47 protein-coding genes and 3 pseudogenes (1 of these 50 running past the window's edge) are annotated in these 57,353 nt (G+C 72.1%); 29 read left to right on the top strand and 21 right to left on the bottom strand.

Features of this window, described 5'->3' with window-relative positions; all coding sequences use genetic code 11:
• The 3 genes from ppsA to ABT154_RS11600 all read left to right on the top strand — a co-directional run.
• A protein-coding gene (gene ppsA, locus ABT154_RS11610; RefSeq protein ID WP_502969485.1) for a phosphoenolpyruvate synthase crosses the window boundary here: on the top strand, positions 1-1,354 show its 3' portion. It extends 1,040 nt beyond the left edge of the window; the window shows 1,354 of its 2,394 coding nt (coding positions 1,041-2,394); its start codon lies beyond the left edge, outside the window; it ends in the stop codon at positions 1,352-1,354.
• Between the two features lie 247 nt (positions 1,355-1,601).
• Positions 1,602-2,015, top strand: a complete 414-nt coding sequence (locus tag ABT154_RS11605) for a CBS domain-containing protein (protein WP_351855914.1) — start codon at positions 1,602-1,604, stop codon at positions 2,013-2,015.
• Positions 2,012-2,635 carry a flavodoxin domain-containing protein gene (locus ABT154_RS11600; RefSeq protein WP_351855911.1) on the top strand — a complete coding sequence of 208 codons (624 nt, stop codon included), beginning with the start codon at positions 2,012-2,014 and terminating at the stop codon, positions 2,633-2,635. Before ABT154_RS11605 ends, ABT154_RS11600 begins: the two co-directional genes overlap by 4 nt.
• Here ABT154_RS11600 and ABT154_RS11595 read toward each other — a convergent pair.
• From ABT154_RS11595 to ABT154_RS33930, 3 genes and pseudogenes are all read right to left on the bottom strand, one after another.
• The gene (locus tag ABT154_RS11595; protein ID WP_351855909.1) at positions 2,550-3,221 is read right to left on the bottom strand and encodes a DUF4389 domain-containing protein; all 672 of its coding nucleotides are present in this window, start codon (positions 3,219-3,221) and stop codon (positions 2,550-2,552) included. The two genes, ABT154_RS11600 and ABT154_RS11595, sit on opposite strands and share 86 nt — an antisense overlap.
• A gap of 5 nt (positions 3,222-3,226) precedes the next feature.
• Entirely contained in the window at positions 3,227-3,421 is a 195-nt protein-coding gene (locus ABT154_RS33935) for a hypothetical protein (RefSeq protein WP_502969483.1), read from the bottom strand.
• 104 nt (positions 3,422-3,525) lie between these two features.
• Positions 3,526-4,122: pseudogene (locus tag ABT154_RS33930) on the bottom strand (CBS domain-containing protein); the annotation flags it as partial.
• A 786-nt stretch (positions 4,123-4,908) separates the two neighbouring features.
• Here ABT154_RS33930 and ABT154_RS11580 point away from each other — a divergent pair.
• The 3 genes from ABT154_RS11580 to ABT154_RS11570 are packed head-to-tail and all read left to right on the top strand — an operon-like array spanning position 4,909 to position 10,183.
• Positions 4,909-5,769, top strand: a complete 861-nt coding sequence (locus ABT154_RS11580; RefSeq protein WP_351855906.1) for a universal stress protein — start codon at positions 4,909-4,911, stop codon at positions 5,767-5,769.
• A gap of 7 nt (positions 5,770-5,776) precedes the next feature.
• Positions 5,777-8,398, top strand: a complete 2,622-nt coding sequence (locus ABT154_RS11575; protein ID WP_351855904.1) for a cation-translocating P-type ATPase — start codon at positions 5,777-5,779, stop codon at positions 8,396-8,398.
• A 51-nt stretch (positions 8,399-8,449) separates the two neighbouring features.
• Entirely contained in the window at positions 8,450-10,183 is a 1,734-nt protein-coding gene (locus tag ABT154_RS11570; RefSeq protein WP_351856422.1) for a sensor histidine kinase, read from the top strand.
• A gap of 21 nt (positions 10,184-10,204) precedes the next feature.
• On the opposite strand, the pseudogene ABT154_RS11565 reads toward ABT154_RS11570, so the two are convergent.
• Positions 10,205-10,309, bottom strand: a pseudogene (locus ABT154_RS11565) (DNA-binding response regulator); the annotation flags it as partial.
• A gap of 434 nt (positions 10,310-10,743) precedes the next feature.
• Here ABT154_RS11565 and ABT154_RS33925 point away from each other — a divergent pair.
• The 4 genes and pseudogenes from ABT154_RS33925 to ABT154_RS11550 form a co-directional block, all read left to right on the top strand.
• A pseudogene (locus ABT154_RS33925) lies at positions 10,744-10,939 on the top strand (GtrA family protein); the annotation flags it as partial.
• A gap of 61 nt (positions 10,940-11,000) precedes the next feature.
• Complete coding sequence (locus tag ABT154_RS11560) at positions 11,001-12,410, top strand: DUF6056 family protein (protein WP_351855902.1); 1,410 nt, start codon at positions 11,001-11,003, stop codon at positions 12,408-12,410.
• A 988-nt stretch (positions 12,411-13,398) separates the two neighbouring features.
• Positions 13,399-14,565 carry a ribosome small subunit-dependent GTPase A gene (gene rsgA, locus ABT154_RS11555; protein WP_351855899.1) on the top strand — a complete coding sequence of 389 codons (1,167 nt, stop codon included), beginning with the start codon at positions 13,399-13,401 and terminating at the stop codon, positions 14,563-14,565.
• Positions 14,566-14,712: 147 nt separating this feature from the next.
• Positions 14,713-16,134, top strand: a complete 1,422-nt coding sequence (locus tag ABT154_RS11550) for a bifunctional transcriptional activator/DNA repair enzyme AdaA (protein ID WP_351855896.1) — start codon at positions 14,713-14,715, stop codon at positions 16,132-16,134.
• On the opposite strand, the gene ABT154_RS11545 is transcribed toward ABT154_RS11550, so the two are convergent.
• From ABT154_RS11545 to ABT154_RS11535, 3 genes are all read right to left on the bottom strand, one after another.
• Positions 16,040-16,453 (bottom strand): PPOX class F420-dependent oxidoreductase, encoded by a 414-nt coding sequence (locus ABT154_RS11545; protein WP_351855893.1) that lies wholly within the window; start codon positions 16,451-16,453, stop codon positions 16,040-16,042. The genes ABT154_RS11550 and ABT154_RS11545 overlap by 95 nt on opposite strands.
• Before the next feature lie 112 nt (positions 16,454-16,565).
• Positions 16,566-17,048 carry a DUF456 domain-containing protein gene (locus tag ABT154_RS11540; RefSeq protein ID WP_351855891.1) on the bottom strand — a complete coding sequence of 161 codons (483 nt, stop codon included), beginning with the start codon at positions 17,046-17,048 and terminating at the stop codon, positions 16,566-16,568.
• A gap of 65 nt (positions 17,049-17,113) precedes the next feature.
• Complete coding sequence (locus ABT154_RS11535; RefSeq protein ID WP_351855888.1) at positions 17,114-18,097, bottom strand: helix-turn-helix domain-containing protein; 984 nt, start codon at positions 18,095-18,097, stop codon at positions 17,114-17,116.
• Positions 18,098-18,330: 233 nt separating this feature from the next.
• On the opposite strand from ABT154_RS11535, the gene ABT154_RS11530 reads away from it, so the two are divergent.
• The 4 genes from ABT154_RS11530 to ABT154_RS11515 all read left to right on the top strand — a co-directional run bounded on the left by ABT154_RS11530 (position 18,331) and on the right by ABT154_RS11515 (position 25,903).
• The gene (locus tag ABT154_RS11530; RefSeq protein WP_351855885.1) at positions 18,331-22,092 is read left to right on the top strand and encodes a S8 family peptidase; all 3,762 of its coding nucleotides are present in this window, start codon (positions 18,331-18,333) and stop codon (positions 22,090-22,092) included.
• 123 nt (positions 22,093-22,215) lie between these two features.
• Complete coding sequence (locus tag ABT154_RS11525; protein WP_351855882.1) at positions 22,216-23,658, top strand: protein phosphatase 2C domain-containing protein; 1,443 nt, start codon at positions 22,216-22,218, stop codon at positions 23,656-23,658.
• Between the two features lie 27 nt (positions 23,659-23,685).
• Complete coding sequence (locus ABT154_RS11520) at positions 23,686-25,428, top strand: pyruvate dehydrogenase (RefSeq protein WP_351855879.1); 1,743 nt, start codon at positions 23,686-23,688, stop codon at positions 25,426-25,428.
• A gap of 70 nt (positions 25,429-25,498) precedes the next feature.
• The gene (locus ABT154_RS11515; RefSeq protein WP_351855876.1) at positions 25,499-25,903 is read left to right on the top strand and encodes an ATP-binding protein; all 405 of its coding nucleotides are present in this window, start codon (positions 25,499-25,501) and stop codon (positions 25,901-25,903) included.
• A 39-nt stretch (positions 25,904-25,942) separates the two neighbouring features.
• On the opposite strand, the gene ABT154_RS11510 is transcribed toward ABT154_RS11515, so the two are convergent.
• Together ABT154_RS11510 and ABT154_RS11505 are read right to left on the bottom strand one after the other, a co-directional pair.
• Positions 25,943-27,073, bottom strand: coding sequence for a DUF2637 domain-containing protein (locus tag ABT154_RS11510; RefSeq protein ID WP_351855873.1), 1,131 nt, complete (start codon positions 27,071-27,073; stop codon positions 25,943-25,945).
• A 204-nt stretch (positions 27,074-27,277) separates the two neighbouring features.
• Positions 27,278-28,144 (bottom strand): (2Fe-2S)-binding protein, encoded by an 867-nt coding sequence (locus tag ABT154_RS11505; protein WP_351855870.1) that lies wholly within the window; start codon positions 28,142-28,144, stop codon positions 27,278-27,280.
• Positions 28,145-28,338: 194 nt separating this feature from the next.
• On the opposite strand from ABT154_RS11505, the gene ABT154_RS11500 reads away from it, so the two are divergent.
• Together ABT154_RS11500 and ABT154_RS11495 are read left to right on the top strand one after the other, a co-directional pair.
• Positions 28,339-29,172 carry a GntR family transcriptional regulator gene (locus ABT154_RS11500; protein WP_351855868.1) on the top strand — a complete coding sequence of 278 codons (834 nt, stop codon included), beginning with the start codon at positions 28,339-28,341 and terminating at the stop codon, positions 29,170-29,172.
• A 65-nt stretch (positions 29,173-29,237) separates the two neighbouring features.
• Positions 29,238-30,926 (top strand): hypothetical protein, encoded by a 1,689-nt coding sequence (locus ABT154_RS11495; protein ID WP_351855865.1) that lies wholly within the window; start codon positions 29,238-29,240, stop codon positions 30,924-30,926.
• Positions 30,927-30,993: 67 nt separating this feature from the next.
• On the opposite strand, the gene ABT154_RS11490 is transcribed toward ABT154_RS11495, so the two are convergent.
• The gene (locus tag ABT154_RS11490) at positions 30,994-31,779 is read right to left on the bottom strand and encodes a hypothetical protein (RefSeq protein WP_317878980.1); all 786 of its coding nucleotides are present in this window, start codon (positions 31,777-31,779) and stop codon (positions 30,994-30,996) included.
• 290 nt (positions 31,780-32,069) lie between these two features.
• Positions 32,070-33,767, bottom strand: a complete 1,698-nt coding sequence (locus ABT154_RS11485) for a PucR family transcriptional regulator (protein ID WP_351855861.1) — start codon at positions 33,765-33,767, stop codon at positions 32,070-32,072.
• A 308-nt stretch (positions 33,768-34,075) separates the two neighbouring features.
• On the opposite strand from ABT154_RS11485, the gene ABT154_RS11480 reads away from it, so the two are divergent.
• The 6 genes from ABT154_RS11480 (at position 34,076) to ABT154_RS11455 (ending at position 43,339) form a co-directional block, all read left to right on the top strand.
• Positions 34,076-34,966 (top strand): FAD binding domain-containing protein, encoded by an 891-nt coding sequence (locus tag ABT154_RS11480; protein ID WP_351855859.1) that lies wholly within the window; start codon positions 34,076-34,078, stop codon positions 34,964-34,966.
• 2 nt (positions 34,967-34,968) lie between these two features.
• The gene (locus ABT154_RS11475) at positions 34,969-35,592 is read left to right on the top strand and encodes a (2Fe-2S)-binding protein (RefSeq protein ID WP_351855856.1); all 624 of its coding nucleotides are present in this window, start codon (positions 34,969-34,971) and stop codon (positions 35,590-35,592) included.
• Positions 35,593-35,594: 2 nt separating this feature from the next.
• Positions 35,595-37,994, top strand: coding sequence for a xanthine dehydrogenase subunit D (pucD, locus tag ABT154_RS11470; protein ID WP_351855853.1), 2,400 nt, complete (start codon positions 35,595-35,597; stop codon positions 37,992-37,994).
• Between the two features lie 348 nt (positions 37,995-38,342).
• Positions 38,343-39,809, top strand: a complete 1,467-nt coding sequence (locus tag ABT154_RS11465) for an NCS2 family permease (protein ID WP_351855851.1) — start codon at positions 38,343-38,345, stop codon at positions 39,807-39,809.
• Between the two features lie 42 nt (positions 39,810-39,851).
• Entirely contained in the window at positions 39,852-40,988 is a 1,137-nt protein-coding gene (locus ABT154_RS11460) for an XdhC family protein (protein ID WP_351855848.1), read from the top strand.
• A gap of 164 nt (positions 40,989-41,152) precedes the next feature.
• Positions 41,153-43,339 (top strand): pectate lyase-like domain-containing protein, encoded by a 2,187-nt coding sequence (locus ABT154_RS11455; protein WP_351855845.1) that lies wholly within the window; start codon positions 41,153-41,155, stop codon positions 43,337-43,339.
• 33 nt (positions 43,340-43,372) lie between these two features.
• On the opposite strand, the gene ABT154_RS11450 is transcribed toward ABT154_RS11455, so the two are convergent.
• Entirely contained in the window at positions 43,373-44,683 is a 1,311-nt protein-coding gene (locus ABT154_RS11450; RefSeq protein WP_351855843.1) for an ROK family transcriptional regulator, read from the bottom strand.
• A 188-nt stretch (positions 44,684-44,871) separates the two neighbouring features.
• On the opposite strand from ABT154_RS11450, the gene ABT154_RS11445 reads away from it, so the two are divergent.
• The gene (locus tag ABT154_RS11445; RefSeq protein ID WP_351855840.1) at positions 44,872-46,317 is read left to right on the top strand and encodes a family 1 glycosylhydrolase; all 1,446 of its coding nucleotides are present in this window, start codon (positions 44,872-44,874) and stop codon (positions 46,315-46,317) included.
• A gap of 137 nt (positions 46,318-46,454) precedes the next feature.
• Here the strand turns inward: ABT154_RS11445 and ABT154_RS11440 are convergent, their stop codons facing one another.
• The 3 genes from ABT154_RS11440 to ABT154_RS11430 form a co-directional block, all read right to left on the bottom strand.
• Positions 46,455-46,700: a hypothetical protein gene (locus ABT154_RS11440; RefSeq protein WP_351855838.1), complete on the bottom strand. Its 246-nt coding sequence runs from the start codon at positions 46,698-46,700 to the stop codon at positions 46,455-46,457.
• Positions 46,697-47,332: a TNT domain-containing protein gene (locus ABT154_RS11435; protein ID WP_351856421.1), complete on the bottom strand. Its 636-nt coding sequence runs from the start codon at positions 47,330-47,332 to the stop codon at positions 46,697-46,699. The genes ABT154_RS11440 and ABT154_RS11435 overlap by 4 nt, the downstream gene beginning before the upstream one ends.
• A 159-nt stretch (positions 47,333-47,491) precedes the next feature.
• Complete coding sequence (locus ABT154_RS11430) at positions 47,492-48,097, bottom strand: TetR/AcrR family transcriptional regulator (RefSeq protein ID WP_056557097.1); 606 nt, start codon at positions 48,095-48,097, stop codon at positions 47,492-47,494.
• Between the two features lie 115 nt (positions 48,098-48,212).
• Here ABT154_RS11430 and ABT154_RS11425 point away from each other — a divergent pair, with 115 nt between their 5' ends.
• Complete coding sequence (locus ABT154_RS11425; RefSeq protein WP_351855835.1) at positions 48,213-49,364, top strand: acyl-CoA dehydrogenase family protein; 1,152 nt, start codon at positions 48,213-48,215, stop codon at positions 49,362-49,364.
• Positions 49,365-49,468: 104 nt separating this feature from the next.
• Here ABT154_RS11425 and ABT154_RS11420 read toward each other — a convergent pair whose 3' ends face one another.
• From ABT154_RS11420 to cynR, 3 genes are all read right to left on the bottom strand, one after another.
• Positions 49,469-50,065, bottom strand: a complete 597-nt coding sequence (locus ABT154_RS11420; protein ID WP_351855832.1) for an ankyrin repeat domain-containing protein — start codon at positions 50,063-50,065, stop codon at positions 49,469-49,471.
• A 32-nt stretch (positions 50,066-50,097) separates the two neighbouring features.
• On the bottom strand, positions 50,098-50,661 hold the full coding sequence (locus tag ABT154_RS11415; protein WP_351856419.1) for a GlcG/HbpS family heme-binding protein: 564 nt from the start codon (positions 50,659-50,661) through the stop codon (positions 50,098-50,100).
• 150 nt (positions 50,662-50,811) lie between these two features.
• Positions 50,812-51,738 carry a transcriptional regulator CynR gene (gene cynR, locus ABT154_RS11410; RefSeq protein ID WP_351855830.1) on the bottom strand — a complete coding sequence of 309 codons (927 nt, stop codon included), beginning with the start codon at positions 51,736-51,738 and terminating at the stop codon, positions 50,812-50,814.
• Between the two features lie 83 nt (positions 51,739-51,821).
• Here cynR and ABT154_RS11405 point away from each other — a divergent pair, with 83 nt between their 5' ends.
• The 5 genes from ABT154_RS11405 (at position 51,822) to ABT154_RS11385 (ending at position 55,301) form a co-directional block, all read left to right on the top strand.
• Entirely contained in the window at positions 51,822-52,418 is a 597-nt protein-coding gene (locus ABT154_RS11405) for a carbonic anhydrase (RefSeq protein ID WP_351855827.1), read from the top strand.
• A gap of 52 nt (positions 52,419-52,470) precedes the next feature.
• The gene (cynS, locus tag ABT154_RS11400) at positions 52,471-52,941 is read left to right on the top strand and encodes a cyanase (RefSeq protein ID WP_351855825.1); all 471 of its coding nucleotides are present in this window, start codon (positions 52,471-52,473) and stop codon (positions 52,939-52,941) included.
• Positions 52,942-53,144: 203 nt separating this feature from the next.
• Positions 53,145-53,906 carry an SDR family NAD(P)-dependent oxidoreductase gene (locus ABT154_RS11395; RefSeq protein WP_351855822.1) on the top strand — a complete coding sequence of 254 codons (762 nt, stop codon included), beginning with the start codon at positions 53,145-53,147 and terminating at the stop codon, positions 53,904-53,906.
• A 133-nt stretch (positions 53,907-54,039) separates the two neighbouring features.
• On the top strand, positions 54,040-54,747 hold the full coding sequence (locus ABT154_RS11390) for a TetR family transcriptional regulator (protein ID WP_351855819.1): 708 nt from the start codon (positions 54,040-54,042) through the stop codon (positions 54,745-54,747).
• A gap of 170 nt (positions 54,748-54,917) precedes the next feature.
• On the top strand, positions 54,918-55,301 hold the full coding sequence (locus tag ABT154_RS11385) for a zinc ribbon domain-containing protein (protein WP_317875672.1): 384 nt from the start codon (positions 54,918-54,920) through the stop codon (positions 55,299-55,301).
• Positions 55,302-55,371: 70 nt separating this feature from the next.
• On the opposite strand, the gene ABT154_RS11380 is transcribed toward ABT154_RS11385, so the two are convergent.
• The 3 genes from ABT154_RS11380 to ABT154_RS11370 form a co-directional block, all read right to left on the bottom strand.
• Complete coding sequence (locus tag ABT154_RS11380) at positions 55,372-56,328, bottom strand: electron transfer flavoprotein subunit alpha/FixB family protein (protein ID WP_351855816.1); 957 nt, start codon at positions 56,326-56,328, stop codon at positions 55,372-55,374.
• Between the two features lie 40 nt (positions 56,329-56,368).
• Complete coding sequence (locus tag ABT154_RS11375) at positions 56,369-57,154, bottom strand: electron transfer flavoprotein subunit beta/FixA family protein (protein ID WP_317875670.1); 786 nt, start codon at positions 57,152-57,154, stop codon at positions 56,369-56,371.
• A gap of 103 nt (positions 57,155-57,257) precedes the next feature.
• On the bottom strand, positions 57,258-57,353 hold a 96-nt coding region (locus ABT154_RS11370; RefSeq protein ID WP_157849844.1), incomplete at its 5' end, for an acyl-CoA dehydrogenase family protein.

Here is a 57,353-nt window from a genome sequence, read left to right as displayed (position 1 = left end):
CACTCCCGGCGAACCGCTCGTCGTAGGCATCGCCGTCGGCGAGGCCATCGGCCAGGGCAGTGTCGTGGCGCTCGACGCGCCCGTCGACCTCGACCGCTTCCCACAGGGCGGCGTCCTCGTCACCGGCATCACCGACCCGGACTGGGAACCCGTCATGAAGAGGGCCTCCGCGATCGTCACCGACCACGGGGGACGTACCTCACACGCCGCCATCGTCAGCCGCGAACTCGGCGTCCCCGCCGTCGTCGGAACCGGAAACGGGACACGGATCCTGCGTGACGGGCATCCCGTCACGGTCTCCTGCGCCGAAGGAGGAAGCGGACGTGTCTACCAAGAGCTGCTCCCGTACGAGGAGACCCAGACCGACCTCGCGGAACTGCCCGCGACCCGAACCCGGGTGATGCTGAACCTGGCCGATCCATCAGCCGCGTTCCGCTGGTGGCGACTTCCCGCGGACGGAGTGGGACTGGCGCGCCTCGAGTTCATCGTCGCCCACCAGGTGAAAGTGCACCCCATGGCCCTGCTGCACCCGGAGCGGCTCGAAGCCCACGACCGGCATGTCATCGAGCGGCTCACCGAGGGCTACCTCGACCGAGGCGACTACTTCGTCGACCGGCTGGCCCACGGAATCGCCCGGATCGCGGCCTCGCGCTGGCCGGCGCCCGTCGTCGTGCGCACCAGCGACTTCAAGACCAACGAGTACGCCAAGCTCCTCGGCGGCCGGCCCTTCGAACCGGACGAGGCGAACCCCATGATCGGCTGGCGTGGCGCGAGCCGCTACTACAGCGACGGCTACCGCGAGGGCTTCGCCCTCGAATGCCGCGCACTGCGCCGGGTCCGTGACGGGATGGGGCTGACGAACGTGATCGTCATGATCCCCTTCTGCCGCACCCTCGGCGAGGCCGACCGTGTGCTGGCGGTGATGGCGGACGAGGGACTGGTACGAGGCGAGAACGGGCTGAAGGTCCACGTCATGGCGGAGATTCCGGCCAACATCGTTCTGGCCGGGGAGTTCGCGGAACGCTTCGACGGGTTCTCGATCGGCAGCAACGACCTCACCCAGCTCACCCTCGGCGTCGACCGCGACTCCGAGGCCCTCGCCCATGTCTTCGACGAGCGGGACGCCGCGGTCGTCCGCAGCATTCAGACCCTTGTCGTCCGTGCCCACGCGGCGGGCCGGCCGGTCGGACTGTGCGGGCAGCGGCCCAGCGACGATCCGGCGTTCACCGCGATCCTGGTCGAGGCGGGCCTCGACTCGATCTCGGTGGCGCCGGACAGCTTCGCCGCGGTCAAAGGGCACGTGGCCCGCGCGGAGACGACGCCCGAGAACGGCACCGGAGGACGGGAGGAGTGACGATGCCGAGGAAGACACGCCACCGGGTCGCCAGGGACACCGAGCTATCGGCCCGGCGCGGGCCACGGGCGGCAACGAGAGGCACGCCGTCCGGTCGGCCGAGGAACCGTCTGCTGCCCGCGGAAGGGGCGACGGGACGCCCCTGGCGCCCGGTTCACACCGTCAGGGTGTCGGCGCTCTTCCTCTGAAACTCATGGCGAATCGGCTGGAACGTGAGCAGGGGGGCCAGAAAGGAAGCGATGCGGCCATGACGACCGCAAGAGAAATCATGCACGCCGGTGCGAGCTGCGTGCAGGAGAACGAGAGCCTGATGGATGCCGCACGCCGCATGAGAGAACTGGACGTCGGCGCGCTGCCCATCTGCGGGCCGGACGACCGGCTGCACGGCATCATCACGGACCGGGACATCGTGGTGAAGTGCCTCGCGAAGGGCAAGGACCCCCACCGGATGACGGCCGGGGACCTCGCCCAGGGCAAGCCGGTCACCGTGGACGTGGGGGCCGGCAGCCAAGAGGTCCTCCGCACGATGCAGGACCACCGCATCCGCCGCGTGCCCGTGATCGACGACCACCGCATGGTCGGCATGATCAGCGAGGCGGACCTGGCGCGGCACCTGCCGGAGCGACGGGTGGGCCATTTCGTCGAGGAGATCTGCCGTTGACCCCCCTGGTCGCCTACGGCAGCAAGCACGGTGCGACCGCTGGAATCGCCGAGGAGATCGGCCGGACGCTTCGGGACGACGGCTTCGACGCCGTCGTCCTGCCGGCCGACACCGTCACCGACGTGAGCGCCTACGACGGAGTCGTCCTCGGCGGAGCCCTCTACGCCGGGCACTGGACCGGCAAGGCGCGACGGTGCGCACGGCGCAACGCCGAGCAGCTCAGGCGTCGCCCGCTCTGGCTCTTCAGCAGCGGCCCCCTCGACAGTTCCGCGGAACAGCACGACATTCCGCCGGTACGAGGGGTCGCCAGACGGATGAAGAAGCTCGGTGCCCGTGAGCACATGACCTTCGGAGGTGCCGTGACCGCCGAGACCCCGGGCCGCGTCAGCCGGTCCCTGGTCCGCCAGGGCAAGGGCGGGGACTTCCGCGACCCGGAACGGATCCGGGCATGGGCCCACCACATCGGAACGGAACCCGACGCCACCCGGTCCTGGTCTGGGGAACGGACGAGCTTCGGCGCGCCAGGCGGCGCCGTCAACTGCCGTTCGTGGAGCGCCCGGTCCCTGCCGCCTCCGTACCGCCCTGATCGAGGCGGAAGGGCGGGTAGGCGTCCGTCATGAGGCTCGCGTAGGCGGCGACGCGCAGGACCCAGCGGTTCAGTCCGACGATCAGGGCGAACAGGTCGCGCGGATAGCGCTCGGTGAAGGCGAGGGCGAATCCCGCGATGAGCGCGAGCAGGGTGATCAGTCCGCAGCTCCACCATCCTGCGTGCGTGCCGCTGGTGAAGAAGGCGATCACGAGATAGTGGGGGATGGCGAGCAGCCACCACTTGACCAGGACCGTCGAGCGGGAGAGCCGCTCCGGGTAGGCGATGTCCAGGCGGGCCGGGTAGTCCGGCTCGGGGCCCAGGCTGAAAGGCGGGTAGCGGTCGGTGCCGAGAGCCCCGTACGAGTAGTACGAGACGCGCCAGGACCAGCGGAGCACGCCGAGGTTGAAGTCGAACAGGCCCCGGGGGAAGCGCTCGGTGAAGAGGATGGCGAAGAACGCGATCACCGTCACGACGAAGAAGGCGATCCAGAGGAAGAGCAGCACGATCCAGTGGGGGATCACCAGTATCCACTTGACCAGCCACAGCCAGCGGGACAGCCGGCTGTCGAGTTCGGCGGATACCGCCACGGGACCAAACGGGGCGCTGGGGGTGTCCATGATCGTCACTTCCTCGGAAGGTCGTCGTCTTCGTACCTGAGCCGGTCGACGCCCCCCACGACACCGTCGACGCTGTTGCAGAGCCTGAGGAGCACCGGAACGAGACTGCGGCGGCTGACCGTGCTGCTGAGAGTGACCCGGCTGCCCACAACCTCCATCGAGAGGGCCGAGGGGCCCAGCGCCAGGGCGCGGGTGACCACGTCTTCGACGGTCTTCTCCTGGATCGCCGGGTTCGGCGCGGGAAGAGCTGGACGAGGTCGCTCCGGCTGAGCACACCCACGAGGTGCCCGTCGTCGACGGGCGGACGCTTGCCCCTGGCCCTTTCCATGACTCGCGCAGCGCGCACCACGCTCCACTCGGGGCGGGCGACGACGGCGGGACTCGACGGGACCGATGCCGACCGCCGTGGGTGTCCTCGGATCCGCGACGCTGCCGTGCTCCATCGCTCGTCACCTTCTCGCTCGTTCGACCGACGGCCCCTATGTTCAGGATCGCCCGCTGACGCGGTCCTGGGGAGGGCCGTCCGGCCCGTGGGGTTGCCCGTGGTCGTCCGCGCAGGCCGCGAAGACCCGCTCGGGCCCCCTGCCCGTGCGCAGGAAGCGCTCGTCGAGGACGACGGCCAGGTCCGCGAGTGCCCTGCGTAGTACCGACGCGGAGCCCCGGACCGGAGAGGTGACGTCGGTCTGCCGAGGCCCGAAGGCGTGGAAGGGAGGGAGGGGGTGCTCATCAGGCCCCGGCGGTCAGCTCGTGGCGGGCCAGGAGGTCGCTCTCGGACACGACTCCGACGACATGGTCGTCGTCCGTCCACGACGGGGACCCCGCTGATGTCGTGCGCGGCGAGCAGCTTCGCCACCTCCCGGAACGATGTCGCGGGGACGGCGGAGACCACGGCGTCGGACATCAGACCGCCGACCCTCGGGTGCTTCGTCACCGCGCCTCCAGCCCGGGGTTCGGACGGTGATACCCACCACCTTCCGACGCCAGTGCGGGGGCCCTGCGAGGGCCGAACGGTCCACCCTCAGGACCGAACGGGCTCGTCCTGCCGGCCCGCGCTCAGCCCCGCCCGTGTAGGACTTTTGGTCCCGTCGTTGGCCCCAGCGGCCCTCCGGCCGCCCCAGATCAGCTGCCAGGATGGAAGGAGTCTTTGGATCCCGTGAGGAGGAGCCATGGACGGATCCCCAGCCCGTGTCGGCCTCAGGAGGGACGTTGGCCACGCCGACGGATCGCCGCCCGCCCGCACGACGGTGATGTGGGCGGCACGGAGGCGGCCCTGCGGAGCGCTCTCTCCCTCGTCCGTGCAGCCGGAACGGACATGCGGGCCCCGTCTCCGTCCCAGCCGGAGATCCTCGTCAGGAGCCGGCAGGCGGGAAGGGAACCGTTCGACCGGACCGCCGAGGTGATCACGGCGCGTCACTCCGAGCCGGCGGTCGTCACGGAACTCGCCGACGGCGGGGCCGTCGAAGCGCCGCGCTCGCTCACGGGCCGCGCTGGACAAGGGCGACGACGAGATCGCTCGCGATCAGGCACGCGTACGGTCCTCGCTCTCGGGCCCGGTCCGGGAGGAGTTCCCGGGACTCACCGTGCACCCCGACGGCCAGAAGGGCGGCAGTGTGCCTGGGGCCCTCGTAGACGCGTCGCGCCACGCAGACCCTGCTGCAAGCACGCACACCGCCCATGGGAGCACGTCATGACCAGCACCACGGATCGCCGTGACATCGTCGTCGGCGTCGACCCGGTCAAGAACTGGCACATGGCCCTCGCCTGGGCCGCGGACGAGGCTCACCTGCGAGGAGTCGGACTGCGCCTGGTGGTCGCGGTACCCCCGCAGCACGACACCCGACACGTCGACGACACCGCTCGTCACCTGGCACAGCGGCAGACCGGTGCGGAAGCCCTGCGTACGGCACTCGCCTGGGCGCACGCCCGGCAGCCGGACATCGAACCCACATCCTCCCTTCTCGACGGGGCTCCGGTGGCAGCCCTGGCCGCTCTGTCGAACGAGGCCGGCCTGATCGTGCTCGGTTCCCGGCACCTCAGCCGCCCCGAGGAGTTCCTGAGCGCCAGTTCCCTGGTCGTCCCGGTCACCGCGAAGGCGCACTGCCCGGTGGTCGTCGTGGGCGACGCGGAGCACGTCACGCAGGAGACGACCTACCTAGTGGTCGGCGTCGACGGCAGCGAGTCCTCACGGGCCGCCCTGGCTTGGGCCTTCGAGGAAGCAGATCTGCGGCGCTGCGCCCTGCGGGCCATCGCCGTCTGGCAGCCTCCCGTCTTCACCCGGCACAGCGGTGACACGCTGTTCTCCGCCGAACGCCGCCTGCTCTCGGAGACCACCGCCGGCTGGGCGGGGAAGTACCCCGACGTCCGGCTCACACACGAGGTGCGCATCGGTGCGCCCGTCGAGACGCTGGCCGACGCCGCCGAACACGCACTGGCCGTCGTCGTCGGCCGCAGGGGCCAGGGCGGATACTCCGGGATGCGCGTCGGCTCCGTCGTTCACGGGCTGCTCCACCGCGCACACTGCCCGGTGATCACCGTCCCCGTGGGGTGAGTGGGCCATGACCGCGTCGGCAGCGGACCAGGCCCTTGGCCCGGTGCGGGACACCACGGGACTCACCGAGTCGGAGGCCGCCCGTCGGCTGGCCGACACCGGCCCCAACGAGGTCACCGCGAGAAAGCCCGTACGGCTCCACAGCAGGGTCATCGCCCAACTGACCGACCCTCTGATCATGGTGCTTCTCGGGGCCGTCGTGCTGACCCTCGCGATCGGTGACCATCCCGACGCGATCGTCATCGGACTGGTCGTCCTCGTGAACACGACCGTCGGTGTGGCACAGGAGATCCGGGCCGACAACGCCGTGGCCGCCCTCTCGGCCCTCACCGCGCCGCACGCGCGCGTGCGGCGCGACGGCGCCGCCCGCGACCTCCCGGCGACATCGATCGTCCCGGGTGACGTTCTCCTGGTCGGTGAGGGCGACATCGTCGCCGCCGACGCCGAGCTGGCCGAGGCCTCCGCCGTTCTGGTGGACGAGTCCATGCTCACGGGGGAGTCCGTGCCCGTGGACAAGGACTCCGGTGCGACCCTGAGCGCGGGCACGGTCGTCGTGCGCGGCCGAGGCGTGGCCGTGGTCTCGGCGACCGGGGCGTCCAGTGCGCTCGGCCGCATCGCGGCGCTTCTGGACGAACGCCGAGAGCCGACGCCGCTACAGCGCCGACTCGCCGCCCTCGGGCGAGTCCTCGCGGCCGTGACGCTCGCACTGTGCGTCCTGGTCTTCGCCCTCGGCCTGGTGCGTGGGCTCCCGCTGGGCACGATGGCCGTCACCGCCATCAGCCTGGCTGTGGCGGCGGTCCCCGAATCCCTTCCCGCCGTCGTGACCCTGGCCCTCGCGCTCGGCGCCCGCCGCATGGCCGCGCGGCACGCTTTGGTCCGGCGGCTGCCCGCGGTGGAGACGCTCGGCTCGGTGTCCGTCCTCGCCACCGACAAGACCGGCACCCTGACCGAGGGCCGCATGGTCGTCCAGCACGTCTGGACACCGCGGGTGAGCGCCGAGCTCACAGGCGTGGGGTACGAACCCGAGGGTGAGGTCCTCATAGCCGGGAGACCGGCGGAAGCGGACGAGCTCGAACCACTGACGGAGCTCCTGACCGTGACCGCCCTGTGCAACGATGCCACGCTGCGTCCGGCGGACGACCGGAGGCCCGACGGCCGCTGGACGGCCCTGGGCGACCCCATGGAAGCCGCCCTGCTGGTGGCCGCTGCCAAGACTGGCTGCCCGAAGCCGACGGAACTGTCGGTGACCCGCCCCCGGATCGGAGAGGCGCCGTTCGACAGCCTCCGCAGACGCATGACCACCCTCCACAAGGCCGATGGGAACCGGTTGCTCGTCTGTCTGAAGGGCGCACCCGAAGCCGTCCTCACCCCTGTGGTCCTGCGGGATCCTCCGGACGTGCTCGCAGCGGCCCGCCAGGAGGCCGCGCGCCTGGCCGCCCGGGGATACCGCGTGCTTGCCGTCGCGTCGGGTGTGCGAAACGACATCCCGAGCCCGTTCACCGAGGCGGAGTCGGGACTCGCGCTCCTCGGCCTCGTCGCGCTCAGCGACCCGCCCAAGCCGCATGCCGCGGTGACGCTCGCTTCCTGCCGGGCGGCCGGCATCACACCCGTCCTCATCACCGGGGACCATCCGGCGACTGCTCGGGCGGTCGCGGCCCACGTCGCGCTCCTGGGCGACGGCAGCGAGACGGATGGCCACGTCGTCACAGGGGCGGACGTGGCCGCGGGTCGAGTCGCGGACCTCACTTCGGTGCGGGTCTTCGCCCGTACGGACCCCCAGCAGAAGCTGGACATCGTGGAGGCGTGGCGTGCCAGGGGAGCCGTGACCGCCATGACCGGCGATGGGGTCAACGACGGTCCCGCCCTGCACCGTGCCGACATCGGCGTCGCCATGGGCGCACGCGGCACGGAGGTCGCCCGGCAGGCCGCCGACCTCGTCCTCACCGACGACGAGCTCTCGACGGTCGTGGCGGCCGTAGAGGAGGGAAGGCGTGTCTACGACAACATCCGCCGTTTCCTCGTCTACGGGATGGCCGGCGGCGCGGCAGAGATCCTCGTGATGCTCATCGGCCCGCTGCTCGGGCTGCCACTACCCCTTCGCGCGGGCCAGATCCTGTGGATCAACCTTCTGACACACGGCCTCACCGGCGTCGCGATGGGCGCCGAGCCCGCGTCCCCGGGAGCGATGCACCGCCCTCCGCGCCCACCCGACCAGCACATTCTCGGCGGTGCCGCCTGGCAGAGGCTGCTCCTTCTCGCGGCCGTCGTCACGGCGGCCTCCCTCGGCGCGGGCCTCGCTGCTCAGGCACTGGACCTGCCCTGGCAGAGCGTGCTCTTCCTCGCCCTGCTCGCCGCGCAGCTCGGCGTCGCCCTGGGGCTGCGCACCCGACTTCTGAGCAAGGAGAACCCGTTCCTCCCTCTGTCCGTCCTCGCCTCTGCCCTTCTGGCGGCGGCGGCACTGTACGTGCCCTTCCTGAACTCGATCCTGGAGACCGAGCCACTCGGCTGGGCGGGCGCCGGGATCGCTCTCGCGTGCGCGCCCGTCGGCTTCGTCGCGGCCCGCGTCGTACGGACCGCCTTCCACCCAGGCGGCCCGACAGGAACGGGTGGTTCATCCGGACTACGGTGAGAGTGCGCGCTTCGGGTGGAGCCCGTGCGCTCGATGCAGCCGGAGGTCTCGATGGGCCGGGAGGACACCAAGCCCACAGGTACACGGCTGCCACGGCTGCGACTGGACGAGCTGCTCGACGAGGTCCAGGTGCGTATCGACGAGGTGCGCGGGACCAGGGACCGGCTCAACGGGCTGCTCGAAGCCGTCATGTCCGTGGGCCGCGGACTCGACCTGCCGCAGGTGCTGCGCGACATCGTTGAGTCCGCCGTGACTCTGGTGGACGCCGAGTACGGAGCACTGGGCGTCATCGGTGACGACCGGAAGCTCTCCGAATTCCTCCCCATCGGCATCGACGACGAACTCCGCCGGCGGATCGGCGCTCTCCCGTCCGGACACGGCATTCTCGGCGAGCTGATCCGCAACCCCAAGGCGCTGCGCCTCGCCGAGCTGTCGGAGCATCCAGCCTCATACGGCTTCCCGGCCCATCACCCGCCGATGCACACGTTTCTGGGCGTCCCCATTCGGGTCCGCGACGAGGTGTTCGGCAACCTCTACCTCACGGAGAAGCGTGGAGGAGCCGACTTCGACGCCGAGGACGAGGCGGTCGTGACGACTTTGGCCGTCGCGGCCGGCATCGCCATCGAGAACGCCCGCCTCTACGAGGAGGGCCGCCTGCGCCAGCGCTGGCTGGCCGCCGGCTCCGGCTTCACCAGCGCCCTCTTGTCCGGTGCGGAGGAGACCGAGGTGCTCGGCGGGATGCTGGAGCAGGCGGTGGACATCGCGGGCGCCGACCTGGGGATCTTCTGCGCGGTCGGACCGGGCGGCGAGCTGCGGGACTCGCTGGCCTGCGGCGAGGGGGCCGAAGCGCACCGGGGCGTCGTCCTACCGAACAGCGAAGGAACCCTGGTTGAGGCAGCCCTCGCGCAGGACGGCCTGGTCACGGTCGCCGACGTCGAGAACGATCCGCGTATCACGGTGCGGCCCGAACGGTGGAAGGGGTTCGGACAGGCCATGGCTGTCACGGTCGGAACCAAGGAGAGGCTCAGTGGAGTGCTGATCCTCGCGCGGCGCCACGGCCGGCCCGCCTTCACGACCGCAGAGGTCACCGATCTCCCCAGATTCGCGGGCCAAGCGGCACTGGCGCTCGAACTGGCCGACCGCCGTCGTGACGCCGAACAGGTGAGTCTTCTGGAGGATCGTGACCGGATCGCCCGAGACCTCCACGATCTGGCGATCCAGCGCTTGTTCGCCACGGGGATGACGCTGCAGAGTGCCCGTCGCTTCGTCGAGCACCCCGAGGCGGTGGACCGATTGACCCGGGCCATCGACGATCTCGACGCCACCATCAAGATCATCCGCTCGACGATCTTCGGCCTCCGGGAACACGACACCCCGGGAACCGCCCCGAAACTGCGAAACCGCCTGGTCAAGGCCGTGGGTTCGGCGGCGTCGACGCTCGGATTCGCTCCGGGGCTGCGAATGGAGGGCCTGATCGACACCGACGTGCCACCGGAAGTGGCCGAGGAGGTGCTCGCCGTCCTTGGCGAGGCCCTCACCAATGTGGCACGGCACGCCGTGGCCCGAAAGGCGGAGGTGTCGGTCGTGGCAGACGACGGGGTGCTGGTGGTCACGGTGAGCGACGACGGTGTAGGCATCCCGCACGGCGGCAGCCGCAGCGGACTGCGGAACCTGTCCGAACGGGCCGAACTGCTGGGCGGCGCTCTTTCGGTCCACGCACGGGCGGCGCCGGGCAGCGGCACGGTCCTCGAGTGGCGGATCCCACTCCCGACCGAGCGGGAATGAAGTCTTCTGCATCCCCTCGACGTCGTGCTCGCGGACCTGCGCGGCGACGACGGCCGCCTGTACGCGGCGTTCCACGCCGAGTTCGCCGAGCAGTCGGGAGACGCGGTTCTCGACGGTCTTCTGTGTCGGGTCGGTGAAGTCGTTGGGTTGGACGACTTTGCGCCGTATGAACGAGAAGTCCTGGTTCAGTCAAGAGGCGCAGACCGGTGTGGACCATGACTGCGCGTTGTCCGCGATCCAGAACACAGATTTCGCGCCGGCACAGGGCCCTGGCCCATGACCTGGGTGACCAGAGCCCTCAACGGCACGATGCCGGTGGTTTCGTCCATCCGGAGCGCTGACGCGTGATTCCGGACTGTTCGGCGGTGTGTCGGTCGCCTCCGCTGCCCCCGCTGGAAGATCCTCCGTCAGGAGACCGGCTGACGTGAGGAGCCACGGTGGGCTGGGGAAGGCGCAAATCAGGGTTGTGGCCCCCGTACACGGGCGACCGCTCCGGCAGTGATCGTCCGCATCCTGCTGGGGGCCGCTTGTTCGGCTGCGCCTGATTCGGCACCCGGGGCAATTCGCACACTACCTGCCGGACCCGTTCGCCCTGGCGCGCTTTCCTCCGGTATGCGCTGTCCAGTGGCCGGCTTCAACCTCGTCGCCTCCGGTGCCCTTCTCTCTGTGGCCGTCAGTCAACTTGGAGTGGACAAGAATGTCGCCGCACTCATCGCCGGAATCTTCGGCACCGCGTTCTCCTTCCTCCTCGCCCGCCCGCGGACCCCGGAACTCGGCAAGCCTGATCACCACCCCGCCTCGCTTCGCGTCGACAGGTGTGGCACTGCTGCCCCTCCTTCCGCTGTCGGTCTTCGCCGATGCCTCATGGATCGCGCGCTGGGTGCGCCCGAGCGGCGACGAGTGGTGCTTCCTGCCCCTCGTACGCGACGAAGGCTTCATCGCCCTGGTGAACCAGTTCTACTCCACGGACAACGGCCGGATCGCCAACGGTGCACTCGTCGCCTCCTATGCCACCTACGGCATCGCAGGCCAGCAGTGGTACGCGGGCATCAGCTCGGTCGTGATGCTGCTCCTCCTGTGGGCCTTGGCAACCGCGCTGCTCCGGAGCGCCCGGTGGAGGCTACCCCGGGGCATGCCGCTGTTCGGGGCGGCCATGTTCCTGGCCGTCTTCTGCTTCGGCTCCGTGAACACCTACAAGACCTACTTCTGGCCGGCCTCGTCGGTTTCCCACACCCTCCCGCCCGTCCTCGCGGCCGCTGCCGCAATCCCGGCCCTGCTGGCAACCTCGCGGCGCGGAAAGGCCGCCGCCATCGCGTCCGCGCTCGCCCTCGGAGCCGTCATCGGCACCCTGTCCGAGGAGACCTCGGTAGTTGCCCTGACCATCCTCCTCCTCAGCCTGCTGCTGAGTCGCCGACTCTTCCCGGCAAGACGGCTCACCTTCGTACGTAGCTGGTGCGCCGCTGCCGGAGGGGGCATCCTCATCGGCACCGCCGTACTGCTCACCTCGCCCGGCTCACGCAACCGGCGCACCCGCCACCACGCAGACTCCATGTTCGCGCCGGAATCGCTCCTGGCTTCGCTGCGGGGGTACGCGCACATCCTCTACACCCTGGCGACGAGCTGGCAGTACCTCGGCATGATCGCCGCAGGAGTATTGATCGGCATCTTCATCCGCAACGGCAACGGAGGCGTCCCCCGCCCCGACCACCGAGCGCCTCTGCTCGTCGTCTCCGGCACGGCAGCCTTCCTCCTCTCCGGATACCTGTGCACGGTGATCGCCTATCCGGCGTTCGGCCCCTCCGTTGCGACCTCCAACCGGATTTGGAACGACTTCATTTTTCTCCTCCTCCTCGTTCTCGCCGGCGTGGGCTGCCTCCTTGGGAACGCGACAGTCAGGCGATGCCGCCCGCGTATGAATCCGGTAGCCGTGGGTGCCGCACTCACGTGTGTTTGCCTCACAGCCCTATTCGCGGTATCCCTGCGCACTTTGGAAGCGGAGATGAGCGCGCGTGCCGAAGCCTGGGGCAACCAGGATCATCTGCTCAGGAAACAGGCTGCGGCGGGGGCAACGGTGTTGCCTTACACGCCGCTCGTTATCAGCAAGATATCGGAACCCTTCGGCAACAAGGGGAAGCGGATTTGGCCTGCCTCCTGTGTCGCCACTTACTACCGGGTGACCAGGATTACCGATGGAAGAAAGGCGCAAGGCGATGTGGGGCCTCGCTGAGCGTCTTCAGCGGTGAGTGCTGCGGAGCGTCGAGGGTGGTGCGGCAGTCGACGAGCAGGGGTTGCCGGGTGGCCGACCAGGGTGTGGGGTCGGCTTTGCCGGTACTCGGGCCACTCGGTGGCGAGGACGACGAGGTCCGCGCCGTCGAGAGAGGCGGACAGGTCGTCGGAGAAGTCCAGTTCCGGGGCGGGCCATGTGGGTCCATGGTTCTGCTCGTTCCAAGGCGCGGCTGTGTCGTTGCCGAGGACACGGTGTTGGTTCGTTGAGCAGGAAGCAGGAAGCAGGAAGCAGGAAGCAGGAAGCAGGAAGCAGGAAGCAGGAAGCAGGAAGCAGGAGGTGAGGACATTGACGGCTGTCACGGTGACGGGCTCTGCCCGCATTCAGGAGTTCATCGTTCCCGCCCCTGTGGTCTCCGGCTGACACCCACTCGACTTCCGCGCGCTCGGAGCGCGCCGCCGGGGCCACCCTTCGAAGGGTCCCCCTTGTCCCACGCTTCGCTCCACCCGTCTTCATGTCGACGACGACGTGATGTGCTGCGGCTTCGACGGGTTCCCCGACGAGGGAAGCTTCTTTCTGGGTAGGCAACGGCGTCGCCGGACGTTGCGGCGCTCGCCGCCGTCCTCGCTCTCGGTGCCACGGACGGGCTGACGGACCTGGGCATCGGGTCCCTGGCCTCCGCCGAGCGTGCTGCTGTCGAACGTGTCGGTGTCCGACGCGAACGGTGAGCGGGAGACCGACGCCGTACTTAATCGGTGGTGCCGTGCCCTGGGGCGGGGCTATGGTTCTGCTCATCCGCTCCGCGAAGGGGCACGGTGTTGGTTCGTCGAGGTAAGAAGCAGGAGGTGAGGACATTGATGACTGTCACGGTGACGGGCTCTGCCCGCATTCAGGAGTTCATCGTTCCCGCCCCTGTGGTCTCCGGCTGACACCCACTCGACTTCCGCGCGCTCGGAGCGCGCCGCCGGGGCCACCCTTCGAAGGGTCCCCCTTGTCCCACGCTTCGCTCCACCCGTCTTCTCTTTCCGCTGTCCAGCACCCGCTCGCCGTCTACGGCTGGGACGAGGGCTGGGAGGCCGAGTTCGCCCCGTACGCCGCCCAGGGCCTGGTCCCGGGCCGGGTCGTCCGTGTTGATCGCGGTCAGTGTGATGTGGCCACGCCTGACGGCGTCGTCCGTGCCGATACCGCGTTCGTCGTTCCCCATGACCCGATGAAGGTCGTGTGCACGGGGGACTGGGTCGCCGTCGACCCCGAGGGCGGTGATCCGCGGTACGCGCGGACGATCCTGCCTCGGCGGACCGCTTTCGTGCGGTCGACGTCGTCCAAGCGGTCCGAGGGCCAGGTGCTGGCCACCAACATCGATCACATCGTCATCTGTGTGTCGCTCGCGGTCGAACTCGACCTCGGGCGGATCGAACGGTTCCTCGCGCTCGCGATGTCCAGTTCGAGCGGTGAGGCACTGCTGCGTACGTCGGCGGACCCCTGGGAGTCCGGTGCCCAGCCGACCGTGGTCCTCAGCAAGGCGGACCTCGTCCCCGACCCGACCGGGCTCTCGTACCTCGTCGAGGACGTCGAGACGGTCGCCCCCGGCGTCCAGGTGCTGCCCCTCAGCTCGGCCACGGGCGAGGGACTCGATGTGCTCTCCGCCGTCGTCGCGGGCGGCACGACCGTGCTGCTCGGCCTCTCCGGCGCAGGGAAGTCCACCCTCGCCAACGCCCTCGTCGGCGAGGACGTGATGGACGTCCGGGCCGCCCGTGACGTCGACGGCAAGGGCCGCCACACCACCACCACCCGCAACCTCTTCGTCCTGCCGGGCGGGGGAGTCCTCATCGACACTCCCGGACTGCGCGGGGTCGGGCTCTGGGACGCCGAGGCCGGCGTCGGGCAGGTCTTCGCCGAGATCGAGGAACTGGCCCGGGACTGCCGCTTCCACGACTGCGCCCACGAGGCGGAGCCGGGCTGCGCCGTCGCGGCGGCGATCGAGGACGGCTCCCTGCCGGTCCGCCGGCTGGAGAGCTACCGCAAGCTGATCCGCGAGAACCGGCGGCTCGTGGCCAAGACCGACGCCCGGATGCGCACCGAGATGCTCAAGGACTGGAAGCGCAAGGGCGTCGAGGGGCGCCAGGCGATGGAGCTGAAGCGGGGGCGCGTCCGCTGACGGGACAACGGTACGGAGGGGAGCGCGGCGCTCCCCTCCGTACCGCCCCCGCACACCACCCGCACCCGCCCCTCCGTATCGCACCCCCGTACCGCCGTGTCCGAAAACCGCGAGCCCGGTGTCCTCCCGGGCCGCACACTGGGAGGCGTGAAGGACGACGACACCCGCTACGAGGCGGTCAGCAGCAGGGACGCCCGGTTCGACGGCGAGTTCTTCTTCGCCGTACGGACCACCGGCATCTACTGCCGTCCCAGCTGCCCCGCCGTCACCCCCAAACGGCAGAATGTCGCGTTCTACCCGACGGCCGCCGCCGCCCAGGGCCACGGCTTCCGGGCCTGCCGCCGCTGCCGCCCGGACGCCGTGCCCGGCTCGGCGGCCTGGGACGTACGGGCCGATGTCGTCGGGCGCGCCATGCGGATGATCGGCGACGGCGTCGTCGACCGCGAAGGCGTGCCCGGGCTCGCCGGACGCCTCGGCTACAGCACCCGGCAGGTACAGCGCCAGCTCACCGCCGAGCTGGGCGCGGGGCCCGTCGCGCTCGCCCGCGCCCAGCGGGCACACACCGCCCGGCTGCTGCTCCAGACCACCGGACTGCCGGTCACCGAGATCGCCTTCGCGGCCGGATTCGCCAGCGTCCGCCAGTTCAACGAGACCATCCGGCGCGTCTACGCCCGCACCCCCAGCGCCCTGCGCGCCGAGGCGGGCAGCGGCGCCGGAGCCCGGACCGCGCTCGCCGCCGGGGTGCCGCTGCGGCTCGCCCACCGGGGGCCCTACGCGGCCGACGAGCTCTTCGACCTGCTCGCCGCCGAGGCCGTGCCCCGGGTGGAGGAGGTCGTCGGCGCCCCCGGCGCCCGCACCTACCGGCGCACGCTCCGGCTCCCGTACGGCACCGGGGTCGTCTCCGTCGACGAGCGGTCCGCCGGGCGCTGGCTCGAGGCCCGGATCCACCTCACCGAGCTGCGCGACCTGACCACCGCCGTGAACCGGCTGCGTCGCCTCTTCGACCTGGACGCCGACCCGTACGCGGTCGCCGAGCGCCTCGGCGCCGCCCCCGGGCTCGCCGCCGAGGTGGCCGCCCGGCCCGGCGTCCGCTCCCCGGGCACGGCCGACCCCGAGGAGTTCGCCCTGCGGACCCTCCTCGGCGCCCGGGAGGCCGCCCGGATCGTCGAGACGCACGGCACGGCGCTGGCCACCGCCTGCGGCACCCTCACCCATGTGTTCCCCGAGCCCCTGGCCCTCACAGGCCACCCCGTCGCGGGGCCGCTGGCCCGCGCGCTCGCCGACGGAACCGTACGCCTCGACCCCGGGGCCGACCGCGACGAGGCCGAGCGGGCGCTGCGCGCCGTCCCCGGTGTCACCGCCGACGCCGCCGCCCTGATCCGGATGCGGGCGCTCGGCGACCCGGACGTGCCCCCGGCGGGCGGTCCGGACGCGGAGGAATGGCGCCCCTGGCGCTCGTACGCGGCGCGCTACCTCAGGACGCCGCTCCGGGGGACGCCGCCGCAGGGGCCTCCGCGAGACCCCAGCTGTGGATCCGGCGCGGATGGATCCGGATCACCTCCTCGCTGAAACGCGGGCCCAGGGCGTGCGAGCCCACGAGGAGTTCCGCCTCGCCCCGGATCTCGACGCCCCGCACCCGCCAGGGGTGTACGGACGCGAGGTCGTCGACGACCAGTGCCACCTTCGGGTTCTGCCGCAGGTTGCGCCACTTCTTCGTACGGCCCATGGCGAGACCGCCCACCAGGACGGTGCCGTCCTCCTGCGGGAAGAAGCCCACCGGGTTCGCCTGCGGCTGTCCGGACGGGTCGACCGTGGCCATCCGGGCGAGCCGCCGCCCCTCGGTGAGATAGGCGAGTTCCGCTTCGCTGAAGCCCTCGAAATCCCTCATACGTCCAGGATCGCGCTGTTCCCGGCGGGGCGGATCGGCCACCGGACCGATCCCGGCTCCCTCCTGCGGACCAGGACCCGGCGCGTCCGCAGGAAGGAGCCTGCCCCCGTCCTCAGCCCCAGATCACCGCGCCCGCCCACGCTCCCACGATCAGCAGACAGGCGAACAGCTCCACCAGCACGCTCGTCCCCGCCGCCCGCATCACCGCCCGGGTCGCCGCCCCGGCCTGCCCGTGGCCGCCCAGCCGCAGCCGCTCCGAGAGGTAGATCCCGCCGATGAAACCGGGGATCGAGCCGAGCACCGGAATCAGCACGAAGCCCAGGAGCGCGCCCGCCCCGGCGTACGCCACCATCCGCCGGGTGATGCCCACGCCCCGGAAACGGCGGGGTGGCAGCTGCCATACGACCACCTGGGTGAGCAGCAGCAGACCCGTCGCGGAGGCCAGCAGGAGCCAGGCCAGGTCCGTCCGCTCGTGCAGCGACCACCACAGCATCGCCGCCCACACCAGCCACGTGCCCGGCACGCCGGGGGTGAGCACCCCGAACAGACCGATCAGCATCACCGTCGCGATCAGCAGGAGCTGCCACACACCCATCTGTCAAGGGTGCAGGATTTCGGGTGTCTCCGCAGGTCAAGGGCGACGGACGGAGTACGCGGCAGTCAGCCGCGCGCCACCCAGCCCTTCTCGTACGCGTGCCAGCCCAGCTGCAGTCTCGTCGTGACCCCGGTCAGCTCCATCAGGCCCTTCACCCGCCGCTGCACCGTCCGCAGCCCCAGGTCCAGCTGCTTCGCCACGCTCGCGTCCGTCATCCCGGCCAGCAGCAGCGACAGGATCTCCAGGTCCATGACATCCGGGCCCGGCGCCTCTTCCTCGGTGATCTGCGCGCCCGCCCCGAGCCGCAGCGGCAGCGCCTCCCGCCACACCGACTCGAACAGGCCCGTCAGCGATTCGAGCAGCCCGCTCGCGTGCACCACGATCGCCGCCGGTTCCACGCCCCGCCCGGTCAGCGGCACCATCGCCAGGTTCCCGTCGGCGACCACCAGCTTCGTCGGCACCCGGTCCGCGACCCGGATCCGCTCCTCGCGGCCGAGCGCCGCCGAGAGCTCCAGCAGCCCGGAGGGGAGCGTCAGCACCTCGCGCTCGATGACCACCCGGTAGCGCACCCCGCGCCCCGCCGCCTGTTCCTCCGCGTCGTTCTCCAGGCCGGAGACCGCGATCGGCTTGCCCGTCACCAGGGCGCAGACCTCGTCCTGGGCGCCCAGCTGGAGCTGGAGGAAGCGGTGGGTGACGGCGCTCGCGCCGGTCACCACCTCCACCAGGTCGTGCACGGCCGCCTCCGCCGCCTCCGCCCGGTACTCCTCCGCGAGCAGCGCCGCCGCCAGCTCCGCCTGCTCCAGCTCGTGCCGTTGCTGGGTCAGCAGGGCGCCGAGCGCGACCCCCGGGGGCGCCGCCACCCAGCGCCCGGTCCGGGCCGAGGACTGCGCGGCGAGGCCCTGCGACTCCAGACGGCGCAGCGCCCGCTCGGTGTCGTGCTCGGGCAGCGCGAGCCGGTGCGCGAGGTCGGTCACCTCGGCCGCGCCCAGCGCGACCAGCGCCCGGTACGCGGACTCCTGGCGCTCGTCGAGTCCTATCGCTCCCAGCATGGATTGCCCCACCCCTCGCCCCACCTCCGGCGGGCGTACCGGATCTTCCCGGGACATTCACCGGAGGCATTCGTTCCGTTGGTGACCTGGCGGGAAACGGCCACGGCGTATTCCCGCCTTGCCCATCATCCCTGCACCGCCCTCACCTCTGCCAATGTGGCGCCACCGCAGCACCAACAACCTCTGGAGACGGGCGTCTTGCGCCCTTTTTCCGGAATCAGATGGGGAGAGCGATGCGCCCGATTTCGCGTACGGCCCTGGGAGCGGCGACCGCCGTCGTCCTGGCCGTCACCGCGGTCGCGCCGTCCATGGCGAATGAGCCGCAGGACGGCACGACCGGCAAGAGACCACTGGCAGGCAGCGAGGCCTCGGCCCGCGCCGGCGACCGCGCCGCCACGGTGACCCTGGTCACCGGCGACCGCGTCGTGGTCACCCGCGACGCCGAGGGCAACCCGGCCGCCACGGCCCTGCCCCGCGAGGACGGCACCTTCCCCCTGGTCCAGACCCGCCGCTCCGGCCAGGACCTGTACGTCTACCCCGAGGGCGCCACCGCCGCGCTCGCCGCGGGACGCGTCGACGAGGAACTCTTCAACGTCACCGGACTCGTCCGCCAGGGCTACGACGACGCCGCCACCGGCACGCTGCCCCTCATCGCGGTCTACGGCTCCGACCTCGCCCGCTCCGTCCCCGCCGCCCCGCGCGGCGCCAAGCGCGGGCAGGTCCTCAGGACCGTCGACGGCGTCGCGCTCAAGACGGACAAGAAGCAGGCCGCCACCTTCTGGGCCGACGTCAACACCCCCACGGCCCGCTCCGCCGCCGGGATCACCAAGCTCTGGCTCGACCGCAAGGTCCAGGCCACATTGGAGCGCTCCACCAAGCAGGTCCACGCCCCCGAGGCCTGGGCCGCCGGCTACGACGGCACGGGCACCAAGGTCGCCGTCCTCGACACCGGAGCCGACGCCGAGCACCCCGACCTCAAGGGCCGGATCGCCGCCTCGGAGAACTTCACCGACTCCGAGACCACCGGCGACCGCCAGGGCCACGGCACCCACACCATCTCCACCGTCGGCGGCTCCGGCGCCGCGAGCGGCGGCAAGAAGAAGGGCGTCGCGCCCGGCGCGGCCCTCCTCAACGGCAAGGTCCTCAACGACTCCGGCTCCGGCGCCGCCTCCTGGATCATCGCCGGCATGGAGTGGGCCGTCGCCCAGGGCGCCGACGTGGTCTCGATGAGCCTCGGCAGCCCCGTGCCCACCGACTGCACCGACCCGATGAGCGTCGCGGCCGAGGAACTCGCGCAGAGCAAGGGCACGTTGTTCGTCATCGCCGCCGGCAACTCCGGGCCGACCCTCAACACCGTGTCCTCGCCCGGCTGTGCGCCCAGCGTGCTCACCGTCGGCGCCACCGACCGCGACGACTCCACCGCGTACTTCTCCAGCCGCGGCCCGACGATCGTCAACCACACCCTCAAGCCCGAGATAGCGGCGCCCGGCGTCGGCATCTCCGCCGCCGCGGCCGGCGGCCGGGGCGTGTACGCCTACCGGTCCATGTCCGGCACGTCGATGGCCACCCCGCACGTCGCGGGCGCAGCCGCCATCGTCAAGCAGCGCCACCCCGACTGGACCGCCCAGCAGGTCAAGGCCGCACTGGTCGCCTCCGCCGAGAGCGCCGTGCCCGGCGACGTCCGCGAGGTCGGCGGTGGCCGCCTCGACGTCAAGGCCGCGATCGACCAGACGGTCCTCGGCGCCCCCGCCGTCCAGGGCGGCACCTTCAACTGGCCGCAGGACAAGAGTGACCGCACCACGGTCTCCGTCCCGTACACCAACACCGCTGACGCCGCCGTCACCCTGAACCTGGCGGTCGAGCGGGTCACCGGCAACGACGGCTCCAGTGTGCGGAGTTCGGTCGCCCGCCTCGGCAGGCGTACCGTCACCGTCCCGGCCGGCGCCACCGTCCAGGTCCCGCTGGACCTCGACCCCTCGGCCCGCCTCGAAGCCGCCCAGTACGGCGACGTCACCGGCCGCGTGCTCGCCACCGGCCCCGGCGGCGTCCATGTCTCCACCCCGTTCTCGCTGTACGTCGAGCCCGAGACGGTCACCCTCCGCGTCAAGATGATCGACCGTCAGGGCAGGCCCGCCGACGGAGCCTCCTCCCTCGACGTCATCGGCACCGACGACGCCAGCGGAGAGCGCCGCTTCAACGAGGGCGCCGCCGACCAGGTCTACCGCCTGCGCCCCGGCAGCTACTTCCTCTCCTCCTTCGTCACCACCCCCGACGCGGGCGAGGGCGCCAGGCTGTACGACTCGATCAGCTACCTCGGCCGCCCCCAGATGGAGCTGAAGAAGGACACCACCGTCGTCCTCGACGCCCGCAAGGCCCACAAGCTGTCGGTGAAGACCGATCGGGCCACCGAACTCCGGGGCGCCACCCTCGCGTTCGCCCGCTCCTGGGACGACTCCTGGCTGCACGCCGGAACCGCCACGGGCCCGCGCACCATCCGCGGCTACTACGCCTCGGTCGAAGGCCGGGCCGACGAGGGCGACTTCGAGTTCGGCAGCTACTGGCGCGCCGCAGCCCCGCAGATCACCTCGCTGCGCACCACCGACGGCCTGGCGCTGCACCCGCTGACCGCCTCCATCGCCTCCGACAACCTCGACGGCACCGGCTCCGCCCGGCTCGTCGACGCCGGTACGGGCACCCCGGAGGAGCTGAAGGCCGCCGGCGTCCAGGGCCGTATCGCCCTGGTCCGGCTGCCCGACGACTCCACCGCGGCGGGCGCCATCGCCCGCAACGCCAAGACCGCCGGCGCCGTCGCCGTCGTCGCGTACCACTCGGCCCCGGGCCGCTGGTACCCGGGCGGTGGCTTCACCGGACTGGGCCTGCCGACCCTCTCCGTCCCCGCCGACGAGGCGACCGCACTCCTCGGCAGGCTGGCGGCCGGCGAGGTCACCCTCGCCTGGAAGGCCACCGCGAAGAGCCCGTACGTCTACAACCTCGCCTTCCCGGAGACCGTCGCGATCCGCGACGACAAGAACTACCGGGTCCGCGACGGGCAGTTGGGCCGCACGGACGCGAGCTACGGCTCGTCGGGCGTCGCCACCGACTTCACGGACTTCCCGGCCGGCCACCGCCCGAACGGCGTCGCCGTCACCTTCGGCTCCCTGGAGACCGTCCCGGCGCCCGGCACCCGCACCGAGTACTACTCCACCGGTGATACCGCCTGGTCGCAGATGGTCAACAGCAGCTTCCCGTTCGGTGAGCTGATGATGGGAGCCCACCGCACGTACACGCCCGGCGAGAAGCGCACCGAGAACTGGTACGACGGGGTCATCGCCCCCACGGCCCCGCGCGACACCACCGGCAAGCCGGTCCTCGCGGCCGAGCGTCAGGGCAACTACATAGGCTTCGCCGCCGCCATGTGGGGGGACAACACCCACTATGCCGAGGCCGGCTCCTTCGGTGACATCGGCAATGTGCGCCTCAGCCGCGACGGCGAGGTCCTGGGCGAGAACGGCTGGCCCTTCGGCGCCTTCGAGGTACCGGCCGAAGCCGGGACGTACACCCTCGAACAGAACATCATGAAGATCGGCAGCAAGGTCTGGGCCCGCTCGACCTCCGTCAACTCGGTATGGAAATTCACCTCCAAGCTCGATGAGAGCGTCTATTCTCAGGGCATCCCGATTCTCTTCCCCCGGTACGACCTTCCGGAGGACGGACTCAAGACCCTCGCCGCGACCGACGGCCAGCAGATCGGCCTCACCGTGACGGGTCACGCGGGCTACACCCCCGCGGCGCTCACCTCGGCGAAGCTCTCGTACTCCTATGACGGGGGTACGACCTGGACCGAAGCGCGGGTCTCCCAGCAGGGCGGACAGTGGACCGCGACCGTGAACCACGCGGGCGCGGCCGGCAAGCCGGTCACCCTGAAGACCGAACTGACGGACGCCAACGGCAACTCCGTCACCCAGACCGTGGTCCGCGCCTACGACGTGCGCTGATCACGCCGGTCCGCCGGGCGTCCTTCCCGTGGGGGGTGGGGCCGCCCGGCGGATCACCCATTCGCAGCAGCGGTTTTCCCGATGTCCCGTTTTCGGATGCCCTGCGCCGTGGACAATAGGGGCATGACTCAGCAGGGGGACAACTGGTGGGACAAGCTCTACGACGATTCGGCGCCGGACACGGCCCCGACGGTCTCGGGTGACACGCTCGACGACCACTTCGCCACGGCACCCCGAGGCCCGGACCCGAAGACGGTCCCGGCCCCCGAAGGGGCCGCGCCCCCGGGCGCGACGGCCGGGCCCGCACCCTGGGGGGCGCCCTGGGAGGCGCCCCCGGTCGGGCCGCGGACCTTCCCCGGGCCCCCGCCCCCGCCCGTCGAGGCGCCCACCGTCCAGGTCCGGGTCCCGACGACGGAACCGATGCCTCCGGAGACGGGGAGGGCGGAGGGGGTGGAAGGACAGGATCCGGAACCCGGCGCCGGAGCGTACGGAGACGGAGACGGAGACGGCGGCGGAAGCGGAGACGGGGACCTCACCGTCCAGGTCTCCGTGCCCCGCCCGCGTACCGGATTCATCGGGGGCAGACCGCCGACCTACGAGCCCGAGCCGACCGCGCTGCCCGTCGCCCGCCCCGGTGAGCTCGGCGAACTGGTCGCCGACACCGTGCTCGACGGCGCCCGCTACGGCACCTGCACCCTGCGCGCCGCCTCCGTACGCGGGGACTCCGCGCGCTACCGGGGCGAACCCCGGCGCGACGCCCTGCTCACCGCCCGCTTCGGCCACGACGAGACCGCGCTCGTCCTCGTCGCCGTCGCCGCGGGCTCCCGCGCCTCGGAGGACGCCCACCTCGCCGCCGCCGACGCCTGCCGGTGGATCGCCGAGGCCGTCTGCCGCAGCCACGCCCGGCTCTCCGAGGACATCGGCTCGGGCCGCCGAGGCGACCTGAAATCGGGACTCCACCGGCTCACCGACCGTACGTACGGCAAGCTCCGCGCCCGCGCCGCCGAGCGCGGCCTCGCCCCTGACGAGTACACCGCGTCCCTCCGCTGTCTGCTCGTCCCCGCCGACCCCGCGTGCCGCACCCGGGTCTTCTTCGGCATCGGCGGCGGTGGTCTGTTCCGGCTCCGCGACGGCTCGTGGCAGGACCTCGAACCGCTCCTCCCGGAGCCATCCGCCGTCACCGGCGCCGCCGTCGTCGGCTTCGGCTCACCGCCCGCCGCCTCCGCCCCCGCCGCCTCCCTCGACGAGGAGACCGAGGAGGGCGACCGGCTCACCATGGACCTGGGCATCACCACCGCCCCGGGACCGCTCGTGGAGGAGCCGGTGCCGCCGCCCGCCGAGCCGTTCCGTTTCCGGGCCTCCGTCGCCCGCCCGGGCGACACCCTGCTGCTCGCCTCCGCCGGCCTCGCGGAGCCGATGCGCGGCGAACCGGCCCTCGCCGGGGAACTCGCGGCCCGCTGGGCGGACGCCGAAGCGCCCGGCCTGGCCGCCTTCCTCGCCGACACCCAGCTGAGAGTGACCGGCTACGCCGACGACCGTACGGGGGTGGGCGTCTGGGAGGCGTAACCGACCGGGCCGTGTGTTGATGGAGCCATGGCCAGACAGAACGTGGCGGAACAGTTCGTCGACATCCTCGTGCGCGCGGGCGTCCGGCGCCTGTACGGCGTGGTCGGTGACAGCCTCAACCCGGTCGTCGACGCGATCCGCCGTACCCGCGACCTCGACTGGATCCAGGTGCGGCACGAGGAGGTCGCGGCCTTCGCCGCCGGCGCCGAGGCCCAGATCACCGGAGGCCTCGCCGCCTGCGCGGGCTCCTGCGGGCCGGGCAACCTGCACCTCATCAACGGCCTGTACGACGCCCACCGCTCGATGGCCCCGGTGCTGGCCCTCGCCTCGCACATCCCGTCCAGCGAGATCGGCCTCGGCTACTTCCAGGAGACCCACCCCGACCAGCTGTTCCGCGAGTGCAGCCACTACAGCGAACTCATCTCCAACCCGAAGCAGATGCCCCGGCTGGTCCACACGGCGATCCAGCACGCCGTCGGCCGGGGCGGCGTCAGCGTGGTCTCGCTGCCCGGTGACATCGCCTCCCAGCCGGCCCCGGAGACGGCGGTGGGAACCGCCCTCGTCACCACCCGGCCCACCGTCCGCCCGGGGGACACCGAGATCGACGCCCTGGTGCGGATGATCGACGAGGCCGAGCGGGTGACGCTCTTCTGCGGCAGCGGTACGGCCGGGGCGCACGCCGAGGTCATGCAGTTCGCCGAGCGGGTCAAGGCGCCGGTCGGGCACGCGCTGCGCGGCAAGGAGTGGATCCAGTACGACAACCCGTACGACGTCGGCATGAGCGGACTCCTCGGCTACGGCGCCGCCTACGAGGCCACCCACGAGTGCGATCTGCTGATCCTGCTCGGCACCGACTTCCCGTACAACGCCTTCCTGCCCGACGACGTGAAGATCGTGCAGGTGGACGTCCGGCCCGAGCGCCTCGGCCGCCGCTCCCGGCTCGACCTCGCCGTCTGGGGCGACGTCCGCGAGACCCTGCGCTGTGTCACCCCGCGCGTCCGCGCCAAGACCGACCGCAAGTTCCTCGACAAGATGCTCAAGAAGCACGCCGACGCGCTCGAAGGCGTGGTCAAGGCGTACACCCGCAAGGTCGAGAAGCACGTCCCGATCCACCCCGAGTACGTCGCCTCGGTGATCGACGAACTCGCCGACGACGACGCCGTCTTCACCGTGGACACCGGGATGTGCAACGTCTGGGCGGCCCGCTACCTCAGCCCCAACGGACGGCGCAGGATCATCGGCTCGTTCAGCCACGGCTCGATGGCGAACGCCCTGCCGCAGGCCATCGGCGCGCAGTTCACCGACCGGAACCGGCAGGTCGTCTCGCTCTCCGGCGACGGCGGCTTCTCCATGCTGATGGGCGACTTCCTCACCCTCGTGCAGTACGACCTGCCGGTGAAGGTCGTGGTGTTCGACAACTCCTCGCTCGGCATGGTCGAGCTGGAGATGCTGGTCTCGGGACTCCCCTCGTACGGGACGACCAACAAGAACCCGGACTTCGCGGCCATCGCCCGCGCCGCCGGGGCCTTCGGCGTCCGCGTGGAGAAGCCCAGACAGCTCGCCGGCGCCCTCAAGGACGCCTTCAAGCACAAGGGCCCGGCCCTGGTCGACGTGGTCACCGACCCCAACGCGCTGTCCATCCCGCCGAAGATCAGCGCCGACATGGTGACCGGCTTCGCCCTCTCCGCCAGCAAGATCGTCCTGGACGGGGGAGTGGGCCGGATGCTCCAGATGGCGCGCTCCAATCTGCGCAACGTGCCCCGACTCTGAGGGAATGCGGACGATTTGGCGGGGCATGCATCCCCGTGAGCCTGTTCGACGCGATCTGTGGGTGGGGGTTATGGCCGGGGAGGCACGACAGCCGACTCAACTTCTCAGAAAGGTGGGATGCGCGGATCTCACCGCGGTGCCGGAGGTGCGACATGCCTTGCGTGAAATGCTGCGGAGGTGGGGCGGACCGGGCGCCTCCGACGTCGCGGAACTGCTCACCAGCGAACTGGTGACCAACGCCCTGATCCACACCGAGCACGGGGCCGTCGTGACCGCGACGGTCGTGCCCGAGCAGCTGAGGGTCGAGGTAAGGGACTTCGTCCCCGGACTCGCGCCGCCGCACGTACCGCCCGCCGACGACGGTACGCACGGCAGGGGACTCGTCCTCGTCGAGGCCCTGGCCGACTCCTGGGGTGTCGAGGACCACGGAGTGGGCAAGGTGGTGTGGTTCGAACTGAACGGCGGGGCCGCCTGAGGGGCGGCCCCGCCGGTTCGGCGCGGACATGAGCGGTGCTCAGCCGAACTGCTGCTCCAGATCCTTGAGCTTGCGCTCCAGGGAGTCGAGACGGGGCAGCGTCTGGGTGTCGTCCTCCGCCGTGAGGTCCACCGTCCGGGGGTCACCCGTCTGGACGTCACGGCCTCCGACGGCTTGGAGGGAGGGCCGGGGTCGAAGCGGCAGTTGCCCGGGATCCGCTATGGCGGGTTCCGCGACGGCGGCCTGGACGGCCGCCGTCGCGGAACCCGAACCGGCGCCCGAACCCGAGCCGCCGCCGGACCCTCCACCCGGGCCGGGACCGGCCGGGGCGTTGAGCGCCGCCACCTCGACCTGACGACCGTCCCCCCTGCCGAGCCCGAAGGACCGGTGCTGGCGGTTGATCGCCTTGAGCCGCGCCCGGTCCAGCTTGACCTGGTCACGCCGCCGGATGCGGTTCTGCTCCTTCTCCCGCCGGTCCTCGCGCACCTCGTCGACGGCCTCGTCCAGGGTCCGTACGCCTTCGAGCAGCATGAGCGACCAGGCGGCGAAGGTCTCCCTGGGCGCTCTCATCCACCGCACGATCCGGATCTGCGGCAGCGGGCGGGGCACGAGACCCTGCTCGCGCAGCGCGGCCCTGCGGGTCTGCTTGAGCGCCCGGTCGAAGAGGACCGCGGCCGAGAGCGACATGCCCGCGAAGAACTGCGGGGCCCCGTCGTGGCCGAGCCCGCGTGGTGCGTGCACCCAGTTGAACCAGGCCGCCGCGCCCGCGAACAGCCAGACCAGCAGGCGCGAGCCGAGAGCCGCGTCGCCGTGGCTCGCCTCGCGGACCGCGAGCACCGAGCAGAACATCGCCGCGCCGTCGAGGCCGAACGGGACGAGGTACTCCCAGCCGCCGGTGAGGTTGAGGTTCTGCCGGCCGAAGCCGACGAGTCCGTGGAAGGAGAGTGCCGCGGCGACCGCGGCACAGCAGAAGAGGAGGACGTAGGAAGCCGTGCCGTACACGGCCTCCTTGCGTCTGCGGCGCTCCTCGTTGCGTTCCCAGGAGTCCTCGGCCGCGGCCTGGTCACCGGCGCGCTTCCCGCGCGCGAGCACCGCCACCGCCGTCAGGACTCCGGCCACCATCACGCCGCCCGGAAGCAGCCAGTCCAGCGATATGTCGGTCAGTCTCATGCGGTGTCCCTTGCATCGCAGTAGGGCGTTTGGCGGCCCATACTGGCCGACCCCGTGGGGCACTCACGGTGTTTCCGGGCAAGAGCACGCCATCGGGGTCCCAGGGCATACGAATAGGTGCGATCTGGTCGAACGCCCATGCGGGGAACGGGTTATGAGTTCGATTTACGCCACCCGTCCGGGTGGCGTAATCGTCCGGGAGCCTCAGGCTGTCGCGGCCAGTCGGCGGACCCGCTCGGCGTCGCAGGTGCGCGGACAGGTGAGACAGGCGTCCTCGGGGCGCAGCGTGTAGAAGAAGCAGCAGGTCGCCCGGTCGCGCGTGGCGCGCGGGGTGCCGTCGGGGTCCTCGGCGCCCGTCAGCTCGCGGAAGCCGGCGGAACCCGCGTACGGCTTGAACGGCTTGGCCGTCCCCGGCATGAGGAGGTCGAGCTCGGCCATCGCCCGGCCCTCCTCGCCGAGCAGGGCGCCGATGTACCAGAGGCCCTCGACGATCTCGTCCGTGGCCATGCCCCACAGGGCCCGGCGCCCGCGTCGCATCCGGGGGCCGAAGCCGTCGAGGACCGCCTCGAAGTGCTCGGCGAGCGAGGCGCGGACCTCGGCCCGCAGGGCGTCCTCGTCGGCGACCACCCGGGCGCCGGGCAGCGCCGCCGCGGGATCGTCCGGCAGACAGGCGAACTCCTCGACCCGGACCGCCATCCGGCCCAGGGCGCGCTGGAAGGACACGTTCCGGGCGGGCAGCCGGGGCGCCCTGCGGTCCAGGAACCAGGGGACGGTGACGAGCAGACAGGCAGGCCAGGCGTACCGGTGGAGTCCGAAGCTCGCGACCACGTCGGGGCGGGCCCGGGCGCCGTGGTCGCGCAGCACCTGCGCGTCGTCCCAGGCGAGGAAGGCGTCGAGGGCGGGGCCGCCGGCCGCCAGCTCGTCCGCGCCGACCCAGCCCGCGCCGCCCGGGAGCGGCTCGCCCCCGGCGGCTTCCTGTATGCGCAGGCCGGGGAAGACCTCGGCGAGCCGGGCGTAGGAGGCCGCGACGGGCGAGGGCGAGGGGGTGGGCAACAGGGCGGGGACGGTCATGGGGGACCACCGAATCGCGAGCGTTGGCAGGTAAGGCTTACCTTACCCGATTCGGAGTGCCCTCTCACCACCGGGGACCCCCTCCCACCAGCGGGGCAGCCCTCGCGCCCGGGATGCCGGTCCGTTCGCCTATGGTGCACAGAGGACCCCGGCGACGCGAGCCGGGCCCGGCACGAGGCCGCAGGAGGACCCGGGTGGAGCAGGGCGCAGCGCGCGAGCGGGCGACGGCGAGGCCGTCCCCGCCCTTCGGCGACGCCGTGCGCGTCCCGGAACAGGGCCGCGCGGCGGAAGCGGGGGAGCCTGCGGGCGCCCACGCGGAGCACGTACGGGGGGAGCACCCCCAGGGCGAGCCGATCGAGCCCGCCCGTGGCCGCATACCGACCGTCTCCCTCGCCCCCGCACCCCGCGTCGTACGCCACTCCGTGCGCGGACAGATCCTCGACGCCCTCCGTACCGCCCTCGTCGACGGCGAGCTCGTCCCCGGCGAGGTGTACTCCGCCCCCGCCCTCGGCGACCGCTTCGGCGTCTCGGCCACCCCCGTCCGCGAGGCCATGCAGCGCCTCGCCGTCGAGGGCGCCGTCGAGGTCGTGCCGAACCGCGGCTTCCGCGTCACCGAGCGGACCCCCCGGGAACTGGCCGAGCTCGCCGAGGTCCGCGCGCTCATCGAGGTCCCCGTCATGCTGCGGCTCGCCCGTACCGTCCCCGCCGCCCGCTGGGCCGCGCTCCGCCCGCTCGCCGAGGCGACCTCGACCGCCGCCGCCCGCGGCGACCGCGCCCACTACGCCGAGGCCGACCGCGCCTTCCACCGGGCGGTCCTCTCCCTCGCCGGGAACGAGCAGCTGCTCGCCGTCGCCGACGACCTCCACCGCCGCTCCCAGTGGCCCCTGATCAGCGCCCCCACCCTCCGGCACGGGGTGCTCGTCGCCGACGCCGCCGAGCACACGGCCCTCCTGGACGCCCTGATCGCCCAGGACCTGACCGTGGTCCAGGAGCTGGTGCGGGAGCACTTCACCGGATCGGAGTGCTGAGCGCCCCGGAGGACTAAGGTCATGGACGTCAGCCGCCCGTCATCGCGTCGCCCGTGAGGTGTCCCATGCCGTCCGCGACCCCGTCCCCGGCCTGGGACGGACGCCGACCCGTCACCGGTACGGAAGCCGAGGCCACGGCCCTGCTCGGCTGGCTCACCGATCCCGAGGCGCCCCGGCTGTGCCTCGTCACCGGCGCCCCCGGCAGCGGCAAGACGGCCCTGCTCGGCTGGCTCGCCCGGCACGGTCCGCGCGCCGGCCGGCCCCGCAGGCGTACGGCCCGGGTGCTCGTCCCCCTCTCCGGGCAGAGCGCGCTCGGCGCGACCTGGACGATCGCGGACCGGCTCGGCGTGGTGGCCAGATCCCCGGGCGACCTCGTGCACGCCCTCGCGACCAGCGACGCCCGGCCCGCCGGCCGCGCCGTCCTCCTCCTCACGGACCTCCACGCCGCCGCCGAACCCGAAGCGCTCACCCGGCTGATCGCCGAACTCGCGGGGGTGGGACGGGTCCGGCTCGTGGTCGAGGCCCGCAGCGGCACCCCGGCCCCCACCGTCCTGCGCGCCGAGCGCCGGGCCACCGTCGTGGACCTCGACGGCGCACCGGACCCCGACGGCGGTCCGGACCTCGTCGCGGACGCCCCCGCCGAGCCGGTCCGGCCGCTGCCCGACCTCTCCGACCCGGTCGCGGTCTGCGTGGCCGATCCGCTGCTCGTGACCACCGCCTACCTCGCCGGAGCCGCCGCCGCGGGCCTGCCCGGCACGCTCGACGGTCCCGAGGCGCCCGCCCGGCCCGGCGAGAACGCCGCCGAGGACCACGGCGGCCTCCGCGCCGCCTGGATGCGGGCCGGACAGTCGCTCTGCCGCGAACAGCCCCCGGCCGAGCGGGCGTCGGTGCTTCTCGCCGCCCTCGGCGACGGCGCGGACCCCCGACTGCGCCCAGCCCTCGCCGAGTTGGCGGAAGGCTCCCCCTGGCGGCTGCGCTGGGCCCGCCACCGCGGAGACCTGACCCCGCCCTGGCCGGGCCCCGTCACCGTGCTCGGTGCGGCGGGCGGCCCCCTGGAGGGGACCCTGCTCGTCGGTGACCGCACCGGCGCCGTACGGCTGCTCCACGAGGCCGACGCCAGTCCCGCCGGGCGCCTCGTGCACACCGTCCCCGGCCGGGTCACGGCGCTCGCGCCCGCGCCCGACGGCACGGTGCTGCTCCTGGACGACCGGGGCAGGCTGCACACCGTACGGGGGACGGCACCGCGCGCCCCCTATCTGGAGCGCCTCACGGAGGCCGTCTCGGCGACCCTGGCCCGCCACCCCGGCACGGCCCTCGCGGCCATCGGGGGCTCGGTGGTGGTCGGGGACCGGCTCGGCTCCGTACACGCCTTCGGGCTGCGGGGCCTGCACCAGGCGGCCTCGCACAGCGGCCGGGTGACGGCGGTGGCGGCGGTCGACTCCGAGACCCCGTTCGTCTGTTCCGGCGGCGCCGACGGGACGGTACGGCTCTGGACGCCGGGCCGCGACCCCCGCCCTGAGCCCCTCGCGGAGCGGCCCTCGCCGGTGGTCTCGGTCCACGCGACGCAGACCCCGCACGGCCCGCTGGTCGCCGCGGCCTGGTCCGACGGCCTCGTCGAACTGCGCCGCCCCGAGGGTGGCCGCACGCTCGCCTTCCGCCCGGGCCCCCCGGTCCGCGCGGTCGCCGTCACGGGCGCCGGCTCGCTGCTGATCGGCACCGACGAGAGCCTGGTGTGTCTGGTGCCGAGGAACTGAGCCGCTCCGGGGTTCGTCGACGACCCCGGAGCGGGGATTCGTCAACGTCCCTCCGGAGCGGCCGAGTTCAGGCCGTCCTGGGCGTGAGCTGGCTCGCGAGCCAGGTCGGCACCCCGCCCAGCAGACGGAAGAGGCGGCGGGCCTCGGCGCGCAGACGGCCCGCCTCCGGTTCCGTCTCCGTGGTGGCGAGGGCGGTCAGGGCCGGGGCCGTACCGACGAGGAAACCCAGCTCCTCCCGGATGCGCAGCGACTCCGCGAAACCGTGCCGGGCCTCCGCCAACTCCCCCTCCCGCAGGGCGAGTCCGGCGAGATGCCGCCAGGTGGAGGAGAGCAGCAGCGAGTCCCCCTGCGCGACCGCCCCGGCATGCGCCCTGCGGTACGCGGCGCGGGCCGCCTGCGGGGAGTCACCGAGGTTCTGCGCGATGAGTCCGCGCCGCAGGTCGAGCAGCGGCCGGCCCTCGGCGGCGGGCGCGATCAGCGCCGCCGCGCGGCCGAGCGCCATCCGCGCCTCGTCGGCCCGGTCGCGCACCCCGAGCAGCGTCGACGCGTAGGCGAGATAACCGCGTTCGCAGGCCGCGGCCCCGCGTTCCTCGTCGGTGCGGGCCACCGCCTCGGCCGCCCGGAGCGCCTCCTCGGCGTCGGCCCAGCCCTTCTCGGTGTAGAGGCAGCGCTCGATGAGCAGCGCCGCCCTTTCGAGCGCCGCGGCCGGTTCGGAGGCGTGCGGGGCGAGCAGCGCCGCCGCGTCCGTCCAGCAACCCCGGGAGCGGAGCCGCCATATGGCGGTCTCCACGGGAGTCTCCTTGCCGTAGGCGAGGGACGGATCTTCGCCGCCCCTTGATTCGGAACCAGACATGGCGGTATCCGCCACATTGCCCTCCCCGAGCGCGCCATTGAGCTGTTGAGTGAGACCCGCATCTCAGCACGAAGGGGAGTACCTGGCCAAGGGGTCAGGTGAAAGAATTCACAAGAGTCCGATGGATCGGGGCGCCGCCCGCCCCGGGGTGTCCGACAGGGCGTCAGATCGCCGTCGGGCCCGTGATCAGGCCTCGGCGAGGCCCCCGGCCGCTGCGGCCGAGGGGCGCCCACCGGCCCGGACGTCACTCCAGCGGACTCGCCCGAACGGGTGAAACGCGTACAGCCCGCTCAGCTCATCCTCAGGGCGAGGAAGAAGTCGAGCTTGTCCTCCAGACGGGAGAGATCGCGTCCGGTGAGCTGCTCGATCCGGCCCACCCGGTAGCGCAGCGTGTTCACGTGCAGGTGGAGGCGGGTCGCGCAGCGCGTCCAGGAGCCGTCGCAGTCGAGGAAGGCCTCCAGGGTCGGGATCAGCTCCGCCCGGTGCCGCCGGTCGTAGTCGCGCAGCGGGTCGAGCAGCCGGGCCGTGAACGCGCGCCGGACGTCGTCCGGCACGAACGGCAGCAGCAGCACGTGCGAGGCCAGCTCGTGGTGGCCCGCCGCGCAGACCCGGCCCGGCCGGGCGGCGGCGACCCGGCGGGCGTGCCGGGCCTCCTCCAGCGCCCCGCGCAGGCCCTCCGCCGAGTGCACGGCCGCGCTGACGCCGAGGGTGAGGCGCCCGTCGTCGGCGAGACCGGCGGAGAGCGGGGCCCGTACGGCGCCGAGCAGCACGTCCGCGTGCAGGCCGAGCGCGGGGGCCGGGCCGTCGTCCTCGCTGTCCGGCAGCGGGCCGGCGGCCAGCGGGACCAGGGCGATGGCCTCGTCGCCGCCGTGGGCCACCGCGATCCGGTCGGCGGACTCGGCGCCCACGGTCGCCGGGTCGACGAGGATCTCCTCCAGGAGCGCCTGGGCGACCGGGCCGCCGTCCACCGCCGAGCCCTGGCCGGCCTCCTGCTCCCAGTCGACCCGGGCCACGACCACCTGCCAGTGCGGGGCAGTACCGAGCCCGGGCAGCAGCACCGGGGCGGCGACCCGCAGCCTGGCGGCGATCTCGGCGGGCGCCGCGCCCGTCTGCACCAGCTCCAGGACCTCCTGGGCCAGCCTGCGGCGTACCGTACGGGCCGCGTCGCGCCGGTCCCGCTCGACGGCGATCAGCTGGGTGACGCCCTGGAGCAGGTCGAGCCGGGCCGCGGGCCACTCCCCGGCGTCCGCCTCGACGGCGAGCAGCCAGTCCGAGAGGACCGTCTCGCGCACGTCCCTGGAGGCCGGGACCGCGCCCCGGCCGGTGTTGCGGATCGGAAAGAGGGAGTACGTGGTTCCGCCCGTGACGATCCGGTGCGGGCCGCGGCGGCCGGTCCGGGTGGCCGCCAGGTGCTCACCGGCCAGGGTGGCGGCGAGCGCGGCCGGAAGGGGCTCGCCGGCGCCGGCGATCTGGCGGCCGGTGGGGGAGAGGACCCAGGCCCGCAGGTCCAGGTCGGAGCCGAGCAGGTCGAGGACGACCTCCGGGCCGCCGCCCGCGGGGCCCGAGGTCATGAGCCGGCGGTGCCGGTCGACGACGGCGGCCAGGTCCCCGGCCCGCTCGCCCGAGACCTGTCGAACAACGTGTTCGGTGATCGTCGCGAACGCAACGGACTCGTTCACCGCGAACAGCGGGAGCCGATGGCGCGAACACGCCTGTACGAGATCGTCGGGGATGCTCCCGAGCTCCGCCTCGCCTGCCGCGAGCGCCGCGACCCCGGCCGCGGCCAGGATGCGGGCGAACGGCTCGGCGTCGGTCGGCTCCCGCAGCCACGCGAGGCCTGTGAGGACCAGCTCGCCGCCGGAAAGGTACCGGCTGGGGTCCTTGAGGTCCGTCGTCATCACGCCGCGGACGGTGCGGTCCAGCTCGTCCTCGCCGCCGAGCAGGCGCAGCCCGAGCGCGTCGTTCTCCAGCAGTGCGCGCAGCCGCATCGTGTCGCCGCCGTTCCTGATCAGTGGGTGGTGGGGGTGTCCCGTTGTCGACGGTGGAGTGGTGTCACCGTTTCCAGGGGAAAACAGCGAGGTGACTGTTCCCCGCCTTTCGTTCGAATCTACAAGACGACGACGGGACCCAGCCAACTCCTTCATGTTTTCGGTGACTGCACCCGGGCGAGCGTGGGCTTGTGTACTAGGCCACACACCGCGTTAACACCACATGAACATGAAGTCGAGGGCCGGCCGTCCCCCCGGAACCCTGCTGAACGACCCCCGATCACCAGAATCACTAGAAGAGAGCCACCATGGACTTCCTTCGCCCCGCCAGCTGGGAGGAGGCGCTCGCCGCCAAGGCAGAGCACCCCACGGCCGTGCCCCTCGCGGGTGGCACGGACGTGATGGTCGAGATCAACTTCGACCACCGGCGGCCCGAGTACCTCCTGGACCTGAACCGCGTCGAGCTGCTGCGCGAGTGGGAGGTCGGCGAGGAGAACGTCCGCCTCGGCGCTTCCGTTCCGTACACCCAGATCATGGAGAACCTCCGCGCCGAGCTGCCCGGTCTGGCGCTCGCCTCGCACACGGTCGCCTCCCCGCAGATCCGTAACCGCGGCGGCGTCGGGGGCAACCTCGGCACCGCCTCGCCCGCCGGCGACGCCCACCCGGCGCTGCTCGCCGCGGGCGCCGAGGTCGAGGTCGAGTCGGTGCGCGGCACCCGGTTCATCCCGATCGACGAGTTCTACACGGGTGTGAAGCGCAACGCGCTCCAGCCCGACGAGCTCATCAAGACCGTCCACATCAAGAAGGCGGACGGCCCCCAGCAGTACTCCAAGGTCGGCACCCGCAACGCGATGGTCATCGCGGTCTGCGCCTTCGGCCTGGCCCTGCACCCGGAGGCCCGGACCGTGCGCACCGGCATCGGCTCCGCCGCGCCGACCCCGATCCGTGCCAAGGAGGCCGAGGCCTTCCTGAACGCGGCTCTGGAGGAGGGCGGCTTCTGGGACAACGGCAAGATCATCACCCCGTCGGTCGCCAAGCAGTTCGCCGACCTCTGTTCGGCCGCCGCCAACCCGATCGACGACGTCCGAGGCACCGCCAAGTACCGCCGCCACGCCGTCGGCATCATGGCCCGCCGCCAGCTCGGCTGGACCTGGGAGCAGTACCGCGGCGCCGGCCGCACGCTTGAGGGAGCTGCATGACCATGCGCGTCAATTTCACGGTCAACGGTCGTCCGCAGGAAGCCGACGACGTCTGGGAGGGCGAGTCCCTCCTCTACGTTCTGCGTGAGCGTCTGGGTCTGCCCGGCTCCAAGAACGCCTGCGAGCAGGGCGAGTGCGGTTCCTGCACCGTCCGTCTCGACGGAGTGCCGGTCTGCTCCTGTCTCGTCGCGGCCGGTCAGGTCGAGGGCCGCGAGGTCGTCACCGTCGAAGGCCTCGCCGAGTTCGCCAAGGACCGCGCGGAGCACACCGGTTGCGCCTCCGGCACCTGTGGCACCTCGCTGGACGCCGCCAAGAGGTGGGAGGCGCACCCGTCCCACGGCGAGCTCCGCCCGCGGGCCGGCCAGGACTCGCAGACCGGCGAGGGTGTCGAACTCTCCCCGATCCAGCAGGCGTTCATCGACGCCGGCGCCGTGCAGTGCGGCTTCTGCACCCCCGGCCTGCTGGTCGCGGCCGACGAGATGCTGGAACGCAACCCGTCCCCGACGGACGCGGACATCCGTGAGGCGCTCTCCGGCAACCTCTGCCGCTGCACCGGTTACGAGAAGATCCTCGACGCGGTCCGCCTCGCGGCCGCTCGCCAGGAGCGTCAGGGAGAGGCGGTCTGACGATGACTCAGAACACGCGCACGACCCCGGTGGGCACGCCCACCGACGTCACCCAGAACCACGTCAAGGGCGGCATCGGCGAGTCCACGCTCCGCCCGGACGGCACCCTCAAGGTCACCGGCGAGTTCGCGTACTCCTCCGACATGTGGCACGAGGACATGCTCTGGGGCCAGATCCTGCGCTCCACGGTCGCGCACGCCGAGATCCTGTCCATCGACACCTCCGAGGCCCTCACGATGGACGGCGTCTACGCCGTCCTGACGCACGAGGACCTGCCGGCCGCGAAGAACTACGGCATGGAGTTCCAGGACACCCCGGTCCTCGCGTACGGCAAGGTCCGTCACCACGGTGAGCCGGTCGCCCTCGTGGCCGCCGACCACCCGGAGACCGCCCGCCGCGCCGCCGCGAAGATCAAGATCGACTACCGGGAGCTCCCGGTCATCACGGACGAGGCCTCGGCCACCGCTCCGGACGCGATCCTGGTCCACGAGGGCCGCGACGACCACCACTCCGGTCACGTCCCGCACCCGAACATCGTGCACCGCCAGCCGATCATCCGCGGCAACGTCGCCGAGGCCGCCGAGCGCGCCGATGTCATCGTCACCGGCGAGTACACCTTCGGCATGCAGGACCAGGCCTTCCTCGGCCCGGAGTCCGGCCTCGCCGTACCGGCCGAGGACGGCGGCGTCGACCTGTACGTCGCCACCCAGTGGCTGCACTCGGACCTCAAGCAGATCGCGCCCTGCCTCGGCCTGCCCGAGGAGAAGGTCCGGATGACGATGGCCGGCGTCGGCGGCGCGTTCGGCGGTCGCGAGGACATCTCCATGCAGATCCTCGCGTCCATCCTCGCGCTGCGCACCGGCAAGCCGGTGAAGATGGTCTACAACCGGTACGAGTCCTTCTTCGGCCACGTCCACCGGCACCCGGCGAAGCTCTGGTACGAGCACGGCGCCACCAAGGACGGCAAGCTCACGCACATGAAGTGCAGGATCGTGCTCGACGGCGGCGCGTACGCCTCGTCCACGGCCTCCGTCGTCGGCAACGCCTCCTCCCTCTCGGTCGGCCCGTACGTCATCGAGGACGTCGAGATCGAGGCGATCGGCCTCTACACCAACAACCCGCCCTGCGGCGCCATGCGCGGCTTCGGCGCGGTCCAGGCCTGCTTCGCCTACGAGGCCCAGATGGACAAGCTCGCGGCGAAGCTGGGCATGGACCCGGTGGAACTGCGCCAGCTCAACGCCATGGAGCAGGGAACGATCATGCCGACCGGCCAGGTCGTGGACTCGCCCGCCCCCGTCGCCGAGCTGCTGCGCCGGGTCAAGGCCCGCCCGATGCCGCCGGAGCGCCAGTGGGAGACCGCCGGCGAGGGCGCGGACGTCCGCGCGCTGCCGGGCGGCCTGTCCAACACCACCCACGGCGAGGGTGTCGTGCGGGGTGTCGGCTACGCCGTCGGCATCAAGAACGTCGGCTTCTCCGAGGGCTTCGACGACTACTCCACGGCGAAGATCCGCATGGAGGTCATCAACGGCGAGGCCGTCGCCACCGTCCACACCGCGATGGCGGAGGTCGGCCAGGGCGGCGTCACCATCCACGCGCAGATCGCCCGCACCGAGCTCGGCGTCCAGCAGGTCACCATCCACCCCGCCGACACCCAGGTGGGCTCGGCCGGTTCGACCTCCGCGGGCCGCCAGACGTACATGACCGGCGGCGCCATCAAGAACTCCTGCGAGATCGTCCGCGAGCAGGTCCTGGAGATCGGCCGGCGCAAGTTCGGCTCGTACCACCCCGCCTGGGCCAACGCCGAACTCCTCCTGGAGGACGGCAAGGTCGTCACCGACGGCGGCGAAGCCCTCGCCACCATCGCGGACGTCCTGGAGGACCGGGCCGTGGAGGTCGAGGAGGAGTGGCGGCACCGCCCCACCCAGGCCTTCGACCTCGTCACGGGCCAGGGCGACGGCCACGTCCAGTACGCCTTCGCCGCGCACCGCGCGGTGGTGGAGGTCGACACCGAGCTGGGCCTCGTCAAGGTGATCGAGCTGGCCTGCGCCCAGGACGTCGGCAAGGCGGTCAACCCGCTCTCCGTCGTCGGCCAGATCCAGGGTGGCACCACCCAGGGCCTGGGCGTCGCGGTGATGGAGGAGATCATCGTCGACCCGAAGACCGCGAAGGTGCGCAACCCCTCCTTCACGGACTACCTCATCCCCACCATCCTCGACACGCCGACCATCCCGGTCGACTACCTCGAGCTTGCCGACCCCAACGCGCCGTACGGCGTCCGGGGCATCGGAGAGGCTCCGACCCTGTCGTCCACCCCGGCCGTCCTCGCGGCGATCCGGGCGGCGACGGGCCTGGAGCTCAACAAGACGCCGGTACGCCCCGAGGCGCTCACCGGCACCCTGTAGGACCCTCCGGGCGGTCCGTGCCTCCCGAGGAACCCCACACTTCCCCGCCCGCACCGCCCGGAGCCCCCACGGCAGTACCCGCGTCGCCGCGGTACTCCGCAACGACCGAAGTACCGCATCACGGCAGTACCCCCGTCACACCGCAGTACCCGCACCACCCCGTAACACCGCAGTACCCGCACCACCCCGTAACACCGCAGTACCCCGCAGTACCGATCCATCCCGTTCGTCTCGGGCCGTCCCCCGGGTCGTGCGGCCCACGCACCATCCCAAATCCCGCAGCTTCACCAGACCAGATCCCTTCGAAGTCTGACGCGGGTGCCCCTTTGAACCTTGGGAGCAGGCCCCATGACCCAGTCGTCAGTGGAGCCCAAGACCAGCGCCGATGACGCGGGCTCCGGCTCGCGCAATCCCGCCGGCAGGTCTTGGCTCGACCGGTACTTTCACATCTCGGAGAGAGGATCCACCGTCGCGACGGAGATCCGCGGCGGCGTCACCACCTTCATGGCGATGGCGTACATTCTCCTGCTCAACCCCCTGATCCTCAGTGGCAAGGACGTCAACGGCCAGCTCCTGAGCCAGCCGGCGCTCATCACCGCCACCGCCCTCGCGGCAGCCGCGACGACCCTGCTCATGGGTTTCTGGGGCAAGGTCCCCCTCGCGCTCGCCGCCGGCCTCAGCGTCTCCGGCGTCATGGCCTCGCAGGTCGTGCCGGTCATGACCTGGCCGCAGGCCATGGGCATGTCCGTGGCGTACGGCGCCGTGATCTGTCTCCTGGTGGTCACCGGCCTCCGCGAGATGATCATGAACGCGATCCCACTCGCGCTCAAGCACGCCATCACCATCGGCATCGGCCTCTTCATCGCGATCATCGGCTTCGTGAAGGCCGGCTTCGTGCACGAGAACCCCGCCCCGGGCGGCGGTCCGGTGTCCCTCGGCCCGGCCGGTGAGCTCATGGGCTGGCCCGTCCTGATCTTCGCCTTCACCCTGCTGCTGATCTTCGCCCTCCAGTCCCGCGACATCCCCGGCGCGATCCTGATCGGCATCGTCGCGGGCACCGTCGTCGCGGTCGTCCTGAACGCGGTCGCGGACATCCCGGCCAAGGCCTGGTTCTCCGGCCCGCCGGAGCTCGGCGGCAGCGCGGTCTCCGCCCCGGACTTCTCCCTCTTCGGGGACGTGTCCTTCAGCGGCTGGGGCGACGTCGGCTACATCACCATCAGCATGATCGTCTTCACCCTGGTGCTCGCCGGCTTCTTCGACGCCATGGCGACCATCCTGGGCGTCGGCACCGAGGCCAAGCTCGCCGACGACAAGGGCCGGATGCCCGGCCTCTCGAAGGCCCTGTTCATCGACGGCGCCGGCGGTATCGTCGGTGGTGTGGGCGGAGCCTCCGGGCAGACGGTCTTCGTCGAGTCCGCGACCGGCGTCGGCGAGGGTGCCCGCACGGGTCTGGCCTCCGTGGTCACCGGCGGATTCTTCGCCCTCTGCCTCTTCTTCACGCCGCTGACCGCGATCGTGCCGCAGGAGGTCGCCGCCGCGGCCCTGGTCGTCATCGGCTCGATGATGATGCAGAACGCCAAGCACGTCGACTGGAGCGACCGCTCCGTCGCGATCCCGGTGTTTCTCACCGTGGTCCTCATGCCCTTCACGTACACGATCACCACGGGTGTGGCGGCCGGCGTGATCTCCTACGTCGTGATCAAGGCGGCGCAGGGCAAGGCACGCGAGGTCGGCGCCTTCATGTGGGGCCTGACCGCGATCTTCATCGTGTACTTCGCGATCCATCCCATCGAGAGCTGGCTCGGCGTCAGCTGACGCCCCCGCCGCCCTCCCCGCACCTGTCAGAGGAGAACCGAGATGCTGGACATCGCCGAAGAGCTGCACCGGTGGGTCGAGCAGGGACGTGCCTTCGCCGTCGCCACCGTGGTGGCCGTCGGCGGGAGCGCGCCCCGGCAGCCGGGCGCCGCCCTCGCCGTCGACAGCGAGGGCACGGCGATCGGATCGGTCTCCGGCGGGTGTGTGGAGGGGGCGGTGTACGACCTGTGCGTGCAGGCCCTCGAAGACGGCGGGACCGTCGTCGAGCGCTTCGGGTACAGCGACGAGGACGCCTTCGCGGTCGGTCTGACCTGCGGCGGCGTCATCGACATCCTCGTCACACCGGTGCGCGGCGGGGTCGTCCCCGCCGCGCTCGGCGCCGCGGCCACGGGGGAGGCGGCGGCCCTCGCCCGGATCGTCTCCGGACCCGAGGGCCTGATGGGCCGCGCCCTGCTGGTCCGCCCCGACGGCTCGTACGAGGGGAAGCTCGGCGGCCACCCCGAGCTGGACCGCACGGCGGCGGCCGAGGCCCGCGCGATGCTCGACGCGGGCCGCACCGGCACCGTGGAGATCGGCGAGGACGGCAGCCGCTGCGGACAGCCGCTGACCCTGCTCGTCGAGTCCTCCGTGCCCGCCCCGCGCATGATCGTCTTCGGTGCGATCGACTTCGCCGCCGCGCTGGTGCGGGTGGGCAAGTTCCTCGGCTACCACGTCACCGTGTGCGACGCGCGGCCCGTCTTCGCGACGCCGGCCCGATTCCCCGAGGCGGACGAGATCGTCGTCGAATGGCCGCACCGCTATCTGGAGTCGACGGAGGTCGACGGCCGTACGGTGCTCTGCGTCCTCACCCACGACGCCAAGTTCGACGTGCCCCTCCTGCACGCCGCCCTCAAGCTTCCCGTCGCCTACATCGGCGCGATGGGCTCCCGCCGCACCCACGAGGACCGCAACAAGCGCCTCCGCGAGGTCGGCGTCACCGAACTCGAACTCGCCCGCCTGCGCTCCCCGATAGGCCTCGACCTGGGCGCCCGCACGCCCGAGGAGACGGCCCTCTCGATCGGCGCGGAGATCGTCGCCGACCGCCGAGGCGGCACGGGCCGCTCCCTCACGGGCGCCCACACCCCGATCCACCACGACGGTCCACGCGAGCCGACGGGGCGCATCGGGTCGGTCGCCTAGCTGCTCACGGGAAGGCTCCGCCTCCCCGATCGCTCGGTACTTAATGCAAGTCAAAAGGAAAGTCGGTCAGATGCCTTGACCCCCTGCGGGGCAGCCGTCAGCATCTGCTGCGGAGAGCGCGCTCCCTTTCCCCGACTCCCCCTCATCCATGAGGAGATCGAGCCATGCCCGCAGCAGGCATCCGTCTCGCGCCGCCCCCGCCGTCCTCATCGCCACGTCGTCGCCTCACCGCCGTCGCCCTCGTCGCCGCGCTCCTCGCCGGACTGCTCGCGCTCGTCGCCGCACCCCCCGCCGAGGCCGCCCCCGTACTGCTCTCCCAGGGCAGGCCCGCCACCGCCTCCAGCCAGGAGAACGCCGGCACCCCCGCCGGCGCCGCCGTCGACGGTGACCCGGGAACCCGCTGGTCCAGTGCCTTCGCCGACCCCCAGTGGATCCAGGTCGACCTGGGCGCCCCCGCCGCCCTCAGCAGGGTCGACCTGCGCTGGGAGGCCGCCTTCGGCACCGCGTACCGCATCGAGATCTCCGGCAACGGCACCGACTGGACGACCGCCTACAGCACCGCGAACGGCCCCGGCGGCAACGAGTCCCTGCCCGTGACCGGCACCGCCCGCTACGTCCGCGTGCACGGCACCACCCGCGCCACCGGATACGGCTACTCCCTCTGGGAGTTCCAGGTCTACGGCACCGGCGACGGCGGCCCCGCCCTCCCCGGCGGCGGCGACCTCGGCCCGAACGTGCACGTCCTCGACCCCACCACGCCCGGCATCCAGGCCAAGCTGGACGAGGTCTTCGCCCAGCAGGAGTCGGCCCAGTTCGGCAGCGGCCGGCACGCGTTCCTCCTCAAGCCCGGCACCTACAACGGTCTCAACGCCCAGATCGGCTTCTACACCCAGATCGCCGGCCTCGGGCTGCGTCCCGACGACACCACGATCAACGGCGACGTGACCGTCGACGCGGGCTGGTTCGGCGGCAACGCCACCCAGAACTTCTGGCGCTCCGCCGAGAACCTGGCCCTGAATCCGGTCAACGGCACCGACCGCTGGGCCGTCTCGCAGGCCGCGTCCTTCCGCCGGATGCACGTCAAGGGCAACCTCAACCTCGCCCCCAGCGGCTACGGCTGGGCCAGCGGCGGCTACATCGCCGACTCGAAGATCGACGGCACCGTCCAGCCCTACTCCCAGCAGCAGTGGTACACCCGGGACAGCGCGATCGGCGGCTGGCTCAACGGCGTCTGGAACATGGCCTTCTCCGGCGTCGAGGGCGCACCCGCCACCGGCTTCCCCGACCCGCCGTACACCACGCTGGACACCACCCCCGTCTCCCGCGAGAAGCCCTTCCTGTACTGGGAGGGCGGCGAGTTCAAGGTCTTCGCGCCCGCCAAGCGCGTCAACGCCCGTGGCACCAGCTGGGGTTCGGGAACCCCGCAGGGCCAGTCGATCCCGCTCGGCCGGTTCTACGTGGTCAAGCCCGGCACCACCGCCGCCACCATGAACGCGGCCCTGCGCCAGGGCCTCCACCTCCTCCTCACGCCGGGCGTGTACCACGTCGACCAGCCGCTCCACGTCGACCGGCCCGGCACGATCGTCCTCGGTCTCGGCCTCGCCACGATCGTCCCCGACAACGGCGTCACCGCCGTGAAGGTCGCCGACGTCGACGGCGTCCGGCTCGCCGGCTTCCTCGTCGACGCCGGACCCGTCAACTCCCCGGTCCTCCTGGAGATCGGCCCGCAGGGCGCGGGCGCCGACCACGCCGCCGACCCGACCACCGTCCAGGACGTGTACGTCCGCGTCGGCGGCGCGGGCCCCGGAAGGGCCACCACCGCCATGGCGGTCCACAGCGACGACACGATCGTCGACCACACCTGGGTCTGGCGCGCCGACCACGGCGAGGGCGTCGGCTGGGAGACCAACCGCTCCGACTACGGCGTCCGCGTGTACGGCGACGACGTCCTCGCCACCGGTCTGTTCGTCGAGCACTTCAACAAGTACGACGTCGAGTGGTTCGGCGAGCGGGGCCGCACGATCTTCTTCCAGAACGAGAAGGCGTACGACGTGCCGAACCAGGCCGCCGTGCAGGACGGCCCGTACAAGGGGTACGCCGCCTACCGCGTCGACGACTCCGTGAACACCCACGAGGGCTGGGCGCTCGGCAGCTACTGCTACTTCGAGATGGACCCGACGATCCGTCAGGACCATGGATTCCGGGCCCCGGTGAAGCCGGGCGTCCGGTTCCACGACCTGCTGGTCGTCTCGCTCGGCGGCAAGGGCCAGTACGAGCACGTCATCAACAGCGTGGGGGCCCCGACCTCGGGAACCGCCACCGTGCCGTCCACCGTGGTCTCGTACCCCTGACCCCCCGCGGTTGAGGCGAAGGGCGGCGCGCGTTCAGTGCGCCGCCCGTTCCCGTACGGTCGACGCCCAGGCCGGCTGCTCCTCGACCGTCTCCGTCTCGGCCCGCCTGCCGCCCCGGGCGAAGAAGTCCGCGAGCGGCAGGATCGCCGCGCCGACCGTCACCGCGTCGGGGCCGAGCGTGCCCATGCCGATGTCGACCCGGGCCGCCGGGTACTTCAGGGCGTACTCGGCCGCGTACCCCTTCACCGTCTCCAGGAAGCGCGGGCCGAGCTGGAGCCCCGCCCAGCCGCCGACGAGGATGCGCTCGGGCTGGAAGAGGTTGATCAGATCGGCGAAGCCCGCGCCCAGGTACTCGGCGGTCTCCTCCAGGACCTCACGGGCCGTCGCGTCCGGCTCCGCCCCCGCGCCCGCCGGATACGCCCCCGCCAGCATCGCCGTCAGCGCCGTCTCCTCGTCCGCCCCCGCCGGAGGCCGCCCGCCCTCCTCCCGCCACCGTTCGAGCAGCGCCTCCGCGCCCGCGTACGCCTCCAGGCAGCCCCGGGCCCCGCAGCGGCACCCGCGCCCCCTGACCCGTACCGTCAGATGCCCCCACTCGATCGCCCGGCCCGGCCCCATCGGGTCCGTGACCACGCAGGCGCCGACGCCCGAGCCGAAGAGGACGACCACCGCGCTGCGCGCGCCCCGGCCCGCGCCGAACCACATCTCGGCCTGGCCGAGGGTCTTGGCGCCGTTGTCGATCCAGTACGGCACGGTCGTCGGCAGGTCCACGCTCGCGCGCAGCAGCCGCTCCAGGGGGACGGCGTCCCAGCCGATGGTCTGGCCGTGCACGACCGCGCCGTCCTCGGCGGTGCGTGCCACGATGCCGGGCACGCCGACGCCGACGCCGAGCAGCCGGTCGGCGGGCACTCCCGCCGTGCGCAGCACCTCGGCGATGCCCTCCCGGACGTGTTCGACGACGACACCGACCTCGTACCGGTCATGGGGGTGGGGGCTGTCGACCGCCAACGGGCGCTCGGCGCGCGCGAGTTCGGTGAGAGTGAGGTCGAACAGCTCGACCCTGACCCGGGTCTCGCCGACATCGACGCCGATCATGCAGCCGCTGCCGGGAGTGATCCGGAGCAGGGTGCGGGGGCGCCCGCCGGCCGAGTCGACGCTGCCCGCCTCCTCGACGAGACCCTCCGCGACGAGCTCCGCGACCACGTTGCTGATGGAGCCGGAGCTGAGCCCGGTCGCGGGGCCGAGCGAGAAGCGGCTCATCGGCCCGTCGAAATAGAGGCGTTGGAGGACGGCGGTGCGGTTCTCGCGTCGCAGGTCACGCACGGTGCGGCCGTTCCGCATGGTCACTTGGGCCCCCAGGTGAAGTAGTCCTGAGCGCAACATACCGCTGTCAGGACCCTTGACGCGACCTTCTCTTGAGGTTTAACTCACATCCTAAATTAAGCCGGGGAGGGCTTCAGGGCCTGAACACGGGACGCTTCGCCGCCCCCTCCTCCCCAGCTCCCCACCACTCCCCGAAAGGGTCCTGAGGAGCCATGCGCAGAATCAGAGCCGCGGCCACCGGTGCCGTCACCCTCTCCCTCGTCCTCACCGCCGCGGCCTGCGGAGGCGGCTCCCCGGCCGGCGGCTCCGGCTCCGGTGGTGGCACCAGGACCCTCACCTACTGGGCCTCCAACCAGGGCGCGAACCTGGAGGTCGACAAGAAGGTCCTGCGGCCCGAACTCGACAGGTTCGAGAAGCAGACCGGCATCAAGGTCAAGCTGGAGGTCATCCCCTGGTCCGACCTCCTCAACCGCATCCTCACCGCCACCACCTCCGGCCAGGGCCCCGACGTCCTCAACATCGGCAATACCTGGAGCGCCTCGCTCCAGGCGAGCGGCGCCCTGCTGCCCTGGGACGCCGAGAACTTCGAGGCCATCGGCGGCAAGGACCGCTTCGTCGACTCCGCGCTCGGCTCCACCGGCACCACCGGCCAGGACCCCGCCGCCGTACCGCTGTACTCCATGGCCTACGCCCTCTACTACAACAAGAAGATGTTCAAGGACGCCGGCATAGCCAAACCGCCTGCCACCTGGGACGAACTGATCGCCGACGGAAGGAAGCTCAGCAAGGACGGCAAGTCCGCCATCGGCGTCGAGGGCGGCAACCTCGCCAACAACATCCACCAGGTCTTCGTCCTCGGCAAACAGCACGGCGCCGACTTCTTCACCCCCGAAGGCAAGGCCGACTTCACCTCGGACGGGGCCGCCGCCGCCGTCCGCGCCGCCGCCCCCGGCACCCGGGTCGGCCTGGTCACCAACCACTCCACCGTCGCCGCCGCCTCCACCCGCCCCGAGGACCTCGCCGCCGCCGCCCGCGCGGACGGCCACACCAACCGCTGGTGGCTGGACCCGGTGTACGGCCGCGGCTTCCCCGCCGACATGCGCGAGCTGTACCGGGTCGACCTGCCCGAACGGCCCGGGGACGCGCGGACCATCGCCGCACCGCTCGACTGGCACGGCCTCAACTACTACTTCCCGGTCACGGTCGCCGACGACCCCACGGGACCCGTCCCGCACGCCCGCGAGGTGCGGCTGCCCGAGGTGCCCCGTACCGGAATGGACTGGCAGATCGACGCCGGCGGTCTGGAGGCCTTCCTGCTGCGGCTCACCGAGGAGTACGGGGTACGGAAGCTGTACGTCACCGAGAACGGCTCGGCCTTCCCCGACACCGTCGCCCCCGGCGGCGCGGTGCACGACCCGGAGCGCACCCGCTACCTCGAACAGCACCTGGCGGCCTGCGCCCGTGCCCTGCGCAAGGGCGTCCCGCTCGCCGGGTACTACGCCTGGTCCCTGCTCGACAACTTCGAATGGGCCTACGGCTACGACAAGCGCTTCGGCCTCGTCCACGTCGACTTCGCCACCCAGCGGAGGACCGTGAAGACGAGCGGCCGGTGGTACGCGGACATCGTCCGCGCCCATCGCGCCCTGGGGTCTGTCTGACGGTTCCCGCCGGGTCCGGCCCGCCCGGCACGCACGCTCGCCGCACGGCCGCAACGCCCAAGCGGCTCCGCTACGAGGGCGCCCCGACCGCGCCCCGATCGCCCCGGCCTGATCCGGCGCGCATCGTCAGACAGGCCCTAGACACCCGCTAGCGCCAGGAGGTGGGCGCAGGCCTCCGCCTCCGTGGCGTGGGTCGCGACCGGCTCGTACACGCCGCGCTCGTACACCCCGGTCTCCCATGTCCCGGGACCGCCCGGCCCCGTCCGCAGATAGACGAAGTCGGGCGGGGTGGGCGCCGGTTCGTGGACGCCCTCGATCCAGTAGTACGCCTCGGGCACCCCGGCCTCTCGGAGTGCCCGGTCCAGCGCACGGCGGTCCGTCACGCGGGGACGCGCACCAGATAGCCGTTGTCGAGCAGCCACTTCACATTGAGGCGCTGGCCCTCGCCCGGGTCCAGGAACGTGGCGTCCAGCTTGATCTGACGGCCGCCGCCCGGCTGCTCGAACCAGGGCGCGATGGAGCCCTCCCAGACCACGAACGCCCGCGTCACCTCGTACAGGTGGTAGTCGCAGGGGAAGGCCGCGTCACGGGTGTTGAGGTTCTGCGGGGGCAGCGCGCGCTTGGCGTAGGCGTCACCGGCCGGGGCCAGGTAACCGCCGTACTCCGAGCCGAAGCGGTCCAGCCGCTCGCCCTCGACGAGCAGCTCGGGCGCCTTGTCGACGGTGCCGTTGACCTCGCCGAAGCCGTCGTTCGGCGGGTACTTCCAGCTGCCGGTGTCGGCCGGACCCTCCCAGTACTTCTTGAGGAAGTCGGCTGAGGACAGGCCACCCGTCCGGTGGTACCGGTTGAGCAGCGGGCCCACCGGCTCCTGCCACTTCTTCGGCAGGAACTTCGGGCCGAGCCGCTTGTCGCCCTGGAACTCCCCGGTGCAGGGGGCCGGCGGCGCGGCGGCGGGCTTCTCGGCGGGCACCGCCTGCGCCGCCGGGGCGGCGGCGAGGGCGGCGGTGACGCCCATGGCGGCGAGGACGGCACGGATCCTGAAGGCGGTACGGCTGCGCTCCACGCGGAGGCTCCCTGGGACGGGGTGGTCAGTGGCGCCGCACACAGTAGTGGATCATCTGCGCAGAGTGACCGCACGCGGGCGGAATCCGGCCAGGCGCGCCGTCCGGGCCGGTCAGGCCCTGCGGAGTCCGCTGAGGAGCAGTTCGGCCAGCTGCTCGTACGCCTCCGCGTCGGCGAGGCCGGTCGCCGCGGCGACCTGGCGCCGCTGGATGCGGACCATCACCGAGGAGATGACGTCGGCCGCGAAGGTCACGTGCACCTCGCGGAAGACCCCCGCCCGCACGCCCTCCTCGATGAGCTGCTGGACCCGGCCGGCCGCCGCGCGCGTGTTGCGCTCGTAGACCTCCGCCGCCGGTTCGAATCCGGCCACGTCGTCGAAGAACTGCGGCGAGACCGGCGCCAGCTCGGCCGAAACCGCCCGCAGATAGGCGGCCAGCCGCTCCGCCGGATCGGTCGCGGCGGCGAGCACCGCCTCGACCCTGGCCGTGGCGCGCCGGAAGAAGTGCACGACGGCGGCGCGGACCAGCTGCTCCTTGCTGCCCGCCAGGCCGTACAGGGTCCGCTTCGAGCAGCGCAGCCGGGCGGCGAGATCGTCGAGCGTCAGCTGGGCGAAGCCCTCGCCGACGAGAAGGGCGACGAGCTCCTCGAAGAGGGCGGAGCGGCGCGCCGCGCCGCGGCCCGTCAGCTTCGGGGCGTCGGCGGCTGAGGTCTCGATCACCCGGCCAGTATTCCAGGCCGGTGTTCCCGGGGGTGTCGGGGACACCCTTCTGCGCTACGCTGAGCGGTACTGCAGTACCTGCCCCAGTACCACTTTGCGCGCCGCTGGAGTCGCCATGGATGTCGACCGCCTGCTTCCCACCCCCGAAGCGGCGGACCTCATCGCCCTCACCCGGGAGATCGCCGACAAGGAGCTCTCTCCCAAGGTGGACGAGTACGAGGCCGCCGAGACCTATCCCGAAGGGCTCTTCGCCACCCTCGGAGAGGCGGGCCTGCTCGGTCTGCCGTACCCCGAGGAGTACGGCGGCGGAGGCCAGCCCTACGAGGTCTACCTCCAGGTCCTGGAGGAACTCGCCGCACGCTGGGCGGCCGTCGCGGTCGCCACCAGCGTCCACACCCTGGCCTGCCACCCACTGCACACCTTCGGCACCACCGAGCAGAAGGAGCGCTGGCTGCCCGAGATGCTGGAGGGCCGGAACGTCGGCGGCTACAGCCTCTCCGAGCCGCAGGCCGGCTCCGACGCCGCCGCCCTCAGCTGCAAGGCCGAGCGCCAGGACGACGGCAGCGGCTACCGGATCAACGGCACCAAGGCGTGGATCACCCACGGCGGCAAGGCCGGCTTCTACGCGCTCTTCGCTCGGACCGCGCCCGGCAGCCACGGCATCTCCTGCTTCCTCGCCCCCGGCGCCACCGAGGGCCTCAGCTTCGGCGCCCCCGAACGCAAGATGGGCCTCCAGGCCGTCCCCACCACCTCCGCGTACTGGGACGGCGCCCTCCTGGAGCCCGACCGGCTCGTCGGGGACGAGGGCCAGGGCCTCCAGATCGCGTTCAGCGCCCTGGACAGCGGCCGTCTCGGCATCGCTGCCTGCGCCACGGGCCTGGCCCAGGCCGCGCTGGACGCCGCTGTGGACTACGCCAACGAGCGCACCACCTTCGGCCGCCGCATCGTCGACCACCAGGGCCTCGGCTTCCTGCTGGCCGACATGGCCGCTTCGGTCGACGCGGCCCGCGCCACCTACCTGGACGCGGCCCGCCGCCGCGACCTCGGCCGCCCCTTCAGCCGCCAGGCCAGCGCGGCCAAGCTCATCGCCACGGACACGGCCATGAAGGTCACCACGGACGCCGTCCAGGTCCTCGGCGGCTACGGCTACACCCGCGACTTCCCGGTGGAGCGCTATATGCGCGAAGCGAAGATCACCCAGATCTTCGAGGGAACGAACCAGATCCAGCGGCTGGTGATCAGCAGGGGGCTGGCGCGACCGGCGTGATCGCGGGCGCCAGGGGTGTCGGCTCACAGGGAGCGGTCGGCCACCGGGAGCGGCGGACCGCCAGGGGTTCAGACGGTCCCGGCGGCCCCGTGGAGGAGCCGGTGTCAGCCGGCCCTTCCGAGGAGGGCGGCGATCTCGGTGAAGCCGTGGCGGTCGGCGTGTTCCAGGGCCGTGCGGCCGTGGGGGTCCGCGAGTGCGGGGTCCGCGCCCGCCGCCAGGAGGAGGGCGACGACGTCCCGGTGGTCGCGGCCACCGGAGCCGAGGATCACGGCCTCCAGGAGCGCCGTCCAGCCGAGCCTGTTCACGTGGTCGACGTCGACGGCCGTCTCTCGCAGGAGGGCGCGGACATAGGCGACGTGGCCCCGCTCGGCCGCCGGGATCAGGGCCGTACCGCCGTAGCGGTTGGTGAGGCCCGGGTCAGGGCCCGCGGGGAGCAGCGTCCGCATCATCGCGACGCTGCCCGTGACGCCGGTGACCAGCCACGGGCTGTCGGACCGGTCGTCCTGGGCGTTCGGGTCCGCGCCCGCCGCGAGGAGCAGTCGGGCGGCGGGCACGTGGTCGTGCCGGGCGGCCCGAAGCAGCGGGGTGCGGCGGTGCCGGTCCCGGGCGTCGACCCGGGCGCCCGCGTCGAGGGCCGCGCGGACGGCGGCGGTGTCGCCGTGCGCGGCGGCCGTCAGGAGGGTGTCGTCGAGCGTGTTCATGACGGTGCTCCTCGGGCGCGGGCGGGTGGCGGTTACTTGCCGAGCGTGGCGACGCCGGTCTGGGCGAACTTCTCGTCGAGGTCGCCGGAGGGGGCGCCCGCGACACCGATGCCCGCGATGGGCGCGCCCTTGGCGGTCACCGGGGCGCCGCCGGCGAGGAAGAGGGTGCCGGGGATGTCCTTGAGGGTGGGGGCGTTGGTGAGGCGCTTGGCGAGCTCGGAGGTCGGGGCGTTCCAGGAGACGGCGGTGTAGGCCTTCTTCACGGCCGACTCGTAGGACTGCGGGCCGGCGCCGTCGCCGCGGAGGGTGACGATGGTGTTGCCGTTGCGGTCGACGACGGCGACGGAGACGCGCTGGTTCTCCTTCTCGGCGGCGTTCAGCGTGGCCTGCGCGGCCTTCGTGGCGGCCTCGATCGTCAGGTGCGTCGACTGCGTGGTGTTCTTGTTCTTGGCGTCCGCCTTGACCGCGGCGGCGGGCGCGGCAGCCGTGTTCTCGCCGGTGGCGGCGGCCGAGTAGGCACCGAAACCACCGAGTGCGAGCGCGGCGACGATCGCCCCACCGGTCACGACACGGGTGCGCGAGGTGGCCTTCTTCACGTGCTTCATGGGATCTGCTCCAGTGAACTCGGTGGGATGCGCGGGCCGTCGGTGTCCCCGGCCCGCTTCCCTTCCATCCTGGGGCCGGTGTCCCGGCTGACTGGTCGTCGTCCCGGCTGCACCCGGCGCTCGCAACGGTCGACCCCGGGGTCATCCGATCGGTTGACCCCGCCCGGTTCCCGCCGGGCCCTGGCCCTCCGCCCACCGCGCGGCCAGCTCGGTGAAGGCGCGGGCCGCCGCGCTCCGGTAGCCGGCGGCGCGGCGCAGCAGAGTGACGCCCCGGGACGGCAGGGCGGGGGAGAGGGGGACGGGGCTCAGGTGCGGGTGGTCGCGGGTGACGGCGTCGGGCAGGACGGTGGCCAGCGCGGTGTGCCGGACGATCTCGGTGAGGGCGCCGACGGCGTTGGCCTCCACCGCGATCCGGGGCCGGAGGCCGTGCTCGGAGACGTACGCGTCGATGTGCCGCCGGGTGGCGAAGTCCCGGCTGAGCAGGGCCAGCTGATGGTGATTCAGTTCCCCGGCCGGCACCGGCTCCGTACGGCCGGCGAAGGGGTGCCCGGGGCCGACGACGAGGCCGAGGGTCTCGTCGAACAGCGCGGTGGCCTCGATGCCCGTGAGGTGGCCGCCCTGGAACGCGATGCCGAGGTCGAGGCGGTCGGCGAGGAGTTCGGCCTCGATGTGGTCCTGGGTCAGTTCCCGTACCTCCACGGCGATGCCGGGGTGACGGCCGTGGAAGGCGGCGACCAGGGGGCCGGTGAGGTACGCGGTGAAGGTGGGGGTGGCGGCGAGCCGCAGCCGGCCCCGGGAGAGGTCGTGGACGTCCAGCACCGCCCGCTCGCCCGCCGCCAGGTCCCGCAGCGCGCGCCGCGCGTATCCCGCGTACGCCTCCCCGGCGTCGGTGAGGCGCACGGTGCGCCCGGTGCGGTCGAGGAGCAGCGCCCCGAGGGCCTTCTCCAGCTGCTTGATCTGCTGGGAGAGCGTGGGCTGGGCGATCCGGAGCTCTTCGGCGGCGCGGGTGAAGTTGGCGTGCTCGGCGACGGCGAGCAGATAGCGGAGATGACGGAGTTCCGGCTGCATACGACCGACTATAGATCGCATCTATAGCAGACATCGACAGCAGGTCTTGGACGCTATAGGTCCAGCTCGTGCATGGTGAGGACATGCCTCATCTCGCCGAGGGAATCGCCCGCTTCCAGCGGGAGGTCTTCCCTGCCAAGGCCGGCCTCTTCGCCCGCCTGGCCACCGCCCACCGGCCCGGGACGCTGTTCATCGGCTGCTCGGACGCCCGCGTCGTACCCGAACTGATCACCCAGACCGACCCCGGTGAACTCTTCGTCATCCGCACCGCCGGGAACCTCGTCCCCGCCCACACCCCGGGCACCGACGGGGTCGCCGCCGGTGTCGAGTACGCCGTCACCGTCCTCGGCGTGCGGGACGTCATCGTCTGCGGGCACTCCGCCTGCGGCGCGATGACCGCGCTCGCCGAGGGCAGCGACCTGACCGGCGCGCCTGCCGTCGCCAACTGGCTCCGGCACGCCGACGCCTCCCTGGCCCGCACCGCCGCGGCCGGGCGGGCGGGTGACGTGGCCGCCCTGGTGCGCGAGAACGTCGCCGCGCAGCTGGCGAACCTCGCCACTCACCCGTCGGTGGCCCGCGCCCTCGCCGAGGGAGAGATCCGGGTGCACGGCTGGGTCTTCGACATCGCCGACGGCACCGTCGAGGAGCTGCCGGGCACCCCCGCCCGGGCCGCCGCCTGACCCCCCACCCGAAGAACCCTTCCCCCACCCCTTCCGAAAGGACGTACCTCTCATGGTGCACGCCCAGTTCGACCCCACCGCCCGTCGTGAGCTCGCCCTCGCCGCCGTCGAGGCCAAGACCGTCAAGGACCTCAGCTGGAAGGAGATCGCCGACGCCACCGGCTTCTCCGTCGCCTTCGTCACCGCCGCCGTCCTCGGCCAGCACGCCCTGCCCGAGCCGGCCGCCCGGGCCGTCGCCGGACTCCTCGGCCTGGACGAGGACGCCGTACGCCTCCTCCAGACGATCCCCACCCGGGGCTCCCTGGACGGCGCCGTCCCGACCGACCCGACCATCTACCGCTTCTACGAGATGCTCCAGGTCTACGGGACCACGCTGAAGGCCCTGGTCCACGAGGAGTTCGGCGACGGCATCATCTCCGCGATCAACTTCCGGCTGGACGTGAAGAAGGTCGCCGACCCCGAGGGCGGCGAGCGCGCGGTGATCACCCTGGACGGCAAGTACCTGCCGACCAAGCCCTTCTGACCGGGCTCCCGCACCCCGGTCCCTCCTTCGTGTCGACGCGCTCCCGGACGGCCTCCCCGGTTCCGCTTCCGGGAGCGCGGCCCGCGGTTCTATGGTGGGCGGCGCAGATCGCGCGGACCGCGCGGTCCCTCGCGGGCACGCGCCCGATCCGGCGGCCAACCCGGCGGCAGGGTCGCCCCCGCACGACACGAACGAGGAGTTCCATGGACATCGCCGGCTCCGCCGCTCTCGTCACCGGTGCCGCCTCCGGGCTCGGCGCCGCCACCTCGGCGGCGCTCGCCGCCCGGGGCGCCACCGTGTACGGACTCGACCTGGACAAGGCCGTGGCCGCCGCCGGGCCGCTGCCCGAGGGCGTCCGGCTGCTCGCCGCCGACGTCACCGACGAGGACCAGGTCCGCGAGGCCCTCGCCGCGATCGACGCCGACGGCGCCGAGCTGCGGCTCGCCGTGAACTGCGCCGGCATCGCCCCCTCCGCCCGCATCCTGGGCCGCAAGGGGCCGCACGACCTCGACCTGTTCCGGGCCGTGCTCAACGTCAATCTGCTCGGCACGTTCAACGTGATGCGGCTCGCCGCCGAGGCCATCGCGCGCCACGAGCCCGACGAGCACGGGCAGCGCGGCCTCGTCGTCAACACCGCCTCCATCGCCGCCTTCGAGGGCCAGGTCGGCCAGATCGCGTACGCCGCCTCCAAGGCGGGCGTCGCGGGCATGACGGTCACCGCGGCCCGTGACCTGGCGCAGTTCGGCATCCGGGTCGTCACCATCGCCCCCGGCATCGTGGACACCCCGATGATGGCCGGGTTCGGGGAGGACGTCAGGGCCGGTCTGGCCGCGAGCGTCACCTTCCCGCAGCGCCTCGCGCGCCCGGAGGAGTACGCCCGTCTCGTGACGATGGTCGCCGAGCACGACTACCTCAACGGCGAGACGATCCGGATGGACGGCGCGCTGCGGATGACCGCCCGCTGAGTCCCGCTCCGGCCGGCAGGCCGGACCCCCTGAGGGGGCCCCTGGTCCTCCGTACCCTCGTGGCAGCACTCGGTGCCGGATTCGCCCGGCACCTAGTGCCGCGCCGAGGTGGTTCGGGTGTTAGGTTCGGGCCATGGGTACAGCGTCGACGAACTCCACGAAGCCGGCGATGCGGGACTCCCTCGTCGCCGCCGCCTTCCAGCTCTTCCTGGAACGGGGCTACGAGCAGACCACGGTCGACGACATCGTCACGCTCGCGGGCGTCGGCCGCCGGTCCTTCTTCCGGTACTTCCCGTCGAAGGAGGACGTGGTCTTCCCCGACCACGAACAGTGCCTCGCCGACATGACGCGCTTCCTCGCCGCGAGCGCCGACTCCGACGACCCGATCGTCCGCGTCTGCGACGCCGCCCGGCTCGTCATGCGGATGTACGCCGAGAACCCCACCTTCTCCGTGCAGCGCTACCGGCTCACCCGCGAGGTGGCCGGGCTGCGCACGTACGAGCTGTCGGTGGTCTGGCGGTACGAGAAGACTCTCGGCGACTATCTGCGCACCCGGTGGGCCGACCGCAGGGACGGCACCCTGCGCGCCAACGTCGTCGCGGCGGCCGTGGTGGCGGCCCACAACCACGCCCTGCGGCACTGGCTGCGCTCGGGAGGGAAGGGCGACCCGCTGGCCGAGGTCGACGGGGCCCTGGAGTTCGTACGCGGCACCTGGGCCACCGGCCAGGCCGCGGACGCACCGGCCGAGGAGACCGAGGACGTCGTCGTGGTGATCACCAAGCGGTCCACCCCCATGTGGCGCGTGGTGCGCGAGGTGGAGTCGAGCCTCGGCGAGGGCTGAGGGGGCTGAGAGAGCCGAGGCGTCCGCTGAGCGGACCGGTGAGTCCGCTCGAATGCCCCAGGGTTCTCGGTATCTCCGATTGAGGGAACTCGGGTCTTTATTTGTTGGCACTCAGTGCCATATCTTGGCTCCATGCACGGTCGAGCCGCCGAGTGCAAGGAGAAGGCATCGTGTTCCACACGGGACTGAGGAGCGGGACCGCCGTCCGCGTCGAGGAGTCGGAGACCGACCCCGAGCTCTACTTCCAGCGCTGCCGTTGGTGCGACACCACGACATTCCAGCGCCTGCTCTGTCCGACCTGCGGGTCGACCGACCTCGCGCCCGAACTCAGCGGGGGCGAGGGCGTGATATCCGTACGGCGCGGGGTCGCCGCCGCCGACGCGGACCTCTGGCCGGTCCATATGACAGAGGGCTTCGTGGTCCGCTGCCGGGTCGACGGACCGGTGCACGCGGTGCGCCCGGGGGTCCGGGTGAAGGTCTCCGGCGTCGCGGGATCCGGGCGCAGGCCGGTCGTCCGGCTCTGCGAGGAGGTACCGCTCGACGGCTGGTACTGAGGCCGGACACGAGGAAGGGGGCGGGTGGCACAGAGTGCCACCCGCCCCCTTCCTGTCGGTGTCGTCGAGGTCAGCGTGCGCCGATCTCGTCCGTGAGCTGCGGCAGCACCTCGAAGAGGTCGCCGACCACGCCGTAGTCGACCAGATCGAAGATCGGGGCCTCGGCGTCCTTGTTGACCGCGACGATGGTCTTCGAGGTCTGCATGCCGGCCCGGTGCTGGATCGCGCCGGAGATGCCCGCCGCCACGTACAGCTGCGGTGAGACCTGCTTGCCGGTCTGGCCGACCTGGTTGGAGTGCGGGTACCAGCCGGCGTCCACGGCGGCGCGGGAGGCGCCGACGGCCGCGCCGAGCGAGTCGGCCAGCTTCTCGACGACCGCGAAGCCCTCGGCCGCGCCGACACCGCGACCGCCGGAGACCACGATCGCGGACTCGGTCAGCTCGGGGCGGCCGGTGGAGACGCGCGGGGTGCGCGAGACGACCTTCGCGGCGTTGCCGGTGAAGGCGACCGTGACGTCCTCGACCGTTCCGGCGGCCGGGGAGGCCTCCGGGGCGGCGGAGTTCGGCTTGACGGTGATGACCGGCACGCCGTGCGAGACCGTCGACCGCACCTGGTACGAGGCGGCGAAGACGGACTGGGTGGCGACCGGACCGTTCTCGCCGGCCTCCAGCTCCACGGCGTCGGTGATCAGACCGGAGCCGAGACGGAGCGCGACGCGGGCCGCGATCTCCTTGCCCTCGCCGGAGGAGGTCACCAGGACGGCGGCGGCCCCCTTCTCCCGGGCGAGCTGGGTGAGCGCGTCGACCTTCGGGACGACCAGCTGCTCGGTGAACTCGGCGCCGTCCGCGACGTACACCGTCGCCGCGCCGTACTCGCCGGCGGCGGCGGCGATCGAGGCGGCGGCCTCGCCGGCGCCGAGGACGACCGCCGAGGGCTCGCCGATACGGCGGGCCAGGGTCAGCAGTTCGAGGGCCGGCTTGCGGACCGCACCGTCGGCGTGGTCCACGAGAACCAGGATCTCAGCCATGATTCGTTGCTCCTGTGTGGGTGTCTGGCTGACGGGCAGGTCAGATGAACTTCTGGGTGGCGAGGAAGGCGGCGAGCTGCTTGCCGCCGTCGCCCTCGTCCGTGACGATCGTGCCCTGCGTACGCGCCGGGCGGGCGGCCACCGCGTCGACCAGGGTCCAGGCCCCGGCGAGGCCCACCTCGTCGGCGTCGATGTCCAGGTCGTCCAGGTCCAGTTCCTGCACCGGCTTCTTCTTGGCGGCCATGATCCCCTTGAAGGAGGGGTAACGGGCCTCGCCGGACTGGTCGGTGACCGAGACGACGGCCGGCAGCGGGGCCTCCAGGTGCTCGGTGGCGGCGTCGCCGTCACGGCGCCCCTTCACGAGACCGTCCTCGACGGACAGCTCCGACAGCAGCGTGACCTGCGGCAGGCCCAGACGCTCGGCGAGCAGCGCGGGCAGCACGCCCATGGTGCCGTCGGTCGAGGCCATGCCGCAGACGACCAGGTCGAAGCCGGTCTTCTCCAGCGCCTTGGCCAGGATCGCGGAGGTGGCGATGACGTCGGAGCCGTGGATGTCCTCGTCGTTGACGTGGACGGCCTTGTCGGCGCCCATCGACAGCGCCTTGCGCAGCGCGTCCTTGGCGTCGTCCGGGCCGACCGTCACGACGGTGACCTCGGCGTCGTCGGACTCCTCGGAGATGCGCAGCGCCTGCTCGACCGCGTACTCGTCCAGCTCCGAGAGCAGACCGTCGACGGCCTCGCGGTCGGTCGTCAGGTCGTCGGCGAATCCGCGGTCGCCGGTCGCGTCGGGGACGTACTTCACACAGACAGCGATCTTCAGGGTCACGGCCTGTCTCCTTTCAACGGGCTGGTCGTTCGGGCTGGTCCTGCGGTCTTGCTGTACGGGCTCGGTGTGCGGTCTCGTCGTACCGTCCCGTCGTGCGGTCCGGCTACGGGAGGTTGCGGGCCATGACGATGCGCTGGACCTGGTTGGTGCCTTCGTAGATCTGGGTGATCTTGGCGTCGCGCATCATGCGCTCGACGGG

It is taken from the genome of Streptomyces sp. NPDC001728 (genome assembly GCF_040297565.1).
Classification (GTDB): Bacteria; Actinomycetota; Actinomycetes; order Streptomycetales; family Streptomycetaceae; genus Streptomyces.
Note: the sequence above shows the minus strand (reverse complement) of the source record. Positions and strands in the feature narration are given on the sequence as shown.

What these genes read in the sequence shown, in the direction of transcription:
- ABT154_RS11605 (WP_351855914.1), top strand. Translation starts at nt 1,602, where the DNA reads ATGACGACCGCAAGAGAAATCATGCACGCCGGTGCGAGCTGCGTGCAG.
- ABT154_RS11495 (WP_351855865.1), top strand. Translation starts at nt 29,238, where the DNA reads ATGCCGTCCGCGACCCCGTCCCCGGCCTGGGACGGACGCCGACCCGTC.
- cynS (WP_351855825.1), top strand. Translation starts at nt 52,471, where the DNA reads ATGGTGCACGCCCAGTTCGACCCCACCGCCCGTCGTGAGCTCGCCCTC.
- ABT154_RS11395 (WP_351855822.1), top strand. Translation starts at nt 53,145, where the DNA reads ATGGACATCGCCGGCTCCGCCGCTCTCGTCACCGGTGCCGCCTCCGGG.
- ABT154_RS11540 (WP_351855891.1), bottom strand. Translation starts at nt 17,048, where the DNA reads ATGGGTGTGTGGCAGCTCCTGCTGATCGCGACGGTGATGCTGATCGGT.
- ABT154_RS11485 (WP_351855861.1), bottom strand. Translation starts at nt 33,767, where the DNA reads ATGCGGCTGCGCGCACTGCTGGAGAACGACGCGCTCGGGCTGCGCCTG.
- ABT154_RS11390 (WP_351855819.1), top strand. Translation starts at nt 54,040, where the DNA reads ATGGGTACAGCGTCGACGAACTCCACGAAGCCGGCGATGCGGGACTCC.
- ABT154_RS11445 (WP_351855840.1), top strand. Translation starts at nt 44,872, where the DNA reads ATGCGCAGAATCAGAGCCGCGGCCACCGGTGCCGTCACCCTCTCCCTC.
- ABT154_RS11525 (WP_351855882.1), top strand. Translation starts at nt 22,216, where the DNA reads ATGACTCAGCAGGGGGACAACTGGTGGGACAAGCTCTACGACGATTCG.
- ABT154_RS11530 (WP_351855885.1), top strand. Translation starts at nt 18,331, where the DNA reads ATGCGCCCGATTTCGCGTACGGCCCTGGGAGCGGCGACCGCCGTCGTC.
- ABT154_RS11520 (WP_351855879.1), top strand. Translation starts at nt 23,686, where the DNA reads ATGGCCAGACAGAACGTGGCGGAACAGTTCGTCGACATCCTCGTGCGC.
- ABT154_RS11405 (WP_351855827.1), top strand. Translation starts at nt 51,822, where the DNA reads ATGCCTCATCTCGCCGAGGGAATCGCCCGCTTCCAGCGGGAGGTCTTC.
- ABT154_RS11480 (WP_351855859.1), top strand. Translation starts at nt 34,076, where the DNA reads ATGGACTTCCTTCGCCCCGCCAGCTGGGAGGAGGCGCTCGCCGCCAAG.
- ABT154_RS11510 (WP_351855873.1), bottom strand. Translation starts at nt 27,073, where the DNA reads ATGAGACTGACCGACATATCGCTGGACTGGCTGCTTCCGGGCGGCGTG.
- ABT154_RS11545 (WP_351855893.1), bottom strand. Translation starts at nt 16,453, where the DNA reads ATGAGGGATTTCGAGGGCTTCAGCGAAGCGGAACTCGCCTATCTCACC.
- ABT154_RS11515 (WP_351855876.1), top strand. Translation starts at nt 25,499, where the DNA reads ATGGCCGGGGAGGCACGACAGCCGACTCAACTTCTCAGAAAGGTGGGA.
- cynR (WP_351855830.1), bottom strand. Translation starts at nt 51,738, where the DNA reads ATGCAGCCGGAACTCCGTCATCTCCGCTATCTGCTCGCCGTCGCCGAG.
- ABT154_RS11455 (WP_351855845.1), top strand. Translation starts at nt 41,153, where the DNA reads ATGCCCGCAGCAGGCATCCGTCTCGCGCCGCCCCCGCCGTCCTCATCG.
- ABT154_RS11420 (WP_351855832.1), bottom strand. Translation starts at nt 50,065, where the DNA reads ATGAACACGCTCGACGACACCCTCCTGACGGCCGCCGCGCACGGCGAC.
- ABT154_RS11465 (WP_351855851.1), top strand. Translation starts at nt 38,343, where the DNA reads ATGACCCAGTCGTCAGTGGAGCCCAAGACCAGCGCCGATGACGCGGGC.
- ABT154_RS11435 (WP_351856421.1), bottom strand. Translation starts at nt 47,332, where the DNA reads ATGGGCGTCACCGCCGCCCTCGCCGCCGCCCCGGCGGCGCAGGCGGTG.
- ABT154_RS11595 (WP_351855909.1), bottom strand. Translation starts at nt 3,221, where the DNA reads ATGGACACCCCCAGCGCCCCGTTTGGTCCCGTGGCGGTATCCGCCGAA.
- ABT154_RS11490 (WP_317878980.1), bottom strand. Translation starts at nt 31,779, where the DNA reads ATGTCTGGTTCCGAATCAAGGGGCGGCGAAGATCCGTCCCTCGCCTAC.
- ABT154_RS11425 (WP_351855835.1), top strand. Translation starts at nt 48,213, where the DNA reads ATGGATGTCGACCGCCTGCTTCCCACCCCCGAAGCGGCGGACCTCATC.
- ABT154_RS11570 (WP_351856422.1), top strand. Translation starts at nt 8,450, where the DNA reads ATGGGCCGGGAGGACACCAAGCCCACAGGTACACGGCTGCCACGGCTG.
- ABT154_RS11535 (WP_351855888.1), bottom strand. Translation starts at nt 18,097, where the DNA reads ATGCTGGGAGCGATAGGACTCGACGAGCGCCAGGAGTCCGCGTACCGG.
- ABT154_RS11475 (WP_351855856.1), top strand. Translation starts at nt 34,969, where the DNA reads ATGCGCGTCAATTTCACGGTCAACGGTCGTCCGCAGGAAGCCGACGAC.
- pucD (WP_351855853.1), top strand. Translation starts at nt 35,595, where the DNA reads ATGACTCAGAACACGCGCACGACCCCGGTGGGCACGCCCACCGACGTC.
- ABT154_RS11460 (WP_351855848.1), top strand. Translation starts at nt 39,852, where the DNA reads ATGCTGGACATCGCCGAAGAGCTGCACCGGTGGGTCGAGCAGGGACGT.
- ABT154_RS11575 (WP_351855904.1), top strand. Translation starts at nt 5,777, where the DNA reads ATGACCGCGTCGGCAGCGGACCAGGCCCTTGGCCCGGTGCGGGACACC.
- ABT154_RS11505 (WP_351855870.1), bottom strand. Translation starts at nt 28,144, where the DNA reads ATGACCGTCCCCGCCCTGTTGCCCACCCCCTCGCCCTCGCCCGTCGCG.
- ABT154_RS11580 (WP_351855906.1), top strand. Translation starts at nt 4,909, where the DNA reads ATGACCAGCACCACGGATCGCCGTGACATCGTCGTCGGCGTCGACCCG.
- ABT154_RS11380 (WP_351855816.1), bottom strand. Translation starts at nt 56,328, where the DNA reads ATGGCTGAGATCCTGGTTCTCGTGGACCACGCCGACGGTGCGGTCCGC.